44 protein-coding genes, 1 tRNA gene and 1 riboswitch (1 of these 46 running past the window's edge) are annotated in these 57,671 nt (G+C 38.3%); of the genes, 25 read left to right on the top strand and 20 right to left on the bottom strand.

Annotated features, from left to right (window positions below; genetic code table 11):
- Positions 1–100: 100 nt before the first annotated feature.
- Both ESZ36_RS07880 and radA read right to left on the bottom strand, forming a co-directional pair.
- Positions 101–2,371, bottom strand: a complete 2,271-nt coding sequence (locus tag ESZ36_RS07880; RefSeq protein WP_146785941.1) for a S9 family peptidase — start codon at positions 2,369–2,371, stop codon at positions 101–103.
- Between the two features lie 234 nt (positions 2,372–2,605).
- Complete coding sequence (radA, locus tag ESZ36_RS07875; RefSeq protein WP_146785938.1) at positions 2,606–3,994, bottom strand: DNA repair protein RadA; 1,389 nt, start codon at positions 3,992–3,994, stop codon at positions 2,606–2,608.
- 295 nt (positions 3,995–4,289) lie between these two features.
- Between radA and ESZ36_RS07870 the strand changes: the two genes are divergently transcribed.
- Positions 4,290–6,758 (top strand): PilZ domain-containing protein, encoded by a 2,469-nt coding sequence (locus ESZ36_RS07870; protein ID WP_146785935.1) that lies wholly within the window; start codon positions 4,290–4,292, stop codon positions 6,756–6,758.
- A 203-nt stretch (positions 6,759–6,961) separates the two neighbouring features.
- Here the strand turns inward: ESZ36_RS07870 and serB are convergent, their stop codons facing one another.
- Entirely contained in the window at positions 6,962–7,972 is a 1,011-nt protein-coding gene (gene serB / locus ESZ36_RS07865) for a phosphoserine phosphatase SerB (protein ID WP_146785932.1), read from the bottom strand.
- Positions 7,973–8,075: 103 nt separating this feature from the next.
- Between serB and ESZ36_RS07860 the strand changes: the two genes are divergently transcribed.
- Positions 8,076–8,768, top strand: coding sequence for a hypothetical protein (locus tag ESZ36_RS07860; RefSeq protein ID WP_146785929.1), 693 nt, complete (start codon positions 8,076–8,078; stop codon positions 8,766–8,768).
- Between the two features lie 10 nt (positions 8,769–8,778).
- On the opposite strand, the gene ESZ36_RS07855 is transcribed toward ESZ36_RS07860, so the two are convergent.
- The 8 genes from ESZ36_RS07855 to aceK form a co-directional block, all read right to left on the bottom strand.
- On the bottom strand, positions 8,779–9,696 hold the full coding sequence (locus ESZ36_RS07855) for a TatD family hydrolase (protein WP_246129018.1): 918 nt from the start codon (positions 9,694–9,696) through the stop codon (positions 8,779–8,781).
- A 192-nt stretch (positions 9,697–9,888) separates the two neighbouring features.
- Positions 9,889–11,652 (bottom strand): arginine--tRNA ligase, encoded by a 1,764-nt coding sequence (gene argS / locus ESZ36_RS07850; protein WP_146786179.1) that lies wholly within the window; start codon positions 11,650–11,652, stop codon positions 9,889–9,891.
- Between the two features lie 329 nt (positions 11,653–11,981).
- Positions 11,982–13,562, bottom strand: a complete 1,581-nt coding sequence (gene prfC, locus ESZ36_RS07845; protein WP_146785926.1) for a peptide chain release factor 3 — start codon at positions 13,560–13,562, stop codon at positions 11,982–11,984.
- Between the two features lie 756 nt (positions 13,563–14,318).
- A complete protein-coding gene (locus ESZ36_RS07835) occupies positions 14,319–14,567 on the bottom strand; it encodes a hypothetical protein (protein ID WP_146785921.1) in 249 nt (82 codons plus the stop codon).
- Positions 14,568–14,738: 171 nt separating this feature from the next.
- Positions 14,739–15,245: a ribosomal protein S18-alanine N-acetyltransferase gene (gene rimI, locus ESZ36_RS07830; protein ID WP_146785918.1), complete on the bottom strand. Its 507-nt coding sequence runs from the start codon at positions 15,243–15,245 to the stop codon at positions 14,739–14,741.
- Positions 15,246–15,258: 13 nt separating this feature from the next.
- The gene (locus ESZ36_RS07825; RefSeq protein ID WP_146785915.1) at positions 15,259–15,636 is read right to left on the bottom strand and encodes a DNA polymerase III subunit psi; all 378 of its coding nucleotides are present in this window, start codon (positions 15,634–15,636) and stop codon (positions 15,259–15,261) included.
- A gap of 216 nt (positions 15,637–15,852) precedes the next feature.
- A tRNA-Trp gene (locus tag ESZ36_RS07820) sits at positions 15,853–15,929 on the bottom strand.
- 280 nt (positions 15,930–16,209) lie between these two features.
- Positions 16,210–17,979 (bottom strand): bifunctional isocitrate dehydrogenase kinase/phosphatase, encoded by a 1,770-nt coding sequence (aceK, locus tag ESZ36_RS07815; RefSeq protein ID WP_146785912.1) that lies wholly within the window; start codon positions 17,977–17,979, stop codon positions 16,210–16,212.
- Between the two features lie 237 nt (positions 17,980–18,216).
- Here aceK and queA point away from each other — a divergent pair, with 237 nt between their 5' ends.
- The 6 genes from queA (at position 18,217) to ESZ36_RS07780 (ending at position 25,949) form a co-directional block, all read left to right on the top strand.
- The gene (gene queA / locus ESZ36_RS07810) at positions 18,217–19,299 is read left to right on the top strand and encodes a tRNA preQ1(34) S-adenosylmethionine ribosyltransferase-isomerase QueA (protein ID WP_146785909.1); all 1,083 of its coding nucleotides are present in this window, start codon (positions 18,217–18,219) and stop codon (positions 19,297–19,299) included.
- 117 nt (positions 19,300–19,416) lie between these two features.
- Positions 19,417–20,550, top strand: a complete 1,134-nt coding sequence (gene tgt, locus ESZ36_RS07805) for a tRNA guanosine(34) transglycosylase Tgt (protein WP_170235802.1) — start codon at positions 19,417–19,419, stop codon at positions 20,548–20,550.
- 213 nt (positions 20,551–20,763) lie between these two features.
- Positions 20,764–21,099 carry a preprotein translocase subunit YajC gene (gene yajC / locus ESZ36_RS07800; RefSeq protein ID WP_146785903.1) on the top strand — a complete coding sequence of 112 codons (336 nt, stop codon included), beginning with the start codon at positions 20,764–20,766 and terminating at the stop codon, positions 21,097–21,099.
- A 203-nt stretch (positions 21,100–21,302) separates the two neighbouring features.
- Positions 21,303–23,150 carry a protein translocase subunit SecD gene (gene secD / locus ESZ36_RS07795; protein WP_146785899.1) on the top strand — a complete coding sequence of 616 codons (1,848 nt, stop codon included), beginning with the start codon at positions 21,303–21,305 and terminating at the stop codon, positions 23,148–23,150.
- A 20-nt stretch (positions 23,151–23,170) separates the two neighbouring features.
- On the top strand, positions 23,171–24,118 hold the full coding sequence (secF, locus tag ESZ36_RS07790; RefSeq protein ID WP_146785896.1) for a protein translocase subunit SecF: 948 nt from the start codon (positions 23,171–23,173) through the stop codon (positions 24,116–24,118).
- A 430-nt stretch (positions 24,119–24,548) separates the two neighbouring features.
- Positions 24,549–25,949, top strand: a complete 1,401-nt coding sequence (locus tag ESZ36_RS07780; RefSeq protein WP_146785893.1) for a DEAD/DEAH box helicase — start codon at positions 24,549–24,551, stop codon at positions 25,947–25,949.
- A 137-nt stretch (positions 25,950–26,086) separates the two neighbouring features.
- Here ESZ36_RS07780 and cobA read toward each other — a convergent pair whose 3' ends face one another.
- Both cobA and suhB read right to left on the bottom strand, forming a co-directional pair.
- Entirely contained in the window at positions 26,087–26,878 is a 792-nt protein-coding gene (gene cobA / locus ESZ36_RS07775) for a uroporphyrinogen-III C-methyltransferase (protein ID WP_146785890.1), read from the bottom strand.
- A 137-nt stretch (positions 26,879–27,015) separates the two neighbouring features.
- Positions 27,016–27,819 carry an inositol-1-monophosphatase gene (gene suhB / locus ESZ36_RS07770; RefSeq protein ID WP_146785888.1) on the bottom strand — a complete coding sequence of 268 codons (804 nt, stop codon included), beginning with the start codon at positions 27,817–27,819 and terminating at the stop codon, positions 27,016–27,018.
- 600 nt (positions 27,820–28,419) lie between these two features.
- On the opposite strand from suhB, the gene trmJ reads away from it, so the two are divergent.
- From trmJ to ESZ36_RS07720, 10 genes are all read left to right on the top strand, one after another.
- Positions 28,420–29,241, top strand: a complete 822-nt coding sequence (gene trmJ / locus ESZ36_RS07765; protein WP_146785886.1) for a tRNA (cytosine(32)/uridine(32)-2'-O)-methyltransferase TrmJ — start codon at positions 28,420–28,422, stop codon at positions 29,239–29,241.
- Positions 29,242–29,279: 38 nt separating this feature from the next.
- The gene (gene cysE, locus ESZ36_RS07760; RefSeq protein ID WP_146785884.1) at positions 29,280–30,089 is read left to right on the top strand and encodes a serine O-acetyltransferase; all 810 of its coding nucleotides are present in this window, start codon (positions 29,280–29,282) and stop codon (positions 30,087–30,089) included.
- Between the two features lie 270 nt (positions 30,090–30,359).
- The gene (gene iscR, locus ESZ36_RS07755) at positions 30,360–30,866 is read left to right on the top strand and encodes a Fe-S cluster assembly transcriptional regulator IscR (RefSeq protein ID WP_011041968.1); all 507 of its coding nucleotides are present in this window, start codon (positions 30,360–30,362) and stop codon (positions 30,864–30,866) included.
- Between the two features lie 48 nt (positions 30,867–30,914).
- The gene (locus ESZ36_RS07750; protein ID WP_011041969.1) at positions 30,915–32,129 is read left to right on the top strand and encodes an IscS subfamily cysteine desulfurase; all 1,215 of its coding nucleotides are present in this window, start codon (positions 30,915–30,917) and stop codon (positions 32,127–32,129) included.
- A gap of 102 nt (positions 32,130–32,231) precedes the next feature.
- Complete coding sequence (gene iscU / locus ESZ36_RS07745) at positions 32,232–32,615, top strand: Fe-S cluster assembly scaffold IscU (RefSeq protein WP_011041970.1); 384 nt, start codon at positions 32,232–32,234, stop codon at positions 32,613–32,615.
- Positions 32,616–32,626: 11 nt separating this feature from the next.
- Positions 32,627–32,950: an iron-sulfur cluster assembly protein IscA gene (gene iscA / locus ESZ36_RS07740; protein ID WP_011041971.1), complete on the top strand. Its 324-nt coding sequence runs from the start codon at positions 32,627–32,629 to the stop codon at positions 32,948–32,950.
- 171 nt (positions 32,951–33,121) lie between these two features.
- A complete protein-coding gene (gene hscB, locus ESZ36_RS07735) occupies positions 33,122–33,649 on the top strand; it encodes a co-chaperone HscB (protein ID WP_146785882.1) in 528 nt (175 codons plus the stop codon).
- A gap of 109 nt (positions 33,650–33,758) precedes the next feature.
- Positions 33,759–35,621: a Fe-S protein assembly chaperone HscA gene (hscA, locus tag ESZ36_RS07730; protein WP_146785879.1), complete on the top strand. Its 1,863-nt coding sequence runs from the start codon at positions 33,759–33,761 to the stop codon at positions 35,619–35,621.
- 36 nt (positions 35,622–35,657) lie between these two features.
- The gene (gene fdx / locus ESZ36_RS07725) at positions 35,658–35,996 is read left to right on the top strand and encodes an ISC system 2Fe-2S type ferredoxin (protein WP_101153542.1); all 339 of its coding nucleotides are present in this window, start codon (positions 35,658–35,660) and stop codon (positions 35,994–35,996) included.
- 365 nt (positions 35,997–36,361) lie between these two features.
- Positions 36,362–38,293, top strand: coding sequence for a putative bifunctional diguanylate cyclase/phosphodiesterase (locus ESZ36_RS07720; protein ID WP_246129017.1), 1,932 nt, complete (start codon positions 36,362–36,364; stop codon positions 38,291–38,293).
- A gap of 79 nt (positions 38,294–38,372) precedes the next feature.
- Here ESZ36_RS07720 and cobD read toward each other — a convergent pair whose 3' ends face one another.
- The 5 genes from cobD to ESZ36_RS07695 form a co-directional block, all read right to left on the bottom strand.
- Entirely contained in the window at positions 38,373–39,407 is a 1,035-nt protein-coding gene (cobD, locus tag ESZ36_RS07715; RefSeq protein WP_146785876.1) for a threonine-phosphate decarboxylase CobD, read from the bottom strand.
- A gap of 164 nt (positions 39,408–39,571) precedes the next feature.
- On the bottom strand, positions 39,572–41,284 hold the full coding sequence (locus tag ESZ36_RS07710; RefSeq protein WP_146785873.1) for a putative bifunctional diguanylate cyclase/phosphodiesterase: 1,713 nt from the start codon (positions 41,282–41,284) through the stop codon (positions 39,572–39,574).
- The gene (locus ESZ36_RS07705; protein WP_146785871.1) at positions 41,285–43,654 is read right to left on the bottom strand and encodes a CHASE domain-containing protein; all 2,370 of its coding nucleotides are present in this window, start codon (positions 43,652–43,654) and stop codon (positions 41,285–41,287) included.
- A gap of 294 nt (positions 43,655–43,948) precedes the next feature.
- Positions 43,949–45,031: a cobalamin biosynthesis protein CobD/CbiB gene (locus ESZ36_RS07700; protein ID WP_146785868.1), complete on the bottom strand. Its 1,083-nt coding sequence runs from the start codon at positions 45,029–45,031 to the stop codon at positions 43,949–43,951.
- A gap of 67 nt (positions 45,032–45,098) precedes the next feature.
- Positions 45,099–45,680: a histidine phosphatase family protein gene (locus ESZ36_RS07695; protein WP_146785866.1), complete on the bottom strand. Its 582-nt coding sequence runs from the start codon at positions 45,678–45,680 to the stop codon at positions 45,099–45,101.
- A 204-nt stretch (positions 45,681–45,884) separates the two neighbouring features.
- Positions 45,885–46,097: riboswitch (cobalamin riboswitch) on the top strand.
- Between the two features lie 273 nt (positions 46,098–46,370).
- Between ESZ36_RS07695 and ESZ36_RS07690 the strand changes: the two genes are divergently transcribed.
- The 7 genes from ESZ36_RS07690 to ESZ36_RS07660 all read left to right on the top strand — a co-directional run bounded on the left by ESZ36_RS07690 (position 46,371) and on the right by ESZ36_RS07660 (position 55,540).
- Positions 46,371–46,994, top strand: a complete 624-nt coding sequence (locus tag ESZ36_RS07690) for a hypothetical protein (protein ID WP_146785863.1) — start codon at positions 46,371–46,373, stop codon at positions 46,992–46,994.
- 44 nt (positions 46,995–47,038) lie between these two features.
- Positions 47,039–48,475: a cobyrinic acid a,c-diamide synthase CobB gene (locus ESZ36_RS07685; RefSeq protein WP_246129016.1), complete on the top strand. Its 1,437-nt coding sequence runs from the start codon at positions 47,039–47,041 to the stop codon at positions 48,473–48,475.
- A gap of 71 nt (positions 48,476–48,546) precedes the next feature.
- On the top strand, positions 48,547–53,142 hold the full coding sequence (locus tag ESZ36_RS07680) for a cobaltochelatase subunit CobN (protein WP_170235792.1): 4,596 nt from the start codon (positions 48,547–48,549) through the stop codon (positions 53,140–53,142).
- 1 nt (position 53,143) lies between these two features.
- Entirely contained in the window at positions 53,144–53,650 is a 507-nt protein-coding gene (locus ESZ36_RS07675; RefSeq protein ID WP_146785856.1) for a MotA/TolQ/ExbB proton channel family protein, read from the top strand.
- Between the two features lie 20 nt (positions 53,651–53,670).
- A complete protein-coding gene (locus ESZ36_RS07670; RefSeq protein ID WP_146785853.1) occupies positions 53,671–54,042 on the top strand; it encodes a DUF2149 domain-containing protein in 372 nt (123 codons plus the stop codon).
- A gap of 51 nt (positions 54,043–54,093) precedes the next feature.
- Positions 54,094–54,741 carry a cob(I)yrinic acid a,c-diamide adenosyltransferase gene (cobO, locus tag ESZ36_RS07665; protein WP_146786170.1) on the top strand — a complete coding sequence of 216 codons (648 nt, stop codon included), beginning with the start codon at positions 54,094–54,096 and terminating at the stop codon, positions 54,739–54,741.
- 184 nt (positions 54,742–54,925) lie between these two features.
- A complete protein-coding gene (locus tag ESZ36_RS07660; protein ID WP_146785850.1) occupies positions 54,926–55,540 on the top strand; it encodes a LysE family translocator in 615 nt (204 codons plus the stop codon).
- A gap of 320 nt (positions 55,541–55,860) precedes the next feature.
- Here the strand turns inward: ESZ36_RS07660 and ESZ36_RS07655 are convergent, their stop codons facing one another.
- Entirely contained in the window at positions 55,861–56,910 is a 1,050-nt protein-coding gene (locus tag ESZ36_RS07655; RefSeq protein ID WP_146785848.1) for a methionine synthase, read from the bottom strand.
- Between the two features lie 80 nt (positions 56,911–56,990).
- Positions 56,991–57,671 carry the 3' portion of a DUF1852 domain-containing protein gene (locus ESZ36_RS07650; RefSeq protein WP_146785845.1) on the bottom strand. It continues 297 nt past the right edge of the window, so the window shows 681 of its 978 coding nt (coding positions 298–978); its start codon lies beyond the right edge, outside the window; the stop codon is at positions 56,991–56,993.

The raw sequence follows: 57,671 nt of genomic DNA, 5'->3' as shown, positions 1-57,671 counted from the left end.
AGTAACTTAAGTTACTTACCGTTTTAGTTGTTCGAAATGGCTATTGCCTAATAGTTAATACTAATGGTAAAGCTAAAGTAAACTGATAAAGCTGAACAGGTTATTTAAAGTGTCTATCAAAGAAATTCATAATAGTTTTATTCAAATGAACTTTCACTTTTTTACCACGCATACTATGTTTACTACCTGGGTAGGTCATCAGTTCAAATAATTTACCTTCATCTTGTAAGGCTTTAATTAATTTTGTGGTGTTGGTAAACAATACGTTGTCATCAGCCATTCCATGATAAACCATCATTGGGCCACTCAAACCAGAAACATAAGGAAATACACTGCTTTGCTGATAGCCTGCAGCATTGGCTTTAGGGTGGTTTAAATAGCGTTCAGTGTAATGTGTATCGTAGAGCATCCAATCCGTTACAGGGGCACCACTTACACCAGCTTTAAAGTAATCACCTGCTTTGAACATAGTCATTAAAGCCATATAACCACCGTATGAGTGACCGAAAACACCAATACGTTCTTTATCAACATATGGCAGAGTATGGAGATATTTCACACCAGTAATTTGGTCGGCAACTTCTACTTGGCCAAGTCTTTCATAGATTGGAAACTCAAAGGCAGTACCGCGGTAGTTAGAGCCGCGATTATCAAGCTGATACACAATATAACCTTGCTGTAGCATGTATTGAGTTATATCAGCGCCTTGACATTCATTAGTGACAAGTTGTGCGTGAGGACCACCATATACTCTAACAATCACAGGATACTTTTTACCAGGTTGCATGTTCTTAGGTTTATAAAGCTTGTAGTAGAGGTCAGCTTGTCCATCATCTGATTTTAATGAACCAAACTCAGGCATGACTAAACCATCATAATAAGGTGCTACAGGATGTTCAGGCGTCACTTTGTTTTCAGCTAACCAGGTAATATGTTCACCATTAGCTGAGTGCAGACTTACCTGTTTAGGTGTTTTAGTATTTGAGAAACTATCAATATAACTTTCGCTGGTTTGACTGAAGTTTATGCTATGAAAGCCATTGCGCTTAGTTATACGTTGTACATTTTCAGGTGATTTACCGCTAAGAGGAACTTTATATAAGTGGCGTTCAAGGGGAGTATCAGCACGCCCGGTAAAGTAAACCCAACCATTTTTCTCATCTACACGTGTTAGTGAATCAACTACCCACTCGCCTTTAGTCAACTGTGAGATTAACTCACCCTTTAAGTTGTAATGGTAAAGGTGTTTGTAACCGTCGCGTTCTGAAGCCCAAATAAAAGTTTTATTATCACTTAAAAAGGTTAAATCTTTGTGTAAGTTAAGCCAATGGCTAGACTCTTCTACTAATAAGGTTTTTTGGCGACGCTTTTTTAAATCGTAAGTTTTTAATGTTAACGTTTTTTGGTCACGACTTTGTAACTGGTAAGATACCTTTTTACTATCACTAAGCCATTTCACACGTGGGATATAAATATCCTTGTTATCACCTAAATCAACAAAACGGATCTTTTTACCTTTAATGTCGGTAACCGCCAATTGAATGTGAACATTATTAGTACCCGTTGCCGGGTAGCGTTGTTCAATTAACTCAATTTTTTCAGCGTATATCTCGTTACGAATAACCGTTTGAACAGGAGTTTCATCGACCCGTAAAAAGGCAATGTGCTTTTCATTTGGCGACCACCAATACCCGGTCATACGCGCCATTTCTTCTTGAGCAACAAATTCACTCATACCATTTTTAATGGTACCGCCACCATCGATGGTGAGTTGGCGCTCTTCACCTGAAGCAATGTTTAATACATAGATATTTTGCTCACGAATATAAGAAACAAAGTTACCTTTAGGTGAGAACTTTACATCAGTTTCAAAACCGGCTGTTTCAGTTAAGCGTTTAGCTATTTTAGTCGCTAAATGGTAATAGTAAATATCACCGTTCAAAGGGAATAATAATGCGCTGCCGTCTTGTGAAAATTGATACTCCATGATGCCAACACCATAAATACGTTGGCGTTCACGACGCGCTTTTTCTTCGTCAGATAAGCTTTCTGGGCCACTAAATAGTGATTGAGAATCAACAAGCAGTTTATTTTCTTTACTGGCTAAATTGTATTCCCACAAATCGTAACGGTTTAGATCTTCCGTTTTGCCTTGTAGGTAAGTTACCCGTGTTCCGTCCGGAGAAAACTTTAATGATTTAGGTGTTTGACCATTGAGAGAAGGCGAACTATAAATGCGTTCAATGGTTAATTGTTCTGTATTTTTCGCAACAGCTGGCGCTTTTGATTTTTCATCACTTGCATTTGCGCTTAGCGGTAAAGCTAATGAGCAAACAAGAGCAACAAGTGCTTTTTTAACAGTAATTTTCATAGGAAAGTTATCTTATTAGGTTGTGGAAATAAGTATTTTTATGCGTTGTGCCTATGACGTCCATGCCAATATTTTAGCTCGAGCACTTTAACAAACGCTAGTATATTAAACTAGCGTAGTGCTAATAAATGACCCATTTTTTAAAGGGATATTGTTCTTAAAACGGGTCTTAGTGTAAACAATAATGGCAACCAGTTATTTATAGAGCCTGCAAGTTATTAGGCATTTAGGCGATTATTTTATCAACTCAATTAGCTCATGAATGGTTTTTACTGCTTTGATGTTAGCGCCTAAACCCTCCATTGATTTGTGATAATTACGATAAGGAATAAATATTTCGGTAAAGCCATGCTGCGCAGCTTCTTTAACGCGAGGTACGCCGCTGTCTATTGGTCTCACATCGCCGTTTAGGCTTAATTCACCCATAATGCAGGTATTACGTGGAATAACAAAGTCATTAAGGCTGCTTAACAGCGCAGTGACCAAGGCTAAATCGATACAGGTTTCAGACTCATCAATTTTCAAACCGCCGACAATATTAAAGAAAGTATCGTGAAATATCTTTGTTTTGGTGTGTTTGCGTAATATCCCCGTTAACATTTTAATTCTGTTCATGTTCAAACCAACACAAACACGTTGTGGAAACTCTGCCTCTGTTTCAGTTGTTAAGCATTGAATTTCTAACAGCAGGTTTCGGTTACCTTTGCGAATACAGGTGATTGTTGAACCGGGAGATTCGGTGCTAGAGCCAGATAAAAATATTTCACTCGGGTTATCAACACTGAGCATGCCGCGTTCACACATTTTGAAAATGCCGACGGTGTCGATGTCACCAAAACGGTTTTTGTTCGCTCTAAGTGTACGAATTTGACCGTCATTAGTGTCAATATGCAACAGGGCATCTACGATGTGTACTAGCGTTTGTGGGCCGGCAATTTCATTATTTTTATTTACATGGGCAATAATAAACATGGTGACATTGTTTTGCTTGCAGTACTGGGTAAGTGATTGCGCACTACTTTTTACTTGTGAAGGAGAGCCCGGACTGCCATTAGCATTTTCAGTTACTACTGCTTGGATAGAGTCAATTACCGCAAACTTAATTTTGTTTTTATCCAATTCATCAATGATGGCTTCAACACTTGTTTCTGCCAATAGATAAAGGTTATCTTCGTCATAATCTAACTTTAATCTGTGTACACGGTTTTTGAACTGAGAAAGTGATTCTTCAGCGGTACAATAAAGTGAAGCGTGAGTTTTTGACATGCGAGCGACAAGATCGGAGAGTAGGGTAGTTTTACCTGCGCCTGGATCGCCAGAAATAATATTTACCGATCCCGTTGTCACTCCACCGCATAAAACACGATCAAGCTCGCCGATACCTGTTGATCTTTTTTCTGCATCAATGGATTCTATTTCGTTTATCTTTTTAGAGCCGCCACCCGTTAAGCCTGCATAACCGCCGGTACTTGTTGTTCGAGTAGCTGTATTCTTACTTGTTGCTTTTGGTATTTTCATTTCTACCAGGGTATTCCATGCTCCGCAACGGCACTGTCCTTGCCAACGGGTATGATTCATACCGCAATCGGTGCATACAAATTCGATTTTTGCTGCTTTTACCATCTAGATTTACCACCCTTTAAACGATAACATGACGGTAATAAGCGTCTGTCATTGAACAATATTATGTTAATTTACACTACCAATAAAAACCAATTTATAAAAATGAATGGTTTTGTTTGATCTCCATCATTGAGAGGCATAGAAATTGCTTAGTTTTTAATGATAAAGTCGGTTAGATTATAATGATTTTGATTTTTTTGTCTAAGTTAAAAGTAATGATAAAAATTCTAACCTAACAGCGACGCTGTAATTTAGTGTTAAAACATATAGTAAAGCAGAAGTTAATAATAAAACTATGGATAAAGATTTCAGTAAACATCATAAAATCATTGCCAATTTTCGTGGTGAGGTAAACAAAAATAGTTTTGAAGCTAGTTATAGTACTGTAACTGAGCACCTTAATAAAACTGAAAAATTTTTGTTAAAAATGGAATTAAAACGCTTAGCGGGTGGTTGTGCGCGTTCCATTGATTTACGTGGCTTGGTTAATGGTGAATGTCAGTTATTTGACTTTCAAGGTCAAACCCACTTTTTGGACGATGTTGCTATTGCCACTTTCAAAGAAAATGTGGCGGCATATGGTAGTTATACTTTTGGCGTGTACGAATCGGTTAAAAATGCTAAAAATAGTTTTCGTAATATTTATCAAAATGAAAAGGTTACCCCTAGCGTCGTTGAGAGTATTAAGAACAATAATAAATCAGGAACAGAAAAGCTCCAATACCCAGCGAAACTAAATTTCTTAGCAAACTATCCCAACCGTGCTGAAGAGCGAATGAACTTTGCTATTCCTATCACCTTAACCGTACTGAATAAGCAACAGTTAGTGACAACCAGTATTGATCTGAGTGTTAAGGGGATCAAGTTTAAACTGATTAATGATATTTCTTTATTTAAAGGTGATCAATTAAGCATCGCCTTTACTGGTTTAGAGCAAGAGTTTCAATTTAGTAAAGATGATTCGTTTTATTTTGAAGTTAAAAATGTCTTACGCGACTCAGGGACTCAACTTATAGGTTGTCTGCGTGTAGATATTCCTGAAAATGATAGCTTTGAACGATTCTTAGTGGGTTATATTCAAGGAAATAAACGCCGTTATAAAATTAACTTAGATAACAGTCTAGCGGCATTACAGACGAGAAGCCTTGAACAATATGCACTAGTTAAATTAAATGAATTGATTATATTTATGCATAGTGCCAAAGGGGATATGAACAAAATTTCACCTCGCTATGCGCTAACTACCAAGAACAATCAAAAGTTATATCAATATTGGCACGATGAAAAAAAACGCTCAGCACTGCATTACCTTATTAATGCTGAACGACTAGCGCGTTTAAATGTTTTGCAACAACAAGGTAAAGGTTTATTAGTCTTTAGCTTTATTCATCAACATAAAGGTGACAAGTTTTTCTATACGGTAGATGAAGAGCAACTTAAAGGTGATAATGCTTTTTTTATGCAGTTCTTAGCTTTTGCAGCCAGTAAAAGTAGCTTTGCTATCACAGCGTTAAAATCGCTGACGATAGATGCGGAACAAGCTTATTCGCCTTTTACTTTATCTACTGCTCTTACTAAGCAGCAAAATTATTTAAATCCCCCGCTAACTGATGAAGTGAATGATATTCTTGCACATTTGCCCTATGCAGTGACTGCAACTGATGTTACAGGTACTAGTGATTTTAGTGATTATCAAGCGCTAGGCTATGAGGGTATCGATCTTGAGCGACTTAAAAGTTTACGTCAAAAGCATAATGATAAAGAAAGCCGTGTCGATGAAATAACCTTAAGTTATGGACATCAACGTCAAGAAGTTCGCTTTAAATACCAAACTCCCGTTAGCATTGAGTCCGAAGCTTCAAATTGGTCTGGATTGTCGGCAGATTTTTCTGTTTCAGGGCTAAAAGTGGACTTAGAAAACCCCGCTGTGTTATCAAAGGGCGATATCGTTCATTTAAGCTTTCCAAAATTACAGAAAATAACCTCAGCTTTTGATCTAAAGCAGTTACCTTATAAGATCATGAGGATCAGTAAAGATAAAAAGGTGGTCAACCTGCGTGTGTCCGTTAAAGAGCATCAACATATAGGACGATCATTTTTTAAATTATTAATTGATAAGAACAAAAATAAATTAACCCCTGATGAGTATGCCATGCTAACACCTGGTTTATCAGGTGCACTAAGAACTTTGTATGCGGTGAATATGGAAATACCTACTGCGATGGTGCAATCAAGTGGTAGTCGCTATAAAGTAGAAAACTTAGTAGTAGGGACGCACGGTTATCAAAGCCATAAAAATCTATTATCAGCGATGTTACGATTAAGTGATCGCCATGGTTATTATAATTTATACCCTCTGTTAGGGAATTTGCAGGTCAGTAATTTAATCGATCAACATATGAAAAAACTAGTGGCGAGTGATACAGCCGTTAGTGAACTCATCTATATTGCTATCGATGCAAGTATTACAGACATAGAAAAATCGGTAACAATAAAGCAAGTGAGTGAGCTTAATACGCCACAGATGAGAAACTTTTTTATTAAAAACGCTTTGAAACAAGGTGACTTTTACAGCCTGCAATTGAAATTATCGCGTAGTGATGAAGCTCATATGGAACATTTAAACCCAGAGCTGGCGTATATCGGCTCTTATGCCATACATCGTGGTAAACAACTTGAGCAAGATATCTATAGTGTTGCGGGGTTAGTTCAGCTAATTGATGTCACACAAGAAACATTACTGAGATATGAGCTGAATCAATAATATTATTGCTCTTAGTTGCGGTTAAAAATACAATAAAAACACTATGTTTGATGCTATTTATTTACCCGCTTTACTCTACTATGTTTGAACTTACACCCGTGAAATAACACGGGTAGTGATTGGGTTCATGTTTCTAATATTTTAAGTGACATGACAACAGCTACTAAGCAGTATTTTGTTAGCTAGTATTTCGTTAGCTAGTATTACGCTAACCAGTGTAACAAGCAATCTAAGCCTTGCTCGTTTATGCTGATATCAGCTTGAGCTAATACAATAGGTTTAGCATGAAAAGCAACACCAAAGCTTGCCGCGGCCATCATGACTAAATCATTGGCACCATCGCCCATCGCAACGGTTTGTTTATCTGGTATTTGATACTCTTTACTTAAAATAGCTAAAGAATCCGCTTTTACTTGCGCATCAACCACATTACCCAAAACCTTACCGGTGAGTTTGCCATCAATAATTTCAAGAGTATTGGCAAAAGCAGCATCTAAGTTTAAGGTTTCTTTTAGATGATCGGCAAAATAAGTAAAACCACCCGAAGCAATCGCAATGCGCCAATTGTGCTTTTTAAGTTCAACAATTAATGGTTTTAATCCAGCCATTAATGGGATGTTTTTTGCTACATCACTTAATATACTTTCCGGTGACTCTGCTAATGTTGCTACTCGTTGATGCAGACTTTGTGCAAAATCGAGTTCACCCAACATTGCGCGTTCTGTTACTTCAGCTACTTCTTCACCAACGCCTGCTAGCTTAGCTATTTCATCAATACACTCAATTTCTATCGTGGTTGAGTCCATATCCATCACTAATAATCCAGGTACTTCTAATTTAGGTACCTGTGTTAATAAGGCGGCTTCAATTTTATTCGCTAAAGCAAAATCAGCTACTGCTTTACGCGTTTTGATAAAATCAGAACAGCTCACCTGAAATCGACAACTAGTTTGATTATTACGGTGATTAATTGTGGTGAGCGTTATGATGCTAAGCTGAGCATAGTTTTGCAATGCTAGTAATTGCGACAGGGGAAGTTCTTGGAATACAACCAGCTCGATTTGCTCTTCAGTTGTAGGTTCACGTAAGGTACCGTCAGCTAAAGTAAGCGCCTGTTCAGATAAGCTAAAGGCGATAGGTAATTGTTTATCTTGTAAATTATTGGCTAAATACTGTTCAAGCGATAGGGGTAATATAGTGGTAATGAAAGACACGTTAATTCTCTTGGGTATGTTATAAAAATAATAAACTTCACATCAGTTAACTATCTAACTATAGTGGCACTATCGTTGCGCTAAAATAGTCACCAGTGTTCTTATGAAGCAAGCCGAACAGCCTTTATACCCTAAATTATCCTCGATTTATAATAAAATCCTGCAATTAGCTAGTGCAATTTTGCTTATCATAGTACTGATGAGTCTCTGGCAGTCTACCGGTGAGAGAAATACTGATAACTTAACGGCGCACTTTAATTATATTGCTAAGCAGCAACTTCAACAGGCGATTGCGGGGGTTGCGGTTATTCTTGAGCAATCACACGAGAGTAAAGTAGACCAAAGTGCATTTTTACAAGGTTATCTTGATGGTTTAACAAAAGTAAACTTTGTTAAACAAGCACATTTATATGATGCTACAGGACTATTAGTAGTATCGAGTGCTTCGGTGGAAAAAGATAAACAGGGTAATGAACTCGCTCAGACTACTGAAAAAAGTATTAACGATCTTTACGGTATTTCTCCCCATCAACGTAATGTAACAGATACCTTAACGCCTTTTGTTGAAGAAATACGCCATACCGACTCAACGAGTTACAATCTACATGGTTATCTTCGATTTACTATTGAGCAATCTTATTTAACTGATATTTTAGCTAAAGCGGATGCAGAGCAACAGTCTTTACAACGCTTAATGTTGCTAATAGCTGGAGTGGTTGGTTTTTTACTGACTCGTGGCTTAAATCGTTTTAGCAGGCGCGGATATCGTTTAGATTCTGAGGCTAAAAAAGTCTAATTCATATCATTTAAATGAAAAATATCTGCTCAATGTTATGTTCAAGCTGATTTGCTATTTCCTCTAAGCTTTCTGGGCGTATGGACGATAATACTTCAAAAATCTTGATTAGATTTATTGGAGAATTAGCTGGGGAATTAGCAGGAGAGCTCGCTATCTCATCAATATTTTCTTGTTCCGTACCTTGGTTACTCGTCAGTACATCTTTAGCTGTCACTTCTCGACTTAACGGCATTGATGGCGCATCAGTTTCTAAGACTAAACTTTCTAAGGGCAAGCGCTTGAGGGTATTTATAGTTTTTTTAGCACGAGAATAAGTGATAGTACTACCTACGCCGAGTTTAAAGCCTAAATCAATATAACCCTTAGCTTGTTGATAACTTCCAGAAAACCCATGAATAATACCTTTTCTTTCTAATTGATATCTTTTCAGGAACGGCATTATTTTATCGTGAGATTGTCTGTGATGGACTATTACCGGTAAGTCTTGTTGTTTAGCTAAGTTGAGCTGATAATCAAAAAAATGTTGCTGATGATGTAAATTATCCTCAGGTGTTTGCCCATGAGCTGCTGCATTTTTAGCAATAGCACCATCAATACCAATTTCACCAATGGCGATTATTTTATCTCGCGCTTTAATAACAGCATCGTTTAATTGCTCTAGGTGAGAGTCATTGAGTTTTTGTAAAAACCATGGATGAATACCTAAACAAGGATAAATCTTAATAGGATTATCTTTTAGGGGCCCGGTAAGATTACCAGAGTAACGTTTGGCTAGACTTAGTACTTGAGTAAAGTTATCAGGCGATATAGAAGGAACAATTATACGGTTAATGGCAAGTTGCTGACATTGGCTTAATAACGCAGGCAGTTGCTCACTAAAGGCAATATCATCAAGGTGGCAATGGCTATCGGTAAACTGCATCATTGCCTCCTTGATTATTTATTATTGAGTTTTAAATATGAACGTTTACATTGAGTATGACGAAGATAGTTATGGTAAAAATATTTATAATAATCTTAATTTATATCTAGTTAGCGTAAGTGAAAGAAAAAAGCACGGAGCTGACGGTAGTCAGTGAGTACTTTTGACGCATCAATTACGCTAAGCAGGACTAAATTACATGCGATCCATTACTTCAATGCCTAATATATCTAAACCCTGTTTTAAGGTATCTGCAACAACTCTACATAAGGCTAAACGTGAGGCTTTAACTTCTTCGCTAATGCCTTCTTTAAGAATAGGGCAGGCTTCATAAAAACTCATGTAAAGGCTGGCTAATTCATAAAGGTAGTTACATAACAAGTTCGGCGTACATTCGCTAATTACCGCATCAACCACATCTTCAAGTTGTAATAACTTTAATGCTAAAGCTTTTTCTTGTGGCTCAATAATGTTGATAGCAGCGTTATCCTCTACAGCTCCTGCCTTAGAGAAAATGCTTTGAATACGTGAGTAAGCGTATTGTAGATAAGGTGCAGTAGCGCCTTCAAAGCTCAACATCGTTTTCCAGTTGAAAATGTAATCACTGGTACGGTTTTTTGATAAATCGGCAAACTTAACCGCGCCAATACCTACTTTCTTGGAAATTTCAGCTAAATCAGTATCGCTAATCTCTGGGTTTTTCTCTTTGATTAATGCTGCTGCACGAACGATGGATTCATCAAGTAATTCTGCTAGCTTGATAGTACCGCCAGTACGGGTTTTAAATGGCTTGCCATCATCACCCATCATCATACCAAACGGACAATGTTGGTAAGCAACATTGTCAGGTAAGAAGCCAGCCTTGCGCGAAACAATTTCAACTTGTTTAAAGTGTAATGCTTGACGAGCATCAGTGAATATAATGATGCGATCAGCAGCTAGCTTACCGCTACGGTAGCGACATGCAGATAAATCGGTAGTAGCATATAAGAAACCGCCACCCGATTTTTGTACGATGAATACTGGCGCTTCACCATCTTTGTTAGCCATTTCATTAATGAAAACAACTTTAGCGCCTTGACTCTCTTCGGCAATCTCTTTCGCCATTAGTTCATCAATTACTGTTGATAAGTCATCGTTATAAGCACTTTCGCCCATAATATCTGAACGTTTTAATGACACATTTAATTTAGCGTAAATGTCTTCACTGTGCGTGATTGAAATATCAATAAATTGTTGCCATAACTTGGCACAGGCAGCATCACCACTTTGCAGTTTAACTACATCAGCGCGCGCTCTATCAGCAAAACCTTCTTCGTTGTCAAAGCGTACTTTGGCTTCACGGTAAAAGTTTTCTAAATCGGCAAGGGCAGTTTCAGCCACTTCATCACTAGCAAGTTTATCGCTTAAATGTGCGATTAACATACCAAATTGGGTACCCCAATCACCCATGTGGTTTTGACGAATAACTTTATCACCACGAAACTCTAGTGCGCGTACAACAGCATCACCAATGATGGTCGAACGTAAATGACCAACATGCATTTCTTTAGCGAGGTTAGGCGCTGAATAATCAACAACGACTGTTTGCTGTTTATCATCAGCGTTAATCTCACCGGAGGTAGTACTACGTTGTGCTACGCCAATGAATTCATCTTTAGCTACTTCGTTTAGCTGTGCGGCTAACCAATTTTCATCTAAATGAATATTAATAAAACCAGGGCCAGCTAATTCAACTTTACTTGCTATCCCGTCTAGGTCTAACTCGGCAACAACCTTAGTTGCTAACTCACGTGGGTTAGTTTTTAGTTTTTTCGCTGCGCCCATAACACCATTGGCTTGATAGTCACCAAAATTTGGACGATTTGATAGGCTAACTGCAGGGTTGGTGCCTTCAGGTAAACCGGCAGCAACCATAGCGGCACTGACTTTTTCACTTAATATATTTTTAATATTCATTTTAATAGACTCTTTATCATTGTTATTTGGCTCAATCTTGGCATCAATGATACTCACATGTGGTGCATGCTCCGTGTCATTTCTTTAACCTTGAACCAACTAACTGCGATAAAGAAGCTATTACGCAGTTAGTGAAATTTATTGTTGTTTATGTCTGATGTTTTATTAAAGCAATCATCAAAAACAATCTATATCTGCTCATGTTTGGCTAAGTAGATAGCGTTATAGCAAGGCGCTTAATCATTTTTATAAAGGAGCTTAGTACACTAAGTGACTGCATAAAAATTATTAAGCAACGCCGCTAGAACGTTATATACGACACCAAAAAATTAGTGTTCACGGGTCGAGTGGAACGCTATATCTGGATTACGCTCTTGCGCTAGCGATAAATTAACCATCGTCGGTGCGATATAGGTTAAGTTATTACCACCATCATATGCTAAGTAATCACCCGATTTCTTTTTAAATTGCTCTAAGGTGCGCTCATCATCACAAGTACACCAGCGCGCCGTAGCAACACTAATAGGCTCATATATCGCATCAACTTTATATTCAGTTTTTAATCGTTGCACAACAACTTCAAACTGCAATACACCAACAGCTCCAACAATCATATCGTTGTTAATGAAAGGTCTAAATACTTGTACAGCACCTTCTTCAGATAACTGAATCAAACCTTTCTGTAATTGCTTAGCTTTTAACGGATCACGAAGACGAATACGACGGAACATTTCCGGTGCGAAGTTAGGAATACCGCTAAACTTCATCATTTCACCTGCAGTGAAAGTATCACCTATTTGAATACTACCGTGGTTGTGTAAACCAATAATATCACCGGCAAAAGCTTCTTCAACGTTTGAACGGTCACCTGCCATGAAGGTTACTGCATCGGCGATTTTTACATCTTTACCTAAGCGAACTTGTTTCATTTTCATGCCTTTTTCATATTTGCCTGAACAAATACGCATGAAGGCAATACGGTCACGATGTTTTGGATCCATATTAGCTTGAATTTTAAAAACGAAACCAGAGAACTTTTCTTCTTCAGCCGTTACTGTGCGTGAATCAGTTTCACGTGGTAATGGCTTAGGTGCCCATTTAGTTAAGCCCTTTAGCATATGATCTACGCCAAAGTTACCTAATGCAGTACCAAAAAATACAGGTGTTAATTCACCTCTTAAGAATTCATCTAAATTAAAGTCATGAGATGCGCCAGAAACAAGCTCTAATTCTTCGCGTAAATCTTCAGCATAATTACCAATAACTTTATCAAGTTCAGGATTATGAAGGCCTTTAATTATGCGTTCTTCTTGAATCATGTGACCTAAGCCAGATTGATACAAAACAATTTCGTCTTCAAGAATATTGTAAATGCCCTTAAATTCTTTACCCATGCCGATTGGCCAAGTAATAGCAGCACACTTAATTTTTAATACTTCTTCAACTTCATCCATAACTTCCATTGGGTCACTTACATCGCGATCCATTTTGTTCATGAAGGTAATAATTGGGGTATCGCGAAGACGAGTAACTTCCATTAACTTAACCGTACGTGCTTCAACACCTTTAGCAACGTCAATGACCATCAAACATGAGTCAACGGCGGTAAGCGTACGGTAAGTATCTTCCGAGAAATCTTCATGACCAGGGGTATCAAGTAAGTTTACTAAACAGTCGTTGTAAGGAAATTGCATTACCGAGGTAGTAATTGAGATACCACGCTCTTTTTCCATTTCCATCCAGTCAGATTTCGCGTGTTGACCTGATTTTTTACCTTTTACCGTACCGGCTCTTTGTAAGGCTTGACCAAACAAAAGTACTTTTTCGGTGATGGTGGTTTTACCCGCATCAGGGTGAGAAATTATGGCAAAGGTGCGACGTAAATCGACTTGCTGTTGCTGTACAGACATGCAAATTACCTGTTAAGTAAATAGTAGAGAAGCACTTTAGTACTTGGCTTAGTACAGAGCTGCTCATTATTATTAAAAAATTGCGCGCATTGTACCATTAAAGGGCGTGTTGTTTAATACCCATTGGATTAATTAAGTGACCAAAATTCAATGTGGATAAATTTCCAAGTTTAATACCAATTCCATTAAGTTTGTGATCTTGTTGTGCGTAGGAAAAATAATTCAAGGCAAGGCGCTCGATTGAGCAATAACTAGTTATTGGGACTGAGAGCAACGCCGCTTTGGAGTATTTTAACCAGCACAAGTGGGCAATAATTTAATGGTATTGGTATAAGGCGCTTGATTGAGCAATAGCAGGCTATTGGGATTGAAGTCAACGTAGGAATTGGATGATTAGACCATTTGAAGATGATCCAATAATTAGTGTAATTGCTATAAGTTCGTCTTATTCTTTTATGATGTATTTTATTACGGCAGAAGCAATGATGTATTATGGCGGGTCGGGCGATTGAGTGGTGATGGATGGCTGAGTGAATCGAGCTAATTATTAGCGATGATAATTACTGATGTTACCTCTGTTTTAAATGCTTGTTACAAGGTGGATATTTTTGGTCATAACTAATGAGGAGTAGCGTTTTTCTTTGCTAGTTTGGCAAAGGGTAAAAAATAAAATAAGTTAAATAAAGCTCGCTAATGAACAATCTTAGTAGAGGAATTAATTTTCTGTTTCCTCAGAAACGTAGGCTAACGCAACGATTAATTAAATAAACTTGAAATGAATTGGAATTCATTTTGTTCTAATAAAGGAGCTTGCACTTTAACTATTTTTTGATGGTTATTATCGCTATTATGTTGAGTCACTTGACTCGATAATAATACGAAAGCTTGTCGCTCACTAAGGCCGGTAAGCTGGCTGATTTTACTCAACGCATCACTGACTATAAGGTTTGTTAAGCCTTCATTAGATAGTTGGCTATCTGTTGTTTGAGGTATTTTAGTAAACATTTTGCTCTCTCTAATTACTGGTTAGAAATCTTGTAAGAATTCTTATTGAGTATCTTATCGAAGAGAGAGCGATTAACTAGCCACTTTACGTATTGAAGTGTTGTTATTTGTTAATGGACTGACTAGTTTTTTGTTTAAGTAGGGAGCAACTAACCGCTATTAACGAACCAATTACTTACATGCTAATGACATGACGATGGCATCTTCGTAACCAAAACCAGAACTACTTGGATAGTAACCTGTGCGGCGATTTATCTCGATAAAACCCGCATTCATGTATAGCATTTGTGCGGCGATATTTTTTGCACGAACTTCGAGAAATACCTTTGTTGTACCAAGTTTTTTAGCTTGAGCTAAAAATTGCTTTAGTAATACTTTTCCATAACCTTTACCTTGCTCACTAGGACTTACACAAATGTCCATCAGTGTTGCTTCACCGAGCACATATTCGCCGACATAAAAACCAATAGCATGATTTTTGGGCACTTCTTTTACTGAGTCCTGGGCATTATCAATAGCTAGCTTTTCGCCGAAATAACGGCCTCCAATACAACTTAAAAAAGTTTTCTCACTCCAAGGATGTGAGTGACAAGCGAGCTCTATTGGCATTAATGTAGCTACATCAGTGCGCATTATTTCAGTAAAGTGATTTGTTTTAGGTTTTGTTCCATTACTCATTGGGTTTGCCAACTCATTGTGTTTGCTTAGTCAGTAATTGCCATAGTTGCTTTTTAAGCACTGGCGATTTTGAAAGTTCAGTGATAGAGGGAGTGAACAGCTGCTGCTCGACCCATTTTATTTCATTATGTGATGATGTTGCTGTGAAATACCAGTTAAAAAGGCCTAAGTCTACGTGATCGCTTTGGTGATTTATTTCACCGATACTTAAACCTATTGCTAATAAAATGTCATTGAATAGTTGCTGACTAGCTAAATATTTTAAATCGATATCAAGATAGTGCTTGGACTGAGTTTGAGCGTTATCTTTTGGCGTATCACTAGTGCGATGCTGCCAAAGGCTGATACCCATTTCAGAGAGTTGCTCAAATTGATGTTGATTAATGCTCATCGGTGATGGCTTATTTTCTCTAGATTTAAGGGTAAATATAATGACAGAATTTTCAACAGACTAAAAGTAGATAAATTCATGGGAATAATAAAGTATTAACTAAGTGTTATTTTATTAGATACGTTATAAGTAACTATAGGTATTTTACTTGAATTTTATAAAGAAGAGTTATTAGACAACACAAAAGATAAGACAGAAGGTAAAACAAGAAGAAAATGGCAGGGGTGGAGAGACTCGAACTCCCAACCATCGGTTTTGGAGACCGCTGTTCTACCAATTGGAACTACACCCCTGCAACAGATTCGAATTATACTGATACGCAGGCAAAGGTAAAGAGTAAAGGTGGTTTTTTTTCGTATTTATAGTGTGTTCGACTGTTTTATCAACAAAGTGCTATTAAACTAGCCTGTTATACTTGATGAACCTTGATAGCTTGGCAAAATGGAGCAAGCACACTCTTTATCGTAATGTCTAAGCTTGGTTATTATTTAGGTTGATTGGTAACGAGTATAGAAGCAGCACCAGCATTGTTCTCTTATGCTGGTGCACTTACTCGTTAATTTCAGCGCCTGTTTATCTTTTAATGCTACCGAAGCTTAAATTACAAAAACGGTATTTATCAGGATAAGGAAAAACATCTTTATAAATACCATTGGCGACGTCCTGTTGGCATTGTTGCCAATATGCAGCAGTTAGTAAATCTTCGTGGTGTATTTTAAATGCTTTGAGGTAACTCGGATTTGCTAGTGCAAACGTAGCGAGTTCCTCTGGGAACATATCTCCAGGCATTACGCTATACCAAGGTTCAGCAGCGTATAATTGTTCTTCAGTAACGGCTTTAGGCTTCACTCTAAAGTTGATTTCATTCATATAAGCTATTTCGTCATAATCATAAAAAATCACCCGTCCATGGCGTGTCACACCAAAGTTTTTGAGTAACATATCGCCAGGAAAAATATCTGCGGATATAAGCTGTTTAATGGCTTGACCATAGCCAAATAAGGCATCATCAATTTTTTGCTGTGCTTTATTTTTAAGGGCATCCATTAGGTATAAATTAAGTGGCACCATACGGCGCTCTATATATAAATGCTCAATAATAATAAGTGCTTCTTCGCCTTCGCCTTCATAACGAATAATTGAGGGAGCTACTTTTTGTAGTTCAGCTAAAAGCTCATCGTTAAAACGCGACTTAGGGAAGGCTACTTCTGAATACTCCATGGTATCAGCCATTCGTCCCACTCTGTCGTGTAGCTTAACTAAGCGGTACTTCCCCTTTACATCTTTCTTGGTTATGTTTTTACTTGGCGAGAATTTATCTTTAATAATTTTGAAAACATAAGGATATGAGGGCAGGGTAAATACTGACATCACCATACCTTTAATACCTGCAGCTAACTCAAACTGGTCATTACTGCTATCAAGGTGGTTTAGGAAATCTCGATAAAACTGTGTTTTACCTTGTTTATGAAATCCAATAGCGGAATATAAATCAGCTTTGGTTTTATGAGGCATAAGCCCTTGTAAGAAATTAACCAAGGCATAAGGATGTTCACAATCGACAAAAAAGTAAGCTCGGGCAAAACCAAAAACAACCGCCATACTTTCACTAGTGGTTAATAATGCATCTATATATAAGCCACCCTCTTCATTATTAAGCACCGCAATAATAAACGGCGTTTCTCCTGCAGGTGATAATACCCGACCAATGAGGTAGGCACCTTTATTTCGATAGAAGGTAAAATTAAGAATATCAAACTTCAAATCGTCTAATTTAACACGGGTTTTATGTGCTTTACGGCGAAAGGTATTAATAAGGGCATCAACATCACGATCGAGATCTTCAAATGGGATCACCGTTCTGTGACTATTCATAATGTCACAAATGGTTTGTTTTAAACCAAGTTCATTGGGCTGATAAGAAGTGTAGATTTCCGGCTGTGTTTTATCATCAAGTCGGTGCGCGGTACTCTCGACATAAATATAATCATTGTGATAATACTTACGCTCAAATAAGTGACAAAAAACTGAGTTATAAAAGGTTTCAGCTAATTCTGGTTGTTTATGATTGATTAATAAATCAGAGTAAACAGCTTTAACTTGTTGCCATAAAGCATCATCAAGCGAGCTAACATTGAAGTCTTCTTTTATATCGTTGAATGTTTCTTTTACGCGTTCGTCATAAAAATTGGTTCTTGCCCTAGCTGAGCGATGAATTTCATTCCATTGGCATTGTTGAAATCGATTTCGGGCAGATTGAGTAATTTCAGTAAAAATTGCAAAATGGCGTTCAAAACCATTAATAATTGTGTTGGCTATAGTAAGCGCAAGTTCATCTTTCATAGGGCAATTAACTCTTTAGTCGATTTAAGTAGGTGCTTATTGACCAACATACACTAAAAGCTCAATTGCAGAGATAATTTTCCTAAATACTGGTTATAACAAGCAATAATGTTGTTTCAACACAAGTTTGCACTCTGATCTTTACGCTTAAGTTTTAAAAGTGGCGAATTAACTTGCTATCAATGGCGTGCAGCTCTAAAATTACGCCTTTTTTAAACCAGAAAAATAGCCAATATCATGCGTGTTTCAGACTTTTCCTTTGATTTACCCGAAGCCCTTATTGCTCGATACCCAAAAGCCGAGCGTACTGCTAGTCGTTTAATGACCTTAAATGGTAACTCAGGTGCTATAACCGATGGTGTTTTTACCGATATCGTCGAGCAATTGAATGCAGGTGATTTGCTGGTTTTTAATAACACCCGAGTGATCCCAGCCAGAATGTTTGGTCAAAAAGCCAGTGGTGGAAAAATTGAGGTGTTAGTTGAGCGTGTTGTCGATCAACACACTGCTCTGGCTCATATTCGTGCGAGTAAGTCTCCTAAAGTTGGCAGTGAACTTTTCTTAGGTAATGAGTTAGGTAATGAAGATAGTGACGTTAAAGTTAAAGCGACTATGGTGGCGCGCCATGGCGCGCTTTTTGAGTTAAAGTTTAACAGTGATGAGTCAGTCTTAACTATTTTAGACAAAATAGGGCATATGCCACTACCACCTTATATAGATAGACCAGATGAAGACAGTGATAAAGAGCGCTATCAAACTGTTTACAATGAAAAACCTGGCGCGGTTGCTGCGCCAACAGCAGGTTTACATTTTGATGAAGCATTATTAGAAAAAATTAAAGCCAAAGGCGTTGAACTGGCCTTTGTGACATTGCATGTAGGCGCAGGGACTTTTCAACCCGTTAAGGTAGATGAAATTGCTGATCATATTATGCACGCTGAATATGTTGAAGTGTCAGATGAAGTTGTTGCCCAAATAGCTAAAACAAAAGCCGCTGGCGGAAGAGTTGTTGCGGTTGGAACCACGTCTGTTCGCTCACTTGAGAGTGCAGCAAAAGCAGCACAAGATAAAAACGAACCATTAAGCGCTTTTTATGGTGATACCGACATATTCATCACCCCAGGTTGTCAATTTCAACTTATTGATGCGTTAGTGACTAACTTTCACTTATCTGAGTCAACCTTACTTATGTTAGTGAGTGCCTTTTCTGGCTATGACCATATTATGTCTGCTTATCAACATGCGATAAGCCAAGAATATCGATTTTTTAGTTATGGCGATGCTATGTTCCTAACTAAGCAAGAGTTAAACAAGAGCTAACTAAGCAAGATACACAGTAAACGTTATAGAAAAATACTATTTATTAAACCAACACCGCCAGCCTGTTTAGCTAGTAGGTGAGAGAGAAAATTTATGACTGAAACAGTAAAAAATAAAATGAAATATGAACTAATCACTACTGATGGTAAAGCCCGTCGTGGTCGATTAACGTTTGATCGTGGTGTGGTGGAAACCCCAGCATTCATGCCAGTGGGTACTTATGGTACGGTCAAAGGCATGAAACCTGAAGAAGTTGAGGCGACTGGTGCTCATATCATTTTGGGTAATACCTTTCACTTAATGTTACGTCCAGGTACCGATATTATTGAGCAGCATGGTGGCTTGCATAATTTTATGAATTGGAATGGACCAATTTTAACTGATTCTGGCGGTTTTCAAGTATTCAGTTTAGGAAAAATGAGTAAAATCACCGAAGAAGGTGTTCGTTTTAGCTCGCCAGTTAATGGTGAAAAAATTATGCTAACACCAGAACGTTCAATGGAAGTTCAGCGTAGCTTAAATTCTGATATAGTGATGATTTTTGATGAATGTACGCCATATCCAGCGAGCCATAAAGAATCGAAGGACTCGATGGAACTTTCACTTCGTTGGGCACAGCGTTCAAAGGATGCTCACGGCGACAGCCCGAATGCATTGTTTGGTATAGTGCAAGGCGGCATGTATGAAGATCTACGTGAAGTGTCAGTTGCCGGCTTAAAAGCAATAGAGTTTGATGGTTATGCGATTGGTGGTTTATCAGTAGGTGAGCCCAAAGAAGATATGGTTCGAATATTAGATCATACCGCGCCCTTGATACCTAAAAATAAGCCCCGATATCTGATGGGAGTAGGTAAACCGGAAGACCTAGTTGAAGGTGTTCGTCGTGGTATTGACATGTTTGATTGTGTGATGCCAACACGTAATGCCCGTAATGGTCATTTATTTGTGAATACTGGTGTTATTAAGATCCGAAATGCTAGTCATAAAACAGATACTGCAGCACTTGATGATACTTGTGATTGTTATACCTGTAAAAATTACTCACGTGCTTATTTACATCATTTAGACAAGTGTAAAGAAATTTTGGGTTCGCAATTAAATACCTTACATAACCTTCATTTTTACCAAAAAGTGATGCAAGGTTTGCGTGATGCCATTGAGCAAGGTAAATTAGACACCTTTGTAGAAGAGTTTTACGCTTTACGTGGTTTACCAGTACCACCTTTAGCTGAAGGTAGTCAGCAAGTTTAGCTTTCTTTCTTAAGTAAAAACACGCTCAAAGCAGTAATTAATAAAAATGTTTGAATAATCCAGTAGCTAGGAAATTTGAAGTTATGTGGCTTAATTTATATTAAAATACACGGAGTTGACGTTAGTCAATGAGTATATTTGACACATTAATTAAGCCAGATAGCAATAAAGAGAATGGCGACTAACTATTAATAATAAGAAGTAGAGAAATATATGAGTTTATTTATCAGTACAGCACACGCCGCAGCAGCACCAGCAACAGCCGGTGGCGGAATGGAAATGATCATTATGCTAGCCGTTTTTGGTTTAGTGTTTTTCTTCATGATCTATCGTCCACAGGCTAAACGTGTAAAAGAGCATAAAGGTTTAATGACTTCATTAGGTAAAGGCGATGAAGTATTAACACAAGGCGGTATTGTTGGCAAAATCGTTAAAGTATCTGATGAGAAAGATTTTATTGTTGTTAGTATTAGCGAAGGTACTGAAGTAACAGTACAAAAAAGCGCCATAAACGCAGTACTTCCAAAAGGCACAATGAAATCATTGTAGTAGCTAATCTCATTGTCATTTAATACAGTAACTGCATCGGAAATACTCATTGACATGCGTCAACTGCGTGTTTCCTTTTTGTTGCTGTAATAACTGGCTGCGAGCTTAACACTACAGTAACTGTTTTTAGCTGAAATCTATCAATTGTTAAATAGAGTGAACAGCTTGTTCGCGCGAAAAGAAATAAATAAAAAGGACACATTGTGTTAAACAAATACCCTTTATGGAAGACACTAATGGTGGCAATGATTGTCGCTATAGGTGCGCTCTATGCCACACCAATGCTATATGGCGAATCGCCTGCAGTGCAAGTTTCAGGTTTACGCGGCGTTGAAGCTAATGCTGCTACCCTTGATAGTATCAAAGCACAATTAGAAGAAAGTAACCTGAGCTTTGCTAGTATTGCCTTAGAGAATGGTCAAGTATTAACACGCTTTAATAATACTGAAGATCAACTGAAAGCGCGTGATGTATTAGATGATAATTTAGGTAAAGAGTTTTCAGTTGCTTTAAATTTAACGCCTAATACTCCAAGTTGGCTAGCAACAATTGGCGGAAAGCCAATGAAGTTAGGTTTAGATTTAAGTGGTGGTGTTAGCTTCTTGATGGAAGTAAACATGAAAGAGGCCATCAATAAAGCTAAAATAGGTATGGTGAGTGATTTTCGTGGTGATTTACGCAATGAAAAAATTCGCTACCGCAGTGTTAAAGAAGCCAATAATTCTGTTGTCGTTGTTTTCCGAAAAATTGAAGACTTAGAAGCGGGACAATCATTACTGAAAAAACGTTACCGTGATTTACTGCTAAGCACTGATGACGACACGCTAACGCTAACGGCAAAAATGACTGAGCAAAAGCTTAAAGAAATTCGTGAATATGCTTTACAGCAAAACATCACCATTATTCGAAATCGTGTCAATGAGTTAGGGGTTGCAGAGCCGCTTGTTCAACGCCAAGGTAAAAAACATATCGTTATCGAATTACCCGGTGTTCAAGATACAGCCAAAGCGAAAGAAATCCTTAATGCTACCGCAACCATTGAATTTAGATTAGTCTATACCGAAGGTGACTTATCCAATGCATTAAATGGTCGTATTCCCGCAAACTCTATATTGTTAAAAGATAAAGACGGTAGACCAAGTTTATTGAAAAAACGCATCATGTTAACAGGTGATCATATCACCGACGCTAAATCAGGCTTTGATGAGTACTCTCGTCCACAAGTGAACATTTCACTTGATAGTGCTGGTGGCTCTAAAATGTCAAGTGGTACCAAAAGTAATATTGGTAAACCAATGGCAACGGTATTTATTGAATACAAAGCCACTGACAAAAAAGATGCTGAAGGCAATATCATTTTTGAAAAACAGCAAGAAATCATCTCTGTTGCAACTATTCAATCACGTTTAGGTAAAACGTTCCGTATTACGGGGGCAGGTAGTGCTGCTGAAGCGCATAACCTAGCACTGTTATTACGTGCGGGTGCTTTGATTGCACCAATCACTATCGTAGAAGAGCGTACTGTAGGGCCTACATTAGGTGCTGAAAACGTAAGACTAGGTTTCGAAGCTATCCTAATGGGCTTTGGTTTAGTGTTTATCTTTATGATGGTTTATTACCGTGCCTTTGGTGTGGTGGCTAACCTTGCACTAGGTGCAAACTTAGTGCTGATCGTTGGTGTTATGTCAATGATTCCTGGCGCTACTTTAACATTACCAGGTATGGCGGGTATCGTATTAACAGTTGGTATGGCGGTTGATGCTAACGTGCTTATTTTTGAACGTATTAGTGAAGAAATACGTGAAGGTAAAACGATTCAACAAGCAATTCATCAAGGTTACGATGCAGCATTTTCAACGATTATTGATGCCAATATCACCACTTTAATTGCAGCATTAATTCTGTTTGCAATTGGTACTGGACCCGTAAAAGGTTTTGCCGTGACATTATCTATCGGTATTATTACTTCAATGTTTACCTCTGTTGTTGGTACTCGTGCCGTAGTTAACGCTATTTGGGGCGGTAAACGCCTTGAAAAGCTTCCGATATAAAGAAGGCAGGAATTAAAATTATGCAAATTTTACAATTAAAAGAAACTGTCAACTTTATGAGCTATCGCAAGATAGCCTTAGTATTTAGCGCCTTATTAATGATCGCTTCAATCGCGTCTCTAGCCACTAATAAACTAAACTTTGGTTTAGATTTTACTGGCGGAACCTTGATTGAAGTTGGTTTTCAAGAAGCAGCAGATCTAGAAAAACTTCGTGCAGTGATGAAAACTAATGGCTTTGCTGATGCGAAAGTGCAATTTTATGGTAGTAGCCGTGATGTTGTGATTCGCTTAGGTTTACGTGATGACGTTAAAGCGGAAATGCTTGGTAATGAAGTACTTGATGTATTACAAGGAGCGACTGGCCAAACTGTTGATATGCGTCGTATTGAGTTTGTGGGTGCAAGTGTTGGGGATGAATTAGCAGAGCAGGGTGGTTTAGCTATGCTAACAGCACTGATCTGTATTTTGATTTACGTTGCTTTTCGATTTGAATGGCGCTTTGCTGTAGGCTCAGTGGTGGCGTTATTTCACGATGTGTTATTAACACTTGGTTTGTTTTCTATTTTACAACTAGAGTTTGATTTAACCGTACTTGCAGCGATATTAGCCGTTATAGGTTATTCACTTAACGATACCATTGTTGTTTCAGATCGTATTCGTGAAAACTTTAGAAAAGTACGCAACAGTGAAGCTGAAGAAATAATTAATATCTCTTTAACGCAAACATTAAGCCGAACTTTTATTACCTCAATTACCACACTATTAGTATTAGCTGCTTTGTTCTTTCAAGGTGGAGAATTGATTCACGGTTTTGCTACGGCATTATTATTTGGTGTTTTTGTTGGTACTTACTCTTCAATTTATGTCGCTAGTTTAGTGGCATTATCTCTAGGTATTTCAAAGGAAGATTTGATACCTGAAGTAATTGAAAAAGAGGGTGCTGATCAAGACGCTATGATGCCTTAAGTCTTGTAAGTAATTTTGATATAAAAAAGCCGAGTAACGAACGTTACTCGGCTTTTTTGTTTATGGCGTTTATGAATTTTAGTTGATCTGCGAAGTGCAGCTATATGCCCATTGATTGCAGTAAGTATCTGGGCGATAAGGATTGTTCTCTTGTTGAAATCAATAACGTAGCATAAAGCGTTCCTAAACCAGCCCTGAGGGACACCTGAGCAATTTATGCTATTCGTTGCCTCATTTGTTAAGGAAATAACCATTAATGAAATGAGGCGCCTTGATCATCAATGGCTCACGCGTCCTGAAACACGCAGCTTCAAATGGCTTGGGTATAGACTTGGTATTAACCTTGCTGTATGCTGCACGGCCTTTCATGCTGCCAACATTTTCAATTGCGCTGTCAGTATTTGCTTGATATTTTTTAAAGAGATTTCTTATGAGTGATACCCCAACCAAGTTTACTGATTTAGGCTTATCAGAAGCATTACTAAAAGCAGTACGTGATAAGGGCTATGAAACACCTTCTCCTATTCAAGCACAAGCTATTCCTGCTGTTATCTCCGGACGTGATGTCATGGCGGCTGCGCAAACAGGTACCGGTAAAACGGCTGGCTTTACCTTACCGTTATTACAACGCCTGAGTGAAAGTAAAGGCAAAAAAGTATCACCGAATAATGTTAGAGCACTAATACTTACGCCGACTCGTGAGTTAGCCGCGCAAATCAGTGAAAGCATTGAAGTATATGGTAAGTATTTAAACCTTCATTCTATGGTCGTTTTTGGCGGCGTTAAAATTAACCCACAAATAACGCGTCTTCGCCAAGGTGTAGATGTACTTGTAGCTACACCAGGACGTTTACTCGATTTATACAACCAAAGAGCAGTAAAGTTCAGTCAATTAGAAGTATTTATTCTTGATGAAGCCGACCGTATGTTAGATATGGGCTTTATTCGTGATATTAAAAAGCTTATTGCTGTATTACCAAAAGACCGTCAAAACTTACTGTTTTCGGCAACATTTTCACCTGAAATTCGTGCGTTAGCTAAAGGTTTGGTGAATCAACCACTAGAAATTTCAGTGGATGCAGAAAATAGCACCGCTGAAAAAGTGACTCAATGGTTAACAGCGGTTGATAAAAAACGTAAACCTGCCGTGTTAACGCATCTCATACAAGAAAATAATTGGCAACAAGTATTGGTTTTCACAAAAACCAAACATGGCGCAAACAAGCTTACTAAGCACCTTGAAGCTGAAGGCCTAACTGCAGCGGCGATTCATGGTAATAAAAGCCAAGGAGCGCGTACTAAAGCGCTTGCTGCCTTTAAAGATGGCAGTGTAAAGATATTAGTTGCTACCGATATTGCAGCGCGCGGCATTGATATTGATTTATTACCACAAGTGGTTAACTTTGATTTACCGAATGTTCCTGAGGATTATGTTCATCGTATTGGTAGAACAGCCCGTGCAGGTAATACCGGACAAGCGTTGTCTCTAGTGTGTGCCGACGAGTTAGATTTATTGTGGGGCATTGAGCATGTTATTCAGCAGCACATTGAACGAAAAGTTATTGAGAAGTTTATACCTGCAAATGAGTTAGGTGAATCACGTGCTATCAAACCTTTAAGAACAGGTAAGCCACCAAAGTCTGGAAAGCCTCAAGGGGCAGGTCATGGCAGAGTTGAGCACAAAGATGGTCAACGATCAGGTCGTAATGCTAATGGTAACAATGCAGGTGGAAATAAAGCAAAATCGGGCAATGATTCTTCTAGACGTAAAAAGCCTGAATACGATGGTACTGGACCTAAACCACGTAGAGCAGTACGCCCTACAAAATAAACGGTATAGTTGATTCAGAAATTAATTGTCCTCAGAATTAATTAATAAAAAAGCCTTATGACGAATAATAAATATTCTTCATAAGGCTTTTTTTATGCTAAATTTTGAAGCTCAACACCTTAAATAAATTAAAATATTTAAGGTGTCAGGTAGCCTAAGTTAGTTAGTTGCTCACTGGGGAATAGTCCTACAACATCACCAATCACAATTAAGCTTGGTGGCGTAATCTTATGCAAAGCCACTAATTCGGTTAAATTTGCTAATGTCCCTTTTATCACTTGTTGATCTTGGTGAGTGCCTTTCCTAATTAATGCAGCTGGTGTATTTATATCACGACCCGCTCCTGTGAGCTGAGCGGTGATTATAGGTAAGCTTTTTATCCCCATGTAAAAAACAATGGTTTGCTCTTTATCATTTAATGCCTGCCAAGGCAGATCTAATGCACCATTATCTTGCACATTACCCGTTATAAAGGTGCAACTTCGCGCGACTTTTCTGTGAGTCAATGGAATACCAGCGTAACTTGTACAAGCCGATGCGGCTGTCATTCCTGGGACTATATGACAAGCAACGCCATGGCTTAATAAGAACTGTGCCTCTTCAGAACCTCGTCCAAAAACAAAAGGATCACCACCTTTTAAACGCACCACTTTTTTGCCCAATAAAGCGTAATCAACCAGTAACTGATTGATGCCTTCTTGTGGAACTCTATGATCTGCTTGTTTTTTACCAACATATATTTGTTGGCAATCACTTGGCAGTAATGCCATTATTTCTGCACTGACTAACCTGTCATAGATAACAACTTCAGCTTGTTTGATAAAACGAAAGGCCTGTAGAGTGAGTAAATCTGGATCTCCTGGACCGGCGCCAACTAGGGCAACTTCTCCAGCAATAAAGGCTTGTTTTGTTGTATTCGTATTTTCCATGAGCTCTCTTAACAATATGTACAAATAACTATATTGGTAGTCTAAAGCAAAAAAAGCGCCACAGTGACCTTAATTTACTAAGGTTGCTGTGGCGCTTAATATTATTCTGCTATAACTTAGCTCAAGTCATACAAGACTTACTTGCTAAGCGCATCACCTAAATGTGGACGAATTTCTTTTAAAACATCTTTTAATATACGGGTATTTGCTGCAACAATATTGCCTGAATTCGAATGATTATGACCGCCAGTAAAGTCAGTAACTAAACCACCTGCCTCAATCACTAAAAGTTCACCAGCAGCGGTATTCCAAGGCTTAGTTCCAATTTCGAAGAAACCATCAACACGACCTGCTGCTACATAGGCAAGGTCAAGTGCAGTTGAACCTGAACGGCGCATATCTGAAGATTTTTGGAATAAATTTGAAAACATTGCCATATAAGCAACGCTATGTTGTTTGTGTTTGAACGGAAATCCAGTAGCTAATATAGTTCCTGCAATCTCTTTGTTTTTATTTACACGGATTCTGAAACCGTTTAATTGTGCACCTTTACCACGACTGGCTGAGAATAATTCGCCACGAATTGGGTCAAAGATAACAGCTTGATCTAATTTGCCTTTAACTTTTAAACAAATTGAAACGGCAAAGTGTGGAATGCCTTTGATGAAGTTGCTTGTGCCATCTAGTGGATCAATAATCCATTGGTAATCGTCATCACTGCCTTTTAAAACACCAGACTCTTCACCAATAATAGTGTGATCTGGGTATGATTTACGAATAGTTTCAATAATGGCTTCTTCAGAGCTAATATCAACACTGGTTACGAAATCGTTAGTTCCTTTTGATTCAACTTCAACTTTATCAAGTTGCTCCATAGAGAGAACGATAACTTTACCGGCTGTACGCGCTGCGCGCACGGCAATATTTAGCATGGGATGCATTTAGAGTACCTATTTGTAAATAAATTTTAAAAGAACATACATTTCCAAGCAAACATTGTCTTGAAAAGTCTTGAAAATTGAGCGCGCAAATTATAGCAAATAAAAAAACATTTAGCGATAATATTATTAAATAAATGTTCAATTAATAATCAATTTGGACAATCACTTTTCTATATAGAAAAAAAAACTATTAAATATCAAATTACCATAGATAAATATGCCCAATAAGCGTGCTTTTTGTTAGCTACAGCAGTAATCTTCTATGATAGAATATTGGCCATCTAGATGGGCTTTATACCAACGAATTCATTTATTGCAAAACTTAGCGCTTCAGTAGCGAACTTAGAGCGGGTAAAATAATGTGAGTATAGTTAGACTATATTTCATTTTTTTTGTGTTGTTATCAGTTTGCTAATAAGCTTTTGCAGAGGCACTTACCTAATAAGAAAATACAAGACTTATATAGCGTGATTGATTTTGATAATAGGATAACTATTCTCTACAACCAATGACTGTGTTTAAGCCTTTTTATTCTCGCTAAGTGATCAATAAATTAGTCCGATGGTATTTTCCCGAATAAGCAAACAAGAAGAGTAAAAAATGTCAGATTCTCAGCAAGATTCTCAACAAGGTAATATCACGGGTACATTATTAGACCGTGTTAAAATTGTTTTAGTTAACACTTCCGACTGCCGAAATATTGGTAGTGCGGCACGTGCAATGAAAACAATGGGACTAAGTCAGCTGATTTTGGTCGATCCTATTGAAATGCCTAATGGTCAAGCTCAAGCTATGGCTGCAGGAGCTACCGACGTTTTAGCTAATGCTAAAGTTGTTAGCACTTTGGCTGAGGCTATTGAAGATTGTGGCTTAGTTGTCGGTACAAGTGCTCGTTCACGTACATTACCTTGGCCTATGTTAGAGCCTAGAGGTTGCGGTGAAAAGATGATTGCTGAAGCGGATGAATATCCAGTCGCGTTAGTCTTTGGGCGTGAAAATAGTGGTTTAACCAATGAAGAATTACAACTTTGTCATTTTCATGTTCAGATACCAGCAAATCCTGAGTATAGTTCGTTAAATTTAGCAATGGCCGTACAGACCTTAAGTTATGAAGTACGTACTAGTTATTTATTAGCGCATGATCAAAATTATCAAGAACGTAGTACAGGTAATGGTAATTCAATTGCCAAGACTAAAAATGAAGATGATGAACTGTATCCTGTTATCGAAGAAACTGAACGTTTTTATCAGCACTTTGAAAAAGCACTTAAAGCGACAGGTTTTATTGTAGAAAATCATCCAGGTTTAGTGATGACTAAACTAAGACGTTTATTCAATCGTGCAAGACCAGACGTTAAAGAAATTAAGATGATGCGTGGGATTTTTGCCTCGATGGAAAGGTCTAGTAAAGAGAAGTCATAACCGCCACTTAATAGAAAAGAAAAGAGAAGGAATAATTTATGTTTAGTCGTATCAAAGAAGATATCAATAGTGTCTTTGATAGAGATCCAGCCGCTCGTACTAGTTTTGAGGTTATCCTCAATTACCCGGGCTTACATGCAATTTGGATTCACCGATTAAGTTATAGGTTATGGTGTGCTAATTGGAAACTCTTAGCGCGAATCATATCCACGTTCTCTCGTTGGTTAACAGGTATTGAGATCCACCCTGGCGCTAAATTAGGTCGCCGTGTTTTTATTGACCACGGTATGGGCATCGTTATTGGTGAAACCGCTGAAGTAGGCAATGATGTCACGCTTTATCATGGTGTCACCTTAGGTGGGACAAGTTGGAAGGCAGGAAAGCGTCATCCAACGTTGGAAGATAATGTTGTTATAGGTGCTGGCGCGCAAGTACTTGGACCAATAACCATAGGTAAGGGCGGTAAAGTAGGCTCTAACTCTGTTGTTGTTAAAGATTTACCTGCTAATGCTACTGCGGTTGGTATTCCGGGTCGAATCGTGCCAGATAAGCATAGTAAAGATGAAAACCAGCAGCGAGAAGAAGTTGCTAAAAAATATGGCTTTGATGCTTATGCTGTGTCCCATGATAATCCAGATCCTGTGGCTAAAGCCATTGGTCGTTTACTTGATCATATGCATTTAATGGATGATAGGGTGAGTGAACTTTGCAAAGAAATTAACACCTTAGGTGGTGATATTTGCCCTAAAAACTTACCTGAATTAAGAGTAGGTGAGTTTGTCGAAGATGAAAAAGCAGCGGCAGAGCGCCGTGAAAATAAAGTGGCAAGCTTTGATCCTGAAATTTAACCTCGCTATTCAATTCTGGTAATAAAAGTAATAGTTGAGTAAAACAGTCAACTATTACTTCTCGCATGATATTTCTTGGTGTATAATACCTGAGTAAATTACTAGGGTATTTACTTGACTAATTTGTAGGGTTATGTAAAATTGCCCAGCATTTGCAAAGTAGGACATTTATATTATTTTAATATTCTGTTTTGCTGCCAAATGGTTTTAATTTAGTCATTTACTAAATTGATGTTTTGAGTACACCAACATAGTGTTTGAGAACAGATTATGAAACTTACCTCTAAAGGTCGTTACGCAGTTACTGCCATGTTAGACGTTACTATTCATGCAGTGTCTGGACCTGTATCTTTGGCTGATATTTCAGAGCGCCAAGGTATATCCTTGTCATATTTAGAGCAACTTTTTTCACGTTTACGTAAAGAAGGGCTTGTGACAAGTGTTCGTGGTCCTGGTGGCGGTTATCGCTTGGGCAGATGCTCCGCGCAGATTGCCGTTGCAGATGTTATTTATGCTGTGAATGAAAGTGTTGATGCAACTAAATGTTCAGGTAAAGGCAATTGCCAGGATGGAGAACAATGCTTAACTCATTCCCTGTGGGAAGGATTAAGCCAACGAATTGAAGAATTCTTGAAAAATATCACCTTATCCGAATTAGTCGCGAAAGGTGATGTACAAGAAGTTTCTAAGCGCCAAGATAAATTACATATCAATGCTCACAAAAGCATAGCGTTAGAAACATTAATAACCACAAAAGATGTAATGAACGACTGGTAATAACTAGTCGCGTCGTATTAAATATTTACCATCGGAGAGAGTTAGCGAATGAAGCTTCCTATATATTTTGATTATTCAGCTACTACACCAGTAGATAAGCGCGTAGCAGAAAAAATGATGCAGTACATGACCAATGATGGTCATTTTGGTAACCCTGCATCTCGTTCACATAAATTTGGTTGGCAAGCTGAAGAAGCGGTTGATATCGCTCGTAATCAAATTGCTGAATTGATTAATGCTGATCCACGTGAAATTGTTTTCACGTCAGGTGCTACTGAATCTAATAACCTTGCTATTAAAGGTGCTGCTAATTTCTATAATAAGAAAGGCAAGCATATTATTACCTGCAAAACTGAACATAAAGCCGTTTTAGATACGTGTCGTGAATTAGAACGTCAAGGTTTTGAAGTGACGTATCTTGATCCTGAAGAAAACGGTTTAATTGATTTAAATAAATTGAATGACGCTATGCGTGATGACACTATTTTAGTAAGTATCATGCAAGTAAACAATGAAATTGGTGTTATTCAAGACATCAGTGAAATTGGTGAAATGTGTCGTGCACGTAAAATTGTCTTCCATGTTGATGCCGCGCAAAGTGCAGGCAAAATTAACATCGACATGCAAGCATTGAAAGTTGATTTAATGTCAATTTCAGCGCATAAAATGTACGGACCTAAAGGCATTGGCGCGTTATACGTAAGCCGTAAACCACGTATTCGTTTAGAAGCACAAACACATGGTGGCGGACATGAACGTGGTATGCGTTCTGGTACCTTAGCGACACATCAAATTGTTGGTATGGGTGAAGCATGTCGATTAGCTAAAGAAGAAATGGCACAAGATCAAGCACATGTTACTGCAATGCGCGATCGTTTATGGGCCGGCTTAAATAGCATGGAACAAGTCTTTATTAACGGTGATGCGGATAAACGTTACCCTGGTAATTTAAATGTTAGTTTCAACTTTGTTGAAGGTGAGTCACTCATCATGGCATTGAAAGATTTAGCGGTATCATCTGGTAGTGCATGTACATCAGCAAGCCTAGAGCCATCGTATGTACTTCGTGCTTTAGGTCTAAATGATGAAATGGCGCATAGCTCAATTCGCTTTAGCTTTGGTCGTTTTACTACGACAGAAGAAATTGATTACGCAATTGAACTTATTAAAGGTGCAATTGGTCACTTACGTGATATGTCACCGCTTTGGGAAATGTTCAAAGATGGTATCGATTTAGATTCAATTGAATGGGCTGCTCACTAGACACTCTTTATAATAAAAGTTTAGTAAACAATTCATTATTTTAAATAACATTTGGTGTTAAATAGTTCTTACGGATTATTTGACACATGCTAGGAGAGTCACATGGCTTACAGCGAAAAAGTACTAGATCATTATGAGAACCCACGTAACGTAGGTTCAATGGATAAAAACGATCCATCAGTAGCAACTGGTATGGTTGGCGCACCAGCGTGTGGTGACGTAATGAAGTTACAACTAAAAATTTCTGATGACGGTATCATTGAAGATGCAAAATTCAAGACTTACGGTTGTGGTTCTGCGATTGCTTCAAGCTCATTAGTTACTGAGTGGGTTAAAGGTAAATCAATTGAAGAAGCGGGTGAAATTAAAAATACCGCGATTGCTGAAGAGTTAGCGCTACCACCAGTAAAAATTCATTGCTCTATTTTAGCGGAAGATGCTATTAAAGCAGCGATTGAAGATTATAAATCCAAGCAAAGTAAATAACGGAGATAACAATGGCTGTTACCATGACTCCTGCTGCTGCTGAACGCGTTCAATCGTTCATGCAAAACCGTGGCAAAGGACTTGGGCTTCGCTTAGGTATTAAAACCACTGGTTGTTCAGGTTTAGCCTATGTGCTCGAATTTGTAGATGATTTAAATGAAGATGATCAATTGTTTAACATTAAAGATGTTAATATCATCATCGACGCGAAAAGCTTAGTTTACCTTGATGGTATTGAACTCGACTTTACTAAAGAAGGTTTGAACGAAGGCTTTAAATTCACCAATCCCAACGCTAAAGGTGAATGTGGGTGTGGTGAGTCGTTTAACGTTTAATGTGTAAACTCTTTGCAACTTGATTCAATTACGGCGTTGAAAGTGCTCATTGACTAACGTCAACTCCGCGCTTTTGCCTTGTACTTGAACCAAGTTTATTGGAGTTTAAAACATTATTAAAATTTAGCTTATTATAGAAAGCTTTTAGACCATTTCCTCTAGGTATAAGCAGTGAATTACTTTCAATTATTCAACATTGAAGTCTCCTTTGATGTCGATTTACAGCAACTTTCATCAAATTATCAAACCTTGCAAAAGGCTGTGCATCCTGACAAGTTTGCTCATGCATCCGAGCAAGAGCAGCGAATAGCTGTACAAAAATCTGCGCACATTAACGACGCTTACCAAACACTTAAAAATCCATTACAACGTGCTCAATATATTCTTGTGCAACGTGGTGTAGAAATGCCGAACGAACAGCATTCTTTCCAAGATACCAGTTTTTTAATGCGTCAAATGGAATTGCGAGAGATGCTTGAAGACGTTAGACACTCTGGTGACGTTGATGCAGCTTTACTTGAAGTGCAAAGTGTTTTGTCGACAGAATACATAGAACTTTCTCAAATAATGAGAACACAGATTAGTGAAAATAATGCAGCATCAAATAGTGCCGCATGCGATAATTTACGTAAATTGAAGTTTTATCAAAAGTTAAATGTTGAAGTGGACCGTCTTGAAGACAGTTTATTGGATGACTAGTGTGACTAGCAAACACTCAATAATAAATACTTTTTACTAAACTCAGAAATACTAAGCTAAGAAAAACAAACCTAAACTTAACCTTAAACTAAATCATTGAAATAACATCATGGCTTTATTACAAATTGCAGAACCCGGTCAAAGCACCGTTCCTCATGAACACAGATTAGCTGCAGGCATTGATCTTGGTACCACGAACTCCTTAATAGCCAGTGTACAAAGCGGTAACGCAAGTACCTTAAGTGATGACGAAGGCCGTGATATATTGCCATCTATTGTTAGCTATCAAGCAGACAATATTTTAGTTGGTCAGACAGCTCAAGCACTTAGTATTGAAGATGCTCAGAATACCATTACTTCTGCTAAACGCTTAATAGGCCGTTCACTGAAAGATATTCAAGGCAAATATCCCTCTTTACCTTATGAGTTTTGTGGAGATGAAAATCATCCTGAAATTATGACAAGGCAAGGCGCTGTTAACCCAGTTCAAGTATCTGCAGAAATATTAAAAACCTTAAACTTAAGAGCACAAGCTGCTTTAGGTGGCGAGCTCACTGGTGTTGTAATTACCGTCCCAGCTCACTTTGACGATGCACAAAGACAAAGTACAAAAGATGCGGCTAAAATAGCGGGTGTTAGCGTACTACGACTATTGAATGAACCAACAGCTGCCGCTGTAGCCTACGGCTTAGATTCTGGTCAAGAAGGCGTCATTGCTGTCTATGACTTAGGCGGTGGTACCTTTGATATCTCTATTTTACGTTTAAATAAAGGTATTTTTGAAGTATTAGCAACGGGCGGTGATTCTGCGCTTGGTGGTGATGACTTTGATGTTGTATTGGTTGATCACCTTGTTGCGCAAGCTGGTTTAGTAAGACCCTTATCACCTTCACTAGAACGCCAACTGATGCAGCAAGCGTGTTTTGCTAAAGAGCAGTTAACAACTAAAGAAGAAGTTGATATCACTATTTCTCTTGATGGTGACAGTGATTGGAAAACAAGTTTAACCAAAGTACAGTTGAATGAACTTATTGGCTCATTAGTTAATAAAACATTACGTGCTTGTCGTCGCACACTCAAAGATGCTGATATTACTATCGATGAAGTCATCGAAGTTGTCATGGTTGGTGGTTCAACTCGCGTACCTTTAGTGCGTAGCGAAGTTGAAAAACATTTTAATAAAACACCGTTAACGTCAATTGATCCTGATAAAGTGGTTGCTATTGGCGCGGCTATTCAAGCGGATGTATTAGTGGGTAATAAACCTGATAGTGATATGTTATTACTTGATGTTACACCGTTATCTCTTGGTTTAGAAACCATGGGCGGTTTAGTAGAAAAAGTTATTCCACGAAATACCACAATACCTGTAGCAAAGGCGCAAGAGTTTACCACCTTTAAAGATGGTCAAACGGCTATGGCTGTTCACGTATTACAAGGTGAGCGTGAATTGGTTGAAGATTGCCGTTCGTTAGCCCGTTTTGAATTGCGAGGTATTCCGGCAATGACTGCAGGTGCAGCACATATAAGAGTCACATTTAAAGTTGATGCAGATGGTTTACTCTCTGTATCGGCGATGGAAAAGTCTTCAGGTGTTGAATCGAGTATTGAAGTAAAACCTTCATTTGGTCTTGATGACAATCAAATTAGTCAGATGATTAAAGACTCAATGAGTAATGCTGAAGAAGATATGCAAGCGCGTATGTTGAAAGAGCAGCAAGTTGAAGCTTCACGCGTTATAGAGTCGGTTCAGGCCGCTTTAGTTGCCGACAGTCGATTACTCAATAGTGATGAAGTGAACGTTATTGAAAACGCTATTAAATCACTGGCGCAAGTAAGCCAAGGTATTGATATTAAAGCGATAGAAAATGCGCTTGATAAGTTAAACGATAGCACAGCAATATTTGCTGAACGCCGTATGGATAGTTCAATTAGCCAAGCCCTTGCGGGTCAGGCAGTTGATAAAATTTAGATTTGGCGAAAGCCTCGCAAACAGAGAATAAATAAAATGCCAAAAATTATATTTTTACCTAATGAAGAGTTATGCCCAGATGGCGCAGTAGTTGAAGCCGAAAAAGGTGAGAGCGTGTTAAACGTTGCCTTAAGAAATGACATAGGTATCGAACATGCTTGTGAAAAAGTATGTGCCTGTACTACGTGTCATGTCATTATTCGAGAAGGTTTTGACTCTATCGAAGAGGGCGATGAACTTGAAGAAGATATGCTTGATAAAGCATGGGGTTTAGAGCCTGAATCTCGCCTAAGCTGCCAATCGATTGTTGGTGATGAAGACTTAGTAGTCGATATTCCTAAATACACAGTTAATATGGTTTCTGAAACTCACTAGTTGATTTTATTAACATCATATTTTGAAGGGGTTGTAACATGAGAATGTTATTACCCTTTTTTAGTCTTGGGGAGGAATTGATAATGCCTATCCGTGATTTGCTTTGTGAAAAAATATAGTTCCTCAAAATAAATCAATATTGATTTCAGATACTCCCAGCATCAAACCTTAAAAGTCATCAACACCTCACTATTAATTTTTAAAAAATAATGCGATATAGTGATAAATTTTTAGTAATCAGTTTTTATCAATCTAAAAAAAGCTGATAAATATAATGGGAATTTAATAGTGTGACATAGACAATCATGTCATTTTATTTGGTATATACTTATAAAAAGATGAACAATAATAACAGAGGTCTTTTTTTGACCAGTAGTCAATCAGAGTTGAATAAGTTCATGCAGCGAGATGCTGCAGCTTTGTTATACGGCAATGCAGTTTCGGGCATTGTGATCTCTTTGATTACCTCAAGTTTCCTAGTCTTTGCATTCAATAATCCATTAACAGATTCCTTTAAACATATCTGGTGGTGGGGGATGAGTACTCTACTTATACTCAGAATGGTCGATGTGTTCATCTGGAAAACTAAACTGCAGCACACTGAATTCGATGGGGAAAAGGCGGTTAAACGCTTCATTATCGGTGTTAATCCAACAGGAGTTATGTGGGCTGTATACTTAGTTTATATCACAAAATACAATAGCTCTGTTGAATTGACCACTACCCTTATTGCCATTGCCGCCATGGCAGGCGGTTCAGCTACGATACTTGCAGCTCACAAATATACAGCGATGTTTTATGCATTCATATTACTATCACCAGCTTCAATAGGCCTACTGTTATCCGAGCAATATGCGTTGAAACTGTTGGGTGTTCTCGGGTTTTCTTACAGTATAGTAATGCTTATCACCTCAAAAAAGTCGGCAGACTTTACCCTTAACACCTTATTTTTAAAAAATGAAAATAAGTTGTTAGTCCATCAAATGGAAGAAAAAGTTGAACAACGAACAAGAAAAATTTATGAGCTCTCTAACCTTGATTCACTTACGGGATTATATAATCGAACCGCCTTTTTAAATCATTTAAAGACGGCGTTAGCTTCATCGAATAAACCTTTTGCACTGTTATTTATCGACTTAGATGGCTTTAAAAAAATAAATGATTCCATTGGTCATCAAGCAGGGGATCAAATTTTAAAAAAATCTGCTGACCGTCTTAAACAGTGGTCTTTTGATACTAAACTATTGTGTCGCTGGGGTGGTGATGAATTTTTAATGGTATTGGCAGATACTGATGAAGTCAGCGCTGTTGCTGTATCTGAACAACTGATAGAGGTACTATCTGAACCTCATAATACTGAAAATAGCGTTTTATCTGTCGGTGCGACCATAGGTATTGAATTATATCCTGAGCATGCAAAAACAGAAGATCGTCTTATTCAATCTGCTGATATGGCCATGTACTATCAGAAAAAACAAGCGCGTTCGACTGTTGGCGTATTCTCCGAACAAATGGATAAACTTTATTCTTATGAACTACGTCTGAAAAATGAACTGATTAAATCAATTGAGAAACAACAATTAAGGCTAGTTTTTCAACCAATAATATCATCTAAAAATGATGACGTTGTTGCTTTTGAAGCGCTCCTTCGTTGGCAACTTGATAAGGAAAATATTCCACCGGATGACTTTATTAGTATTGCTGAGCAATACGGCTTGATACACGAAATCGGCGCGTGGGTACTAAGGAATGCATGTTTGCAAGCAAGCCAATGGAATACGGAAAAGCAGCTGGCAGTTTGTGTAAATGTTTCGGTGATTCAGTTACAAGATGAAAGTTTTATAGATATTGTTGATAATGCTCTGTTATGCAGTTCATTGTCTGGCGAATTATTACATATAGAAATCACCGAGTCCGTATTTGCTGCTGATACTAGTATCATATCAAACCAAATTAAACGACTTCAAGCTCGAAAAATTAAGGTGTCTATTGATGATTTTGGTACCGGGTATTCTTCTCTTTCGGTGATACAAGACTTAGCAATAAACATGGTTAAAATAGATCGTTCATTTGTCAATAAAATGAATACTAATGGGCACGCGATTATCTCCGCAGTGATGCATATAGCCTCGTCGTTAGACTTCTCAGTTATTGCAGAAGGAGTAGAGACCGAAGCGCAAGCCCGAGAGTTGCATAAGTTAGGTGTGCATTATCTTCAAGGCTATTATTATTCTAAGCCAATCGAAATTGAAGACATTGATCGTTATTTAACTCAAGTGCCTGAGAAATACTTATAAAAGAGGAGGGCAACTTTGATAGCTGCTTTTCTTCTTGATTCTCGGGCATAAATACCTGAGGTATTGTGTTATTTTCGGCTTAGGTTAATTGCTGACAAGCTTGCCTACAGGCAAGCGCTAAACGCTCAAGTAATTCTTCTGTGGTAATACCAAATCTAAGAGTATCTTGTTCATCTGAGAGCCGACAGTAGACCCCTTGTTGGCAAAGCAGATGATACAATTTTTTTGCTGTATCTTGTTGATGAAAACTGAGGGTGAGAAATAAATTACAACCGTTAATATCACGAAGGATAGTTTGAGGGAATACTTGTTTGAGCATGTACTCTTGCGCAATTCTTAGTTGTTTTAACGAATTCTTTTGAGTTGCTTGCCATGTGGTATCTTGCAGGGCATGTTGTGCAATTAATTGTGCCGGTCCGTTGATTTGCCAAGGGCCTAACAATTCTTTAAATGCCGCGCACCAATAACTATTAGCCACTAAAAATCCAATTCGAATTCCAGCTAAACCAAAAAACTTACCAAAAGACCGTAAGACCAAGCTATGGCTATTTTCTATTTGACTACAATAAGATTGATTGCCTGGTATTACATCAATAAAGGCTTCATCGAGAACCAGCAAGCCATTAAGGTGCTTTAATCGTTCTTGATATTGAGCAATTACCTGACCATTAAAAAACTGTCCTGTTGGGTTATTGGGATTAATGATCACCAAAACACTATTGGGCAGTATCTCTGTAATTTCTGGAAGGAACTCTTGATAAAAGTGCAAGTTATAACCGGCATTTATCCAAGCATGAGCGTGCTCTTTATAACCCCGACTAGGCAAGTAAACATCTTGACACTCTGCATTTTTTTGACGATATAACGCAGGTAAAGCTTTAATTATTGCCTGACTACCATTGGTAATCATAAGTTGTGTACATTGATAATACTGCTGTGCTGCAGATATTAGTTCTGGATTTTGTTGTGGTAGTTGTTGCCACACACTCAAGGGTATATTTGGAATAGGGTAACTAACAGGCGCAATACCTGTCGAGACATCAATCCAATCGCTAGACGGAATATTATATTGCTTTGCAACATGTTGTAATTGCCCGCCGTGAAGTAAAGCCATCTCATTCCTATTGTTGTCGTTGGCCTTAATTCGGCTAAATAATTGTAGATTACAGTAAACTAGTAACCAATTCCAAGGCTTACCATTTAGATTGAAAAACACTCAGATATAAATGAAAAATCGTTAATATATTAGTACTTCAAAAAAAAGTCTAGGTTAAGTCGCTATATTAATTTCTCAATATCTTTAATAGAAAGAGCTTTAGAAAAGAAGTAGCCTTGAGCACGGTGAACTTTGTTTTGATGAATTAAAGTCAGCTGAAATTCTTCTTCAATGCCTTCAGCAACCATTTCTAATTCGAGCTTATTACTCATCAAAATAAGGCCTTCAAGCAGTTTAATACTGGCTATATCTTCTTTAGAACTTGGCATAATAGTTCGATCAAACTTTATTATTGAAATAGGGAGCTTTAATAAATGAGAAATAGACGAATAGCCTGTGCCAAAATCATCTAAGGCTAATTTACATCCCATATCGCGTATCGATTGTATGCGTGAAATTACGCGTTCATGACAATTTAGGACCGCCGTTTCTGTTATTTCAAATTCGAGGTCGTTTGCGTTAACTTTATGTTTTTCAATGTTACTTTTTATTGTGGTTAGTATGTCATCATTTTCAAGTTGCACAGCAGACAAATTTATCGCCATAGTAAACGTATTTTTGAATTTCTTATTCCAAGTAGCAAGCTGACTAATTGCTGTTTCTATAACCCACTCGCCAATTTCGCCAATAACACCTATTTTCTCAGCAATAGGAATGAATTCATCGGGATAACAATTTAAGCTACTGTGGGTATTAATACGTAATAAAGCTTCAAAGCCAGAAATCTTTTGCGTATTTACGTCGATAACTGGTTGGTAATGCAAGTTTAGTTCATTGTTTTCAATCGCAGAACGTAGCATATGTTCAATGTCATAGCGTCTGACTAATTGCTCTTGCATTGCTGGGTAGAAAAAACAGATTTTGCTACCTGACTTCATTTTTGCTCGATACAAAGCAATATCACTACACTTGATTAACTCTTTACTATCTACAGAGTTGTCAGGGTGAACGGCTATACCGATACTCAACTCCACATTTAATGTTGCATGCTCCATTTCAAATGGCGCTTTAACCACTTTTAAAATTCTATTTGCGATCATTTGGAGATGAAAAATGTCATTTAAATTGGCTATCATAATGGCAAATTCATCACCACCAATACGAGAAAAAAGTTCATTTTCACGTAAAGCCTCTGATATCCGCAATGCTAATTCAATTAAAACTGCATCACCCACATCATGACCGTGAATATCATTAATGTGTTTAAAGTTATCAACATCAAATAAAATCAATCCGAGTTTAAATGCACTTCTTTGATTATTCGCTACAGCAATATGTAACGATTCATCAAACACAAAGCGATTAGCCAAGCCCGTAAGCGAATCACGCTCTGCAAGTTTTTTAGACGTTAAGTAACTTTCACGTAATTTTTGTTCTAACTCAAAGCGTGTTTGGGCATGAATAATAGCGTTTTGAATTCGGCCAATATTTATTTCTGATTTAGAAATAAAGTCCTGAGCACCCGCTTTTAAACATGCAATAGCCAGCTCTTCATCGGTTGCTGAGCTAAGCATAACAATCGCGCTACCATAATTACGCAGATGTGTTCTGATTTCTAGAATCATCTCAATACCATCACGTTGTGGCATTCTATAATCAAGTAGAATAACGTCAAAATGGTGCTGATCATACAATATCAATGCATCATCAACGGTACCCGCTTCCATAATAGAGTATTGATGTGTGGATTTTGATAACAACCTGCGTATCATTTCACGATCAACGCTATCATCATCCACAATCAAAACATTAATTGTTTTTTGTATAAATACCATTTAACTGCTCTCTTCGGATTTAATATCTAACGGCCAAACCAGTTCAACCGTAGTACTACTTTTACCATCGGACTTAATTTTGATCTGTCCATTAAGACGAACCATCACTTTCTTCACCATTGATAATCCTAAACCACTACCCTCAGTTTCATCTCTTGATTGTAATGTGCTGAACATTTCCATCGCTTTATCTTGTAAATTTGGTGGGATTCCGGGCCCATCATCGGTCACACTAATCACTTGCAAACCCTTATCTTGTTGGTATTCAATTGATATCTCGCCGTGTGATTTATCATGATGCTTAACGGCATTACTTAACAGATTGCGAATCGCTAATTCAATCAGCACTTTCGGTAGATTCAAGGTAATATCGCAATGGATAATTTTGATCTCAAAACTTTCAGGAATATAATTAAAAGAAACGGCGCTTTCAATTAGACGGTCAAGTTTAACACTCTCTAACTGATAACTATCTCGGCTAACTCTTGAATACACTAAGATATCAGCTAAGAGATTCTTCATTCGTTGTACTCGCTGTTTTAGCAGCTGTAAATGTGTTCGTGATTCACTAGGTAAAACGTCATGGCAATCTTCTTCTATCCAGCTAGCAAGCTGTTCTACAGCGTTAAGTGGTGACTTTAAGTCATGAGATGCAACAAATGCATATTGATCAAGCTCTTGATTTGAGTGTTCAAGTTGTTGATTGCGCTCTTCTAACGCGTTGTTGGCTTTAATGATTTCTAGACGATTTGCTTCAATCTCAGCTGTACGTTCTTTAACTTCGGCGTTAAGAGAATGTGACCTACCTGTCATTGACAATAAAAACGCGCCAGAAAAACTGATCAATAATAATCCTAACGCTAACGCTCCCCATGCTTGCCATGAGCTATGACTGGCTAGATATTCGCTCGATGGCCAATAAATAATTTGCCATTGTCGATTACCTATAGTGATTTTTTCAGTAACTTTAAAAGTATTTGGCATATGCAATGTCATATTTTCAGGGCCATAAAGTTGCGTCGATTTTCCATCGGTTATGTCATATATGCCTACTGTAACTTTACTTTTAACCTGAGCACTAAGTACCGCATCTGTTATATCTCCAACTCGAAATACACCCACAGCAAAACCCTTAATATTTTCACGCCGTTGTTCAAGTGTTGAATGAACACCTGAATAAACAGGGTAAAATAATAATATTCCTGCTTGTTTTCCTTGTTCTTGCACTAATGAAATTCTTGGTGTCGCAAAAGCATCACCTGTATCTCTAGACAGATCAAGCGTACTTTTACGTTGCTGACTTGAAGCAACATCAAAACCAAAAGCTTGCTCATTACCTAGCATAGGCTCAATATAGTGTACGGGAATGTAGGTAGCTCTTTTTGAAGCGCTAATGAGTTCGCCATTACTGCGCTCTTTTATTTTGAAGGTAGGGAATCCTTTTTGTTTGACACTATTTTCAAAGCTTGTTCGCTGTTCATCAAAAACAACGGGATTCCAACTTAATCCATTGATCCCCGATTTATTCTGTAAGTGATATTCAACAAAAGTTTTGAACTCTTCTCGTTTAATGGTTGATTGAGTAGAGCTAACATAAAACCTTTCTATAGATGCAACAGCATCGACATAGCTGCTAAAACTAGAGCGTAACTTTTCAGCGTTATTACTGGCTATTTCTTTTAATTCAAATTGATTTCGCTCTTCCTCCCATTGGCTTACCCAAACAAATAGAGAAATAACCACTGAAATCATTGCAACTAATGGGATAGTAATAACATATAGACGATCTCGCCAAATATCCTTGGGTCTGGCAAAGATAACAAAAATGAGAGGAACGGAGATCATCACACCTATAGCATCGCCAACCCACCAGGTCATCCAACTATAAGTCACGTTAGAATATTCGAGAATGCCAAAAAAATACAAGCTTGCAATTCCAATACTTGCACTTGTTAAGCAGGAAACAGGTCCTCCAATGATTAAAAAAAGAAGTATATCTTTATCTTTCGATAGAGTGGTTGGAAAACCAACATAATGTCGAATTAATTTTGCTGCAATGATGGCTTGCAAAGTGGCCCCTGATGCAGCCCCTAATGTTGCTAAAAACTTTAAGTCAGTTAATTGGCTAAGCTCCAGACCTATCCAAATATTTAAAATGAATGAACCAAGGAAAACTCCAGGCCAAAGCCTCGTTCCCCATAGTAATAAACTTGCAAGAGCTAGGCCTGCTGAAGGAAATATCGCAGTTGCATATCCAGGGGGAATTGCCAGTAAAAGTGAAAGCCTGCCAATAAGCGCATAGCAAGTAGCTAAAAATACTATTTTATAAAATGTATAAGCAATATTATGTCGAGGGGCATTGTTTGGCATTAAAAGATAACTCTAACTAGTTGAAAGTTAATGGTCTATTGTGGTGCTTTAAGTTTTAGGTAATAGAAGATCAGCCATAGTTAAGTTAGTTGATATTTTTTGTGATGTCGATGATTTTTATAGAATATTTATTCATAAGAGGAGAATATAATAATTAATGGAGAACGCCAGAAAGTATTAGTGGTGTGACCGTATGATAACTTGTGGGGTCATAGCCATTACTATTTGCACTCAAACCTCTGACAAACTCTAAATGAGAACAAACTCATTTGAATTGCTATTAATGTATACAGGTTAATTGTGTTGAAAAAAAAGGATTAACTGTAAAGAAAATACAGCGACTAGCAATATTAAACTGGCACGAGTAACCACAATTAAACTTGTCGGGATGTCTTTCGTAGTAACACTGCTGCCACAACCTAAAGTAACAGAATTGACAGTTTTTCCATGATAAAGCGCACTGCCACCTAATTGTCTACTCATCACTGTCGCACCAGCAGCCATTACCCAGCCACCGTTATGGCTTTTGTATTGATTACCTTGCCAACAGGCATTAACGATAGCCTTAAGAGCATTCCCTTGTTTTACTCCTTGAATGGCATAAAGCAGAGTACAGCACTTACCCGAAATAAAACCGAGTAAATCATCAAGTCGAGCACTGGCATAACCAAAGTTAATAAAACGTGAGTTCTTATATCCCCACATAGCATCTAAGGTGTTGGCTAATCGATGTATTATTACCAGTGGCGCCCCACCAATCAGGTAATAAAATAATGAAGCGATAACCGAATCATGACCATTTTCTAGCATAGACTCTATGGTCGCCCTAGACATTTCTTGCTCTGAAAGGTTGGTGGTATCTCTGCTTACCAAATAGCCAGTAAAATACCGAGCGGTTGTTAAGTCACCAGCGCTAAGAGGCTTGTATACTTGCATAGCGTGTTGATGCAAGCTATTAAGACCTATGGCTAGATATATCACACTAGCATCGAGCAATACTTGCCAATACCATATTAGATGATTCAGCTGATAAAAATAAATAAGCGGCAAGGGTAAAACCAGTAGGCACCAGGCCAAAGTACCCAGTAACTTTGCTTTTAAAGTAGCTTTATCGCCAAGATTATTCTCTTGATATTGAGTTTCTTCCTGATTTGTTTTTCGAGCCGTTTGCTGGCTTTGTCGCAGTGATTGCTGATAAGGATTTAGCTTAGCCTCTAGTTTTTTTGCTAACCAACCAAAACCAACTAAGTAATGAAAATGCTTTGCTTCACCTAAATATTTATCAAGTAATAGCGCCAGTGATAAGGTGATGAATGTAGCAAAGTCAGGTAATAGCATTATGGCTTGATGGTAGATATTTGCGATAAGTTCTGACATGAAATTAAGACGCTCTAGTATTTTTCAAGGTTGAGGAAGTCAATGCTTCGTTAGACATAAAAACAGATTACCTTGCTAGCTGAAAACTATCATCATCATGGCGATAAGTTAATGATAACAGACAACCATTGTCGAATAACTCGTAGGCGTTATCGGTTGAGTTATGGCCTAATTCAGCTAAAAAACAGCGTAATGCTTCACCATGGAAAATAACTAATATTTTTTTATTGAAGTGGCTATTGGCTAATCCTTTAAGTGCTTGATAAATACGTGATCCACAGCTTATTGCACTTTCGCCACTTGGCGGTGTTATCTCGGTAAATTGATGCAATATTTCGTGGTAGTTTTCGTGGGATTTAATGGCAGCAATATATTGCCCTTGCCAAGACCCCAAATTTCTTTCTGTGAGTTCATCTAAACGGGCAATAGGAGTATTTAATATGCGCTGGCAAATTAGAGCGCTATCAACGGCTCGTCCTAGGGTTGATGAAACAATTAAATCGATTTGTTGATTGGCAAGACGTGAGGCAAGCTGTTCAGATTGTTGTTGACCTAAGAGTGTCAGGCTGCTATCTAATTGGCCTTGAAAACGTTGGACTTTGTTCCATTTTGTTTGCCCGTGACGAGCTAAATATAAAGTTGTTTTCATTTTATTCTAATACCAATAATGACGCTTTCATACCATTTAAGCGGATGAGGATAACTAAATCGTTGCTTAGGTTCAACGCAAATATTACTTCTCGTGAGTATTCTCTTTTCATTCACTTGTTTAGTTATGACGGCGTTAATTGTTGAATAACTACCATGTATAACGTAATATCCGCGCAGATTTAGGTGTCTTCGGTGTTAATTATTCTGATAAACGTTATTAGGTAAATAGCACTAATGAAGATGAAACGTGAAACTGGTTGAATACCAGTACTGCCCCCGCAACGGTAACTGTGAGCAGCAACAAAACCACTGTATTGAATCATTATTAGGTCATCACAATAATGAACGTATGGGAAGGTGTTGCAAGTGCTATGATCAGGAGTCCGGAGACCGGCCTAGATTATAGTTATTTATCAATGATAAATAACTATTACTCGACAACTGCGGTGGGCGGTAATTCAGAGAAAAGTAAATGCGCTGAATTACAGCAATGAATACCTATAAATAGTGATCATTAACGCATAAACATGTGTTTATCGATTTATCTGTCTATTGATTTTCGACTATTGGCTTCTCGGTTACTGAGTTGTGGATAGCGTTTTATCATATAGAATATAGCGTAGGTTTTCTCCTTTGCATTTACTGACTTTGATTTCCTACACCGTTAATATTATTTAATGGGATCGTTATGAAATCAGTCAATCAAAAGTCACCTGTTAGTTTGCTGTTCGCTGTATTTGCCTTACTAACATTACTTATGCTCGCCACGCGTACACATCACTTTGCCAGCTTAAATAACTTGCCAAGCGCATCAATTGCTATTTTTTTCTTGGCCGGTATGTACTTGCGAAATATAAAAGCCTTTTGGTTTTTTTATACTTTATCAATCACCATCGATTTAGCCGCATCCTATTCTCGCGGTCAATTTGGCGATTGCATTACCTCCTCTTACCCTTTATTGGTGCTAAGTTATGGCGCTATGTTTACGGTGGGTTATTACAGCAAACCAAACTGGCAGCAAAACACCTGGCAAATTAATATCATTAAAGTAGCACTGGCCTTATTTGTTGCTAGTTCAATTGCTTTCTTTATTTCAAATGGTAGCTACTACACCTTATCGGGTAAATTCCCTGAATTATCCTGGGCGGAATATGGCACGCGTGTTGATAAGTATTATTTCAAATCTATTTCTAATCCTGTTTTCTATGTTATTTCGGCGGTCGTTATTGATTTTACTGTAAGTCATTTTTTCACTGATAAAGCGATAAATACTAAGACCAGTGGTAATGCCAGTGTTAGTGGAAAACTATAGTTTTTACGTTAACAGCAGCGAAGTTAACATAGCAGGAGTATTTAATGTCACAAGCGAATAAGAAAACCGTCCCCTCTCAAAATAAAGCATTTCAAAATAAAGTAGAACAGCAAGCGGGGAGTGGGGTTAAGTGTTCAGCATTGATTGTTGCTGCACCACATTCTGGCTCAGGAAAAACGACGATAACAGCCGCATTGGCTCGATATCATCGTGATCAGGGACGTAAAGTTACCGTATTTAAAGTGGGGCCTGATTTTATTGATCCTATGATCTTACGCCAAGCCAGTAGTGAATTAGTGTATCAATTAGACTTGTGGCTCGTGGGGGAGCAAGGTTGTCGAGCATTGCTTCATCGAGCGGCTATGGAATCTGACCTTATTTTAATCGAAGGAGTCATGGGACTCTTTGATGGTACGCCCAGCAGTGCTGATTTAGCCGAGTACTTTAATATCCCAGTACTGGCTGTTATTGATGCTAAGGCGATGGCACAAACCTTTGCTGCTGTGACCTTTGGTTTAGCGACATTTCGCGAAAACTTACCCTTTTCAGGGGTGATAGCTAACCGCGTCAATACCGAACGTCATGCTGAATTATTAAGTACAAGTTTACCTAAAGAGTTTCGTTTTTACGGCCGTATTCCTAAAGATGACACCATAACGCTACCTGAGCGTCATTTAGGTCTAGTGCAAGCACAAGAGTTGAGTGATATTGATGCCCAGCTTGATAAAGCGGCCAGCCATATTGCTAATACAGGTTTAACAGAGTTACCTGCAAAAGTTGAGTTTTTTGCTCAAGAAGCTGAGGTTGATGGAGATTGTGTCCAAGCAAACATTATTGAGGGTGCATTGGTGGGTACGCGCATCATCATTATTAGAGATAGTGCTTTTAGTTTTATTTATGCGGCCAATATTGCTTTCTTAACACAAGCAGGTGCGGAATTAATCTATTGTTCAGCAATGCTTGATCCCCATTTACCGGATGGCGATATCTTATATATTCCCGGGGGCTACCCTGAACTTTATGCTAAACAATTAATGAACAATGAAACATTTCTTAGTGATATAAGAGCTTTTGCTGCCAGTAAGAAGCCTATTGTTGCTGAATGTGGCGGCATGTTGTATTTACTTGATCAGCTTACTGATATGGAAGGGCAGCAGTTTTCAATGGTAGGACTTATACCAGGTAAAGCCACGATGCAGAAAAAGCTTGCTGCTATTGGTTCGCAATGGGTTAATTTACCTTCATTTACTGACAATGCTGCTGAAGATAGCGCAGACAGTATTATGCGGGGACATAGTTTCCACTATTCTTGCGCCGATATTGAACTAGATCCTACCAGTCAAACAACGCATCACCCAAGTGAGCGCGCAGGCGAATTTGTTTATCAACATAACAATATTTTAGCGTCATACATGCATTGGTACCTCCCAAGTAACCCGAGTTTAACCTTACGTATTTTTAATAAAGCACGTTACTTGTAGCCGTTAGCTTTATTCGTTAGCTCTAATCGTTAAGTGCGCTATTTCAGTAGTGCTTTTTTATGAGATTTTTCATGACATTTTTTCATTTAAACAAAGTCAGTACAAACAACTTTTTACGGTATGGTATTCGTAAAATATATTGTGTTATCGCATTATGTTTATTGAGTTTCATTAGCAGTTTTACACTCAATGCTGCAGAGCTGAAAATGTTGGCGTTAGTTTCAGACCGTTCTGCAGCTAGCATGGTTACCGGCGCTCATCAATTTTTAGCCACACAAGCTGACGTGGATGACTTATCAACCCAAAGTAGCATTACCATACGTAGTGTTAATCAATTGAACCAGTTAACTAACAATGAAATTCAGCAGTTGATTAACCAGCATCAAGCATTAATTATTGCCGGCGTATTTGGTGAATCAGTTGAGCGTTTACTGGCATTAAATTACCAACCCCAGCAGTCCCGTTTGATGTTAAATACCGATCGACGCTTAATGGTTTTACATCAAGACTCGCAAGGCGGCAATGTCGAAAATTTATCTAAAAAACAATTACAATCACTGATGGTTTCATTAGATAAAAGTAACTATTTAACCGCGTTAGCTAAGAAACAAGAGCAGTGGCCACAATTTGCTTATTGGTTGCAAGCTCGTGCTTACTGGCAAAATAGAGGAAAAGAAAATCTTGGCCAGTTATTTAATTGGTTGAGGAAAATTACTACGGCAAAGTCAGGTGTTAGCAATAAAAAATTACTAACACAGGCCGCAACAATACTACCCTTACAACCAATCCGATTTTACTGGCAACAGCAACTGATTAGTATTGCAGAGTTGAAGGACAAAATAGTTCAAAACCAAGTTATACCTGAAGATAAACCTTTAGTGTTCATTATCGATCATGATACTGGCGATCAACCTGGGCAGTGGCAATTGCATCAGCAGCTATGTCAACGCCAGTGGCAATGTGTATCAGTGTTAGCCGGCTGGGGTAAACCCAGTGAACAAGCAATTGAAATTATCCGCAGTTTTGAATCATCACAGCCGTTGGCGTTGATAGCATTACAGGATTTTGTTATTGGTGGAGGTGAAGGTAGAGAAGCAGTAACTCAAAAGTTTGAGGCACTAAATATTCCAGTATTTAAAGGCATCAGAGTGACTGAATTGAGTGCCTTAGCGTATCAACTATCTCCTACTGGCTTACCTAGTGATAGTGTTCATTACCGCGTGGCTATGCCTGAGCTCCAAGGTGTGTCTCAGCCCCATGTTTTAGCGTTAGCGTCGAGTGCAAAAATTGATGTAGCCACGGGCGCAAGGTTATCAATTAGCCGAGTATTAATGCCAGAAGTTGAGCGCCTACAAGCACGAGTCAATGCTTGGTTGGCACTAAAAACTACAGGTAACGCAGCGAAAAAAGTAGCGATTGTTTACTATAACCATCCCCCTGGGCGACATAATATTGGTGCAGATAATTTAGATGTACAGCAGTCGTTATGGCAAATATTACAGCAATTAAAAGCGCAAGGTTATGATCTTGGCCCAGAGGCAGACTTTCCAAAATCTGCTGAAGCGTTATTAGATCTTTTACAGTTGAAAGCCGTTAACTTACCGCAAGATGCAGGCGCGCTGAATAAAATGGCACCATTAATCAATACGATGTCAGTAAATGAATATCAAGGCTATTTTGATACCTTACCCAGTATTGTTAAAGCCGAAATGGTTGAAGGGCCATTAGGATTTTTACATGCACGGATTAAGTATTACCTATTCGAGCAAGGGCAAAAAGAATTGGCGCAGTTGCCTGCGATTGAACGTAGAGCAGTTTTAGCGGCATTACTTGAAAATGTTGATAGTACCTCGGTTGATTTACATCATGCATTAGATGGGATCAGACATAAAGGACGGACGCGCGCTTTAGATTTACTGGCACAACTGACCCAAGAGTATCAAAGCTTAATTGCGCTAACACGTGAAAATAATCCTGTTTCAACAGAGCAATGGCAAGATGCCGATGCATTAAAAATAGCATTAATTGCCATGCAAATTGAAGGTATTCGCGGTTGGGGGAAAGTACCGGGTAAAACTATGGTCTGGAATAATAAAATTTTGTTACCTGGTGTTCAATTTGGCAATGTTTTTTTAGGACCTCAGCCACCGAGAGGCTGGGAGCTTAATGAAGAATTATTGCATGCCAATATGACATTCCCACCACCGCATCAATATTTAGCCTTTTATTATCATTTACGTGAGGTATTTAAAGCTAATGCCATTGTGCATTTAGGCCGACATTCTACCTATGAGTTTTTACCTAAACGTGCGGTTGGTTTATCAGCAAGCGATTATCCCTCACTTATTATTGAAAACATTCCCAGTATTTATCCTTACATTGTTGATGGCGTAGGAGAGGGTATTCAAGCTAAGCGTCGTGGTCTTGCGGTTATGTTAGATCATTTAACACCGCCATTGGCGACCACTGAGTTATACGATGGGCTACTACAATTACGTCAACTCATTGAAAGTGCAGAGGCCGCCTCAAATCAAGATACCAAGAAAAAAGCGATTAAGGCGTTACGTCATAAAATCAAAGTGTTGAATTTAACCGATGAACTTGTCGCGAGCATGGATGAAGAGTTACAGGTGCGTGGTATTGGTTTTGGTGAAGTTGATGATGATTTTTTACTGCACGAAGTGGGGCATTACCTAACTAAACTGCAAGAAGATTTCATGCCGTTAGGTTTGCATGTTTACGGCAAAGATTGGCAGCAAGAAGCTATTGAGATCATGATGACTTCGATTGAAAAAGGCGAGTTAGACTTAGATGATAATCAACGTAATGAAATCAAAAAAAATCTGATTAAATCACCGAAGAGCGAAATGTCAGCTTTTTTAAATGCATTAAACGGTGGTTTTGTCGCACCAGGCAAAGGTAATGACCCAATAAGAACGCCTGACGCACTACCAACGGGTCGTAACTTTTACGCACTTGATGGCAGTTTGATCCCGTCACAGCTTGGCTTTAGTACAGGCCAACAATTAGCAATTAAAGCGAGACAACAAAATCCAGTTGTTGATAAAACGCACAAAGAAGCTGTTATCTTATGGGCATCAGATGCGGTGCGTGATGAAGGCGCTATGATTGCCTTCGGTATGGATATGCTCGGCGTAAAACCCGTGTGGAACCGCCGTGGTATCTTAAAATCGCTACAACTTATGCCACTTGATAAAACACGTATTGAGCGTCGTGATATCGTTTTTACCACCTCAGGTTTATTCAGAGATTTATACGCCCAGCAATTAGCTTGGCTTGATCGCTCTGTATTACTGGCACTTGCGGCAAGCAAAAACATTATTGAGCGTGACCACCCCGCATTAATCAGTGCATTAAGCGCAGCATTACAGCCTGTTGAACATATGCTTGAGCAGCAAAAACATGACTTCAATGAAACCTTAACTAGCAATATGGTGGCGAGTAATTGGTTACGTGAAGCACAAATTTTATTGCGTGAAAACGGGAATATAAGCCCTGAATTACTGGGACGTCAGGCAAGCTATCGTATTTTTGGTACCGCACCCGGCGCTTATGGTGCTGGTATTAACCGTTTAGCTGAACGCTCAGGTGCTTGGCAAGAACGCAAGCAATTAGGTGATGCGTATATTAAACGTATGAGCCATGCCTATGGCGTGCCGAGTGCTGGTGGTGAAATGGGCAGCAATGTTCAAGCAATATTTCGTCAACAATTAGCACATGTTAATAGTACCTATTTAGGTAGAGCCAGTAACCTCTATGGCTTAATCGATAATAACGATGCCTATGATTACCTTGGTGGTTTAAACCTAGCCATAGAAACGATTACAGGAGAGCAACCCGATAGCTTTGTTATTTCTCATGCAAACACTAAACAATTGTCAATTGACCCGCTGCAAACGGCCTTATTATCAGAGCTACGTGGACGTTTTCTTAATCGACAATGGATCCAACCATTAATGAAACAAGGCTATGCGGGTGCAAGAACCATGGGTAGCGAGTTTATTGAAAATTTGTGGGGCTGGCAGGCCACTAGCCCAGAGATCATTCGCTCATGGGTGTGGCAAGATTTAAAAGCTATTTATATTGATGACAGCTTAGAGATAGGTTTGGATGAATTTCTACAGCAAAAACATAATGTACACGTACAAAGTAATATATTAGCGGTAATGTTGGTTGCCATTGAAAAAGGCTTTTGGCAGGCAGATCAGCAAACTCAAACACAGCTTGCTGAACAATTTGCTAAGAACATTATTGAAAATGGTATTCCTGGTAGCGGCCATACCCATGCTAATCATCCTATCTATAATTTTATTAAACCACTGTTATCTGCACAATTAAATGCTCAACTGGCTGAAGTATTAGCAGCGGCGAATTATACACCTATTGGTGAAGTTGGCTCTGGTGTGCAACATATTCAAGAAATAAGTACTGAAGTTGAGCGACAAGATAATAACGCTTTGAAAGAAAGTTCGCAGGAAGATAAATCACAGGAAATAAACCCTCAAGATATTGACGAAAAAGAAAATTCTGATGAAATATCTGTTGAAAAAGACTACCTATTATTAGGGGTAATCTTGGTTATAGTACTTTTGATTTTAGCGGGATATCTTCGTTCTCGTCGTCAATTATCTAAATTGGAGCACTAATATGTTGTATGGATTTTCGTTAGAGTTAATGCATTTAATAACCTCATGGCTATTGCAGCCCGTGGTTTGGGGACTCTTATTTTTTACGGCCTTATCACTTTATGAATTAGGCATAGCAGCAGGTGAGCGCTTTTCTGTTATCCCTGCGTTAGTTGCAGCAAAGCAAAGACGCCAACTGGTTGAACAAGGAAAAAAACGTATAGAGCGAGCTGATTTTATAACCCGTATTGCGCCGATGTTAGGTTTGATGGGAACATTAATCCCCTTAGGACCAGGATTATCTGCGTTAGGAACGGGAGACATTAGTATCTTAACGACTGCGATGACGGTGGCTTTTGATACCACTATTATTGGTTTACTCGCTGGCGTTATTGGCTTTGTTTTAGGACGTATGCGCAGGCGTTGGTACGATAATGCTATGCAGCGTTTAGATGATGAGGCAGTAGATATTCTGTCTGTTGCCGTGTCTAATCCATGTAATGAAAGCGTTTTAGCAAAAAGTGCTTAGGCTTAAAAAGGGATGATGAAATGAGTAACGCATGGCGCAGTAGCCAATTCGACAGTCAAGAGCAAGAGCCTTTAGGGCCATTAGCAAACTTAATTGATATTATGCTGGTATTTGCTTGTGGCTTGATTGCCGCACTTGTTGCGCTAAGCCCCGAATTAGAACAACACTTTCAGGCTAATCAGCAAGAGCCTTTAGCAAATAAGGAGCTTTTAGCACAAAAAGAGTCTTCAGCAAAAATTCAACCTGTTGACTCAATCGGAAAAGAGCTTACTTCGACGCCAGAAGCGTTGAAAAATAAACTGCAAAGCCAAGAAGGTTATCAGTCAATGGGGCAAGTTTATCGCGACCCTGAAACGGGTAAGTTAATCCTGATTAGTAATGAAGAGTCATAAAACCGTAGTGTATTTTCAAACCGCTATGCATAAATAGAAAGTGAGAACGTGATGAATGATATTAATAAAGACGCTGAAATTGAAAAACAGGAAGAGTTAGCTAAAGCTAAAGAACAAAAACATATTGAGCGACAAAAGAAGATTAAAGCGAATGTTGATCAACGTGTTGCGCAAGCCACAGAAGAACGTGGTGTTTTCGTAGTTATAACGGGTAACGGTAAAGGAAAAAGTACCTCTGGTTTTGGTACAGTCTTGCGCGCTATAGGCCATGGCCAAAAAGCAGGTGTGGTGCAATTTATTAAAGGTAGTAAGTGGGAATGTGGCGAAATGAATATCTTAAAGCAATTCGATGTTCAACACCATGTTATGGGTACTGGCTTTACTTGGGAAACACAAAACACTGAAACTGATACCATTGCAGCAAAAGCGGCATGGAAAAAAAGTAAAGAAATGCTCAGTGATGAAACCCTTGATATCGTTTTACTCGATGAAATGACTTACATGGTTAAATATGGCTATATCGAGTTAGATGATATTATTGAAGCGTTGAATAACCGACCTAAAATGCAACATGTTTTAATTACAGGTCGTGCTTGTCATCGTCGACTCATTGAACTGGCTGATACCGTTTCAGAAGTACAACCCATAAAACATGCATTTAAAGCGGGCATAAAAGCGCAAAAAGGGCTTGATTGGTAGTAATTACCTATAAATACTCGGCTTAACAATTACCAGTTTGTTATTGCCGATTTTTATGTTTAGATGAGCTTATTCCCGTTACCAATCCGCATAACTAACCGCTCATTTTCCTTATGAAAATGTAGCTCATTTAATTAAGCAAATCGGTATTAATGTAATTTTTAATCAAACAGTAGAATAAGTTATGTCTTTAGAATTGTGGTTATCGTTAGTTGTTATATGTGTGTTAGGGGCTTTATCACCAGGACCTTCATTGGCATTAGTTGTGCGCAATACTATGTTGGGTGGTCATAAACCTGGTTTAGCCACAGCTATCAGTCATGGTTTTGGCGTTGGCTTGTATGCGGCTATTGCGGTAACAGGCATTGGTCTTGTCATTGTGCAGTCACCATTAGTTTTTCAAATTATTCAGTATACAGGTGCTGCCTTTTTACTTTATTTAGCGTTTAATGCGCTTAAAAGCAATGGCAGTAATATTGATCTTGATGTTGTACAAGGTCAAAACGATAAGCGTATAAATGGCTGGCGTGACGGATTTTTATTGGCCTTTTTAAACCCTAAGCTAGCGATATTCTTTTTAGCCTTATTCAGTCAATTTGTTGATGTTAATGCCAGTATAAGCCACAAATTAATTATGATTTTTACGGTTGGCGGGCTCGATACCCTATGGTATTGCCTCGTGGTTTTTGGTTTATCAAGAGGACCTGTGTTAGCAAAATTGAAAGCTAATAGTCATATTATTGATAAAGTTACCGGCGTGGTTTTAATATTACTTGCGGTACGTGTAGTCATTAATTAGCTAATCAGCGGAGTTTTACTCTTTTAACCAATAATTGATTTACGTAACAGTGATTTAGGTGAAAACCGAGATAGTATTAATGCTTGTTTTTGGAAGCTATAAATTTCATGCTGTTGACATGTACACAATAAAAAATGAAAAATTATCGAAAACTGGCATCTTGAAGAAAATCTTACGCTAAAGCAGCAGTTCACACTGCCGTTTAATCGGTAATTGGCTGGTTTTAACCAGCCATTCTTTCGCTTTGCTCGGTCTAACGATCGAACACTTTGAACAAAAAAACATTTTGCAAAGTCAATCGACCGATCTTGACGTGGAGCTTATCGACTTCTTAGGAGCTCTCTACGGACAATATCTGCACCGGCACTTAAGGCATTTAACTTACCTCTTGCAACGCGATGAGATAAAGGTGCCATGCCACAGTTAGTAGAAGGGTAAAGCTTGTCGGCATCTACAAATTTCAGTGCTTTTCGTAGCGTATTGGCTACTTCCTCGGGTGTCTCAATGGTATTGCTTGCTACATCAATAGCGCCGACCATCACTTTTTTACCGCGAATGAGTTCAAGTAGATCCATTGGAACATGTGAGTTGTGACATTCTAGCGAGATAATATCAATAGTAGATTTTTGCAGCTTGGGAAAAGCTTCTTCATATTGTCTCCACTCTGACCCCAATGTTTTTTTCCAATCTGTATTGGCTTTGATGCCATAACCATAACAAATATGCACAGCAGTTTCGCATTTAAGCCCTTCAATTGCTCTTTCTAAACAAGCGATGCCCCAATCATTTACTTCATCAAAAAACACATTAAATGCAGGCTCATCAAATTGGATAATATCAACACCAGCCGCCTCTAATTCTTTGGCTTCTTGATTGAGAATTTTGGCAAATTCCCAAGCGAGTTTTTCGCGACTTTTATAATGGTCATCATACAGCGTATCTATCATTGTCATGGGACCCGGTAGAGCCCATTTGATAGGTTGTTTGGTTTGCTGACGTAAAAACTTAGCGTCTTCAACAAAAACAGACTTTTGGCGACTAACAGCACCTACAACCGTCGGTACACTCGCATCATAGCGATCACGAATTTTAACTGTTTTACGTTTCTCAAAATCAACGCCGTTGAGGTGCTCAATAAACGTAGTAACAAAATGTTGGCGGGTTTGCTCGCCATCACTAACAATATCAATACTTGCTTGTTGTTGATCTAGTAATGACAAACGTAAAGCATCTTGTTTGCCCTCAGTTAATTCCTCACCTTGCAATTTCCAAGGTGACCAAAGAGTCTCAGGCTCAGCAAGCCAAGCCGGTTTAGGTAAACTGCCTGCAGTTGAAGTCGGTAATAGTGCTTTAAGGATATTAGTTTTCATAATAAATGATGCCGTATATTTTGATTGACTTTTGAACGTAATGATTAAAGGTAAGTTTTGAATCTAGCTATTTAACGAAACTATTGCGCGTAGTTAGCAGACCATTGCTCAAGCACAGTTTGGTGCGGTTTAATGAAGTGTTCTTCAGTAAATTTACCCTGCTCATTAGCCAACTGGCTGCGCTCTTCTCGATCATAAACAATTTGGGTTAATGAATGGTCTAGGTTCTTTAAGTTTGGTTGATAGGATTTTCCTGCAACAGCATTCGCGTTATAAATCTCTGGTCGATAGATCTTTTGAAAAGTTTCCATCGTGCTAATGGTGCTTATCAACTCAAGGCTACTGTAATCATTAAGTAAATCACCAAAGAAGTAGAAAGCCAAAGGCGCAACACTGTTTGGTGGCATAAAGTAACGAACCTGCAAGCCCATTTTTTTGAAATATTGTTCAGTCAAAGACGATTCATTTGGCTGGTATTCAACACCTAATACCGGATGTTGGTTTTCAGTTCTATGATAGGTTTTGGTATCCGAAACACTGAGACATATGACAGGTGTTTTAGTAAAGTTTTGTTTATAAACTTCTGAATTGACAAAATACTGAAAGAGTTTTCCATGCAGTTCGCCAAAGTTATTTGGAATGCTAAATTTAGGCTGATCCTTATTATGATCTAGCAGTAATACGCTAAAATCATAATCGCGAACATAAGAGGAGAAATTATTGCCTACAATGCCTTCAATGCGCTTGTTTGTTTGATGATC

Source organism: Colwellia demingiae (assembly GCF_007954275.1).
Taxonomy (GTDB): Bacteria; Pseudomonadota; Gammaproteobacteria; order Enterobacterales; family Alteromonadaceae; genus Colwellia; species Colwellia demingiae.
Note: the sequence above shows the minus strand (reverse complement) of the source record. Positions and strands in the feature narration are given on the sequence as shown.

Excerpts from the sequence above, each read along its gene's own strand:
- ESZ36_RS07880 (WP_146785941.1), bottom strand. The coding sequence starts at position 2,371 with ATGAAAATTACTGTTAAAAAAGCACTTGTTGCTCTTGTTTGCTCATTA.
- radA (WP_146785938.1), bottom strand. The coding sequence starts at position 3,994 with ATGGTAAAAGCAGCAAAAATCGAATTTGTATGCACCGATTGCGGTATG.
- ESZ36_RS07870 (WP_146785935.1), top strand. The coding sequence starts at position 4,290 with ATGGATAAAGATTTCAGTAAACATCATAAAATCATTGCCAATTTTCGT.
- ESZ36_RS07860 (WP_146785929.1), top strand. The coding sequence starts at position 8,076 with ATGAAGCAAGCCGAACAGCCTTTATACCCTAAATTATCCTCGATTTAT.
- ESZ36_RS07855 (WP_246129018.1), bottom strand. The coding sequence starts at position 9,696 with ATGATGCAGTTTACCGATAGCCATTGCCACCTTGATGATATTGCCTTT.
- argS (WP_146786179.1), bottom strand. The coding sequence starts at position 11,652 with ATGAATATTAAAAATATATTAAGTGAAAAAGTCAGTGCCGCTATGGTT.
- prfC (WP_146785926.1), bottom strand. The coding sequence starts at position 13,562 with ATGTCTGTACAGCAACAGCAAGTCGATTTACGTCGCACCTTTGCCATA.
- ESZ36_RS07835 (WP_146785921.1), bottom strand. The coding sequence starts at position 14,567 with ATGTTTACTAAAATACCTCAAACAACAGATAGCCAACTATCTAATGAA.
- rimI (WP_146785918.1), bottom strand. The coding sequence starts at position 15,245 with ATGAGTAATGGAACAAAACCTAAAACAAATCACTTTACTGAAATAATG.
- ESZ36_RS07825 (WP_146785915.1), bottom strand. The coding sequence starts at position 15,636 with ATGAGCATTAATCAACATCAATTTGAGCAACTCTCTGAAATGGGTATC.
- aceK (WP_146785912.1), bottom strand. The coding sequence starts at position 17,979 with ATGAAAGATGAACTTGCGCTTACTATAGCCAACACAATTATTAATGGT.
- queA (WP_146785909.1), top strand. The coding sequence starts at position 18,217 with ATGCGTGTTTCAGACTTTTCCTTTGATTTACCCGAAGCCCTTATTGCT.
- tgt (WP_170235802.1), top strand. The coding sequence starts at position 19,417 with ATGAAATATGAACTAATCACTACTGATGGTAAAGCCCGTCGTGGTCGA.
- yajC (WP_146785903.1), top strand. The coding sequence starts at position 20,764 with ATGAGTTTATTTATCAGTACAGCACACGCCGCAGCAGCACCAGCAACA.
- secF (WP_146785896.1), top strand. The coding sequence starts at position 23,171 with ATGCAAATTTTACAATTAAAAGAAACTGTCAACTTTATGAGCTATCGC.
- ESZ36_RS07780 (WP_146785893.1), top strand. The coding sequence starts at position 24,549 with ATGAGTGATACCCCAACCAAGTTTACTGATTTAGGCTTATCAGAAGCA.
- cobA (WP_146785890.1), bottom strand. The coding sequence starts at position 26,878 with ATGGAAAATACGAATACAACAAAACAAGCCTTTATTGCTGGAGAAGTT.
- suhB (WP_146785888.1), bottom strand. The coding sequence starts at position 27,819 with ATGCATCCCATGCTAAATATTGCCGTGCGCGCAGCGCGTACAGCCGGT.
- trmJ (WP_146785886.1), top strand. The coding sequence starts at position 28,420 with ATGTCAGATTCTCAGCAAGATTCTCAACAAGGTAATATCACGGGTACA.
- cysE (WP_146785884.1), top strand. The coding sequence starts at position 29,280 with ATGTTTAGTCGTATCAAAGAAGATATCAATAGTGTCTTTGATAGAGAT.
- iscR (WP_011041968.1), top strand. The coding sequence starts at position 30,360 with ATGAAACTTACCTCTAAAGGTCGTTACGCAGTTACTGCCATGTTAGAC.
- ESZ36_RS07750 (WP_011041969.1), top strand. The coding sequence starts at position 30,915 with ATGAAGCTTCCTATATATTTTGATTATTCAGCTACTACACCAGTAGAT.
- iscU (WP_011041970.1), top strand. The coding sequence starts at position 32,232 with ATGGCTTACAGCGAAAAAGTACTAGATCATTATGAGAACCCACGTAAC.
- iscA (WP_011041971.1), top strand. The coding sequence starts at position 32,627 with ATGGCTGTTACCATGACTCCTGCTGCTGCTGAACGCGTTCAATCGTTC.
- hscA (WP_146785879.1), top strand. The coding sequence starts at position 33,759 with ATGGCTTTATTACAAATTGCAGAACCCGGTCAAAGCACCGTTCCTCAT.
- fdx (WP_101153542.1), top strand. The coding sequence starts at position 35,658 with ATGCCAAAAATTATATTTTTACCTAATGAAGAGTTATGCCCAGATGGC.
- cobD (WP_146785876.1), bottom strand. The coding sequence starts at position 39,407 with ATGGCTTTACTTCACGGCGGGCAATTACAACATGTTGCAAAGCAATAT.
- ESZ36_RS07710 (WP_146785873.1), bottom strand. The coding sequence starts at position 41,284 with ATGGTATTTATACAAAAAACAATTAATGTTTTGATTGTGGATGATGAT.
- ESZ36_RS07705 (WP_146785871.1), bottom strand. The coding sequence starts at position 43,654 with ATGCCAAACAATGCCCCTCGACATAATATTGCTTATACATTTTATAAA.
- ESZ36_RS07700 (WP_146785868.1), bottom strand. The coding sequence starts at position 45,031 with ATGTCAGAACTTATCGCAAATATCTACCATCAAGCCATAATGCTATTA.
- ESZ36_RS07695 (WP_146785866.1), bottom strand. The coding sequence starts at position 45,680 with ATGAAAACAACTTTATATTTAGCTCGTCACGGGCAAACAAAATGGAAC.
- ESZ36_RS07690 (WP_146785863.1), top strand. The coding sequence starts at position 46,371 with ATGAAATCAGTCAATCAAAAGTCACCTGTTAGTTTGCTGTTCGCTGTA.
- ESZ36_RS07685 (WP_246129016.1), top strand. The coding sequence starts at position 47,039 with ATGTCACAAGCGAATAAGAAAACCGTCCCCTCTCAAAATAAAGCATTT.
- ESZ36_RS07680 (WP_170235792.1), top strand. The coding sequence starts at position 48,547 with ATGACATTTTTTCATTTAAACAAAGTCAGTACAAACAACTTTTTACGG.
- ESZ36_RS07675 (WP_146785856.1), top strand. The coding sequence starts at position 53,144 with ATGTTGTATGGATTTTCGTTAGAGTTAATGCATTTAATAACCTCATGG.
- ESZ36_RS07670 (WP_146785853.1), top strand. The coding sequence starts at position 53,671 with ATGAGTAACGCATGGCGCAGTAGCCAATTCGACAGTCAAGAGCAAGAG.
- cobO (WP_146786170.1), top strand. The coding sequence starts at position 54,094 with ATGAATGATATTAATAAAGACGCTGAAATTGAAAAACAGGAAGAGTTA.
- ESZ36_RS07660 (WP_146785850.1), top strand. The coding sequence starts at position 54,926 with ATGTCTTTAGAATTGTGGTTATCGTTAGTTGTTATATGTGTGTTAGGG.
- ESZ36_RS07655 (WP_146785848.1), bottom strand. The coding sequence starts at position 56,910 with ATGAAAACTAATATCCTTAAAGCACTATTACCGACTTCAACTGCAGGC.